Raw genomic sequence first — 49823 nt, 5'->3', positions numbered from 1 at the left:
GCGGCATTCCGCATATGCCGAACCCGAGCCATATTGTCCCGGTCATGGTCGGCGATGCCGCCAAGTGCAAGTGGATCTCCGATCTGCTCATCGACAATTGCGGTGTCTACGTGCAGCCGATCAACTATCCCACCGTGCCGAAGAAGACCGAGCGGCTGCGCATCACCCCGACGCCGCTGCACAGCGATGCCGACATCGAGCATCTCGTCGACGCCCTGCATTCGCTCTGGTCGCGCTGCGCGCTCGCGCGGCAGGTGGCCTAGTCGGCTTAGATCTGGTCCAAGGCGAAGTCGCGGGCGATGTCGCGACCGATTGCCCGCAGGTGATTTGAGATTTCGGTCTTCAAGTGGTCCCTCGGACCAAATTCACGCAGAATTTCCTGAGCACGGGTTGCCGCGGGTTCCTCACGCGGCTCTCCCATAAAGTAGCCCGTACCGACGGACCACATATCGCATCCGGCACTGATCAGCGCCTCCACCAGGGAGGCTACACGCGCTGCAGAAGACGCCGACGATTCTACCAATTCCGGTCCTTGACGCGAGGTTCTTCCGTACGCCCTCGCGGATACATATCCCATAAATAGGGCTCATTTCCTTACGAAGAGTTAAGCGCAGTGCTGACGAGCCGCAGATGCGGGACGGGGTGCCATGTTCTCCGTCGGTGGCCGAAACCCGGATCGCTCGCTTCATTTCGGCAATCGATTGAGCCCAGGGCGTCCGGCCTCGAAAACGCTTTCCGATAATTGATCGTGATCAAAGACGCCGCAATCCGTCGGGTGGACAAGGGCACCATCACATTATCCGGAGATCAAGGCGTTGATGATAGCTCAGCACGACCGACAGACTGCCAGCCTCAAGGACCAGCCTCGTCAACGCAACGAGGCACCGCCCTCACGGAAGCAGGCCGCGGCTAGCCTCGTGCGGCTTGCTCCCTTCTTGCGACACCATGGCGGGCTGACGATCTGCGCCGCGCTGGCGCTCACCTGTGCCGCGTTGATTTCGCTCTCTTTGCCGATGGCCGTTCGTCGCATGATCGACAACGGTTTCGGGCAGGCCGACGGGGCGTTCATCGACAGATACTTCCTCATGGTAATGGCTCTGGCCGTCGCATTGGCCGTAGCAAGCGCGCTACGCTACTACTTTGTGACCACGCTCGGTGAGCGGGTCGTGACCGATCTTCGCTCCAAGGTTTTCGACCACATCGTTGGCCTTCCAGCTTGGTTCTTCGATTCCAATCACTCGGGAGAGATAGCCTCGCGCCTTGCCGCAGACGCCACCCAGATCAAAGCGGCAGTCAGCCTGTCTGCGTCCGTAGCTCTGAGAAACTCTATTCTGTGTGCCGGCGCGCTCGGCATGATGTTCGTCACCAGCCCGCGCCTGTCGACGATCGCGATTGGCGTCATTCCGCTCATAATCGCGCCACTCATCTACTTCGGACGATCCGTTCGAGAGAAGTCGCGCGCGGCACAGGATGCGCTTGCCAGCGCGTCGGCTTATGCCAACGAAATCATCGCGGCAAATCGAACCGTCCAGGCTTTCAATACGGAGGACGCGGCCCGGCAAAGATATGCGCGAGACGTCGAGACGTCCTATGACAGAGCCGTTATCGCGGCACGTGCCCGCGCGTGCCTGACGGGCGTTGCCATCGCTCTGATCTTCAGCAGCGTTGTCGGCGTGCTCTGGTTGGGCGCCCAAAGCGTCCTCGTTGGCACGTTGTCTGCGGGGAACCTGAGCCAATTTCTGATCTACTCGGTTATCGCTGCAGGATCATTGGGCTCGCTCTCGGAGGTGTGGGGAGAACTCGCGCAGGCCGCGGGCGCCGCCGGCAGGTTGTTCGATCTGTTGAATGAAGAGACACAAGTGCCGGAGCCGAACTCGTACACACCGCTTTCGGGTCCGATAACAGGCGAGATCGAAATCTCCGACCTGCATTTCTCCTATCCGACCGTCTCAGAAAAAGAGGTTCTCGCCGGACTGTCGATAAGTGTCGCTCCGGGAGAAACGATCGCGTTGGTCGGACCTTCTGGGGCCGGCAAAAGCACGGTCTTTTCGCTGCTGCTCGGGTTTTACCACGCCGATGCGGGCAAGCTTTCGATCGATGGAAGGGATCTGCGGTCCATTTCTCCACACGATCTTCGAAAGCAAATATCCATCGTTCCCCAGGATGTCACCATATTCGCCACCTCGATCTTCGACAACATCGCATTCGGGCGCCCGGACGCCACACGAGAGGACGTCATTGCCGCCGCCAAAAGTGCTCAGGCGCACGGTTTCATCAACGCATTGCCCAACGGATACGATACGGTGGTCGGCGAGCGGGGCCTCACTCTTTGCGGGGGCCAAAGGCAGAGGATCGCGATTGCCCGGGCCATTCTGAAAGATGCGCCGATCCTGCTTCTCGACGAAGCTACGGCGTCGCTCGACGCGCAGAACGAGCAATTGGTTCAGCAGGGGCTGGAGCAACTCATGGACAATCGCTCCACGATCGTCATCGCGCATCGGCTCGCAACGGTTCTCAAGGCAGACCGAATTTTGGTGATGGATGGAGGCCGGATCGTCGAGCAGGGCACCCATTCCTCGCTTCTGCGCAGCGGGGGACTCTACAAGCGTCTTGCTGAACTGCAGTTCAGGACACTGGAGGGACCTGAGCAAGATAAGGATGCGGCATAGGCGGATAGGGTCGATAAGCCTGCAGCAAGATGCTCGGCGCAGCCAAGCGAACCGCCGATCGATTGCCTGATCGGCGGGGGCGTCGGCTCAACCCCAATCATCCTGGTGTGACCGATCTCCCCTCAGGCGACATGCTGGTCGCAAGGCAGACCTTCTGTGGCATGTTGCCCGTGTGCGCACCGAAGACGATACGGTTGCGCAACCGGTGTCCATGGAGTTTGACCGAGGATAGAGCTTCGACGTCTAGGATTCTTCGGCGCAACTCGTGCGAAGGTGAGAGTTCGGCGACTTCTAGAACTTCAAGGAGTATGTGCGCCAGGGCCGTGACCGGCGATTGCTTTGCGTATGCATCGGATCAACCGCCAGACAGCAAACAACAGAAGAGGTCATTCGCGAGGTGGCTACCCGACGGCTGCGGCGGTCCGTCTTTCTGCGAAGTGTAGTCGGGATCGGGGGGCATCAAAGCCCCCTCCCTGGGTCAAAAAACGGCCGCGAGCGGGCGCGGGCGATGATCCTCTGCGTCCTGGTTGTTGACCATGGCGCTGGCAAGCTGGCGGAAAGTTACGACGCCGACAGGCTGCCCGGACGCAGAGACGACCGTGACGTCGCCATCGGGCGCGGACGCGAGCTTGCGAACGGCCTCTTCGACTGTCGAGCCGGTAACGATTGTCGTCCGGCCTGGCATAGCGCCTTCCTGCCAAGGCTGCATGATTGCTTCCACTTGCACGACGCGGCCCCTGTTGACCTCCTTGACGAAGTTCGCGACGTATTCGTCGGCTGGCCGCAAGACGATGTCCTGACTCGTTCCCTGCTGAATGACTTCGCCGTCGCGAAGGATTGCGATCTGGTCCCCCAGCCGAAGTGCTTCGTCGAGATCGTGCGTAATGAAGACAATCGTCTTTTTGATTTCCTTCTGAATGTCGAGCAGCACCGTTTGCATATCGGTGCGGATCAAGGGGTCGAGCGCAGAATAGGCTTCATCCATCAAAAGGACCGGAGCGTCATTCGAGAGTGCGCGCGCCAATCCGACGCGCTGCTGCATGCCGCCCGAAAGCTGGTTCGGGTATTTTTCCTCAAAACCCTTCAAGCCGACGCGCTCCAGCCACCGCATTGCAACGTCAACGGCCTTCGAACGCTCCACGCCCTGGACTTCAAGGCCGAAGAGCGTGTTGTCGAGAACGTTGCGATGCGGAAGCAGCGCGAATTTCTGAAACACCATCGCCGTCTGGTGCCTACGGAAAGTGCGAAGCTCAGTCTCGTCCATCTTGACGACGTCGATGCCGTCGACCAGCACTTCTCCCGCCGTTGGGTCGATCAGCCGGTTGATATGACGAATGAGCGTCGACTTCCCCGAACCGGACAGGCCCATGATGACCTGGATGGCGCCCGACGGCATGTCGATGTTGATATCACGCAGTCCAAGCACGTGAGCGTGCTTTCTGTTCAATTCAGCCTTGGTCAGTCCGTTCTGGACCGCCTCGATATGGGAACTGGCATTCGGACCGAAGATCTTGAAGAGATGGCGGATCCTGATGCCGCCGAAATCATGATCAGCCATGGACGATCTCCCGATGCTTCTGGAGTCGCGTGCCATATGCCTGGCTGACCCGATCGAAGATGATGGCGATGCCAACGATGGCAAGGCCGTTGAAAATACCCAGCGTGAAGTACTGGTTGGCAATCGCCTTCAGAACGGGTTGCCCAAGCCCCTGCACACCGATCATCGATGCTATCACGACCATCGCCAGCGCCATCATGATCGTCTGGTTGATCCCAGCCATGATTGTTGGCAATGCGAGCGGCATTTGCACCTTGAAAAGTTTCTGGGAATTCGACACCCCGAAGGCATCGGCTGCCTCAAGGACGTCCTTGTCCACCAGTCGAATGCCAAGGTCGGTCAGTCGGATCATCGGCGGAATTGCATAGATCACAACGGCGATGAGACCGGGAACACGGCCAATCCCGAGCAACATGACGACGGGGATCAGATAGACGAAACTCGGCATCGTCTGCATGACGTCGAGGATCGGATGGACAATTCGCTGGAACCGGTCCGAGCGCGCCATCAGAATACCGATCGGTAAACCGACCGCAATGGACAAGACCGTACAGACGAAGATCATCGAGACGGTCCGCATGGTGTCCTCCCACATGTCGAAATAGCCGATAAGCAACAACGTCACGAGACAGCCGAGCACGATCTTCAGGCTGCGGCTCGCTAGCCATGCAACAACGAGGATCATAAGCGTTATGATCGGCCACGGCGTCTGGGTCATGAAGCGGTCGACAGCGATCAGAAAGTGTTGCAACGGAGAAAAAAAGCTTTCGATCGCGTCGCCATAGGCCCGCGTGAACGCGCGAAAACTGTCATCGATCGCCTTCTTGAGATCGCGAAGCCTATCATCGTTCATATGCGGAAATTTGTAAAACCATTCCATTCGGTTCCCCTTTCTCTGAAAGAGCCGTTGCAAGTCTTTTGGTTATTTCCGGCTTTAGAAGTAGCGGCGCGTCAGAACGCGCCGCATATTCAACTATCAAAGCGAGGCTTCGATTTTCTTTGCTGCGTCTTCAGACACCCACTTTGTCCAGATGTCCTTGTTTTCCTTGAGGAAGTGCTTTGCACCATCCTCCCCGCTTGCCTGGTTGTCGGTCATCCACGCCATCAGCTTGTTGACAGTCTCGTTGCTCCACGAGCGCTTCTGCAGATAGGACATGACATCCGGGCCGGCTTTTTCGGAAAATGGCTTCGCCACAAGAGTGGCAATCGTGTCGACGGGCCAGGCGTTCGGCTTGGGATCTGCGCAATCAGCCACCGTGTTGCAGCGTTTCCATTCAGCAGCGTCGGCCGGAACACCAGCCTCGAGCTTCACCATCTGATACTTGCCAAGCAAAGCGGTGGGAGCCCAGTAGTAGCCAACCCAGCCCTGCTTGCGCTCGTATGCCTTCGCAATCGAGCCATCGAGACCGGCCGCGGAGCCCGTGTCGACAAGCTTGAAGCCCGCCTTTTCTGCATCGAAGGCTTTATAGAGCTGAGAGGTGACGATCGTGCCGCCCCAGCCTTGCGGTCCGTTGAAAATTGCCCCCTTGGACGAATCCTCCGGGTCGGGGAACAGTTCCGGATGCTTGAGCATGTCCGGAATGGTCTTCACATCAGGATGGGCGTCGGCGAGATATTTGGGGATCCACCAGCCTTGGACGCCGCCATCGGGCAGGGGCGAGCCAACCTTGACGATACGCCCTTCCTCGGTGCCCTTCTTCACGACATCGGGAAGGAGATCGACCCAGGCTTCCGGGGCGATGTCGGGTTCGCCTTTCTCGGCCATCGAGGTGATCGTCGGAACGGTATCACCGACGGTGATTTCCGCCTGGCAGCCATATCCCTCGTTCAAGATGATCTTATCGAGATTCGAAAGAACCTCGGCGCTCTGCCAGTTCATGCTGGCGATCGTCAGGGAGCCGCAGTCGGCGGCGTTCGCATATGAGGCCACTCCCAGCAGCCCGAACACCATGCAGGTGGATGCCAATAGTTTTTTCATTCCCGTTCCCTTTATTATTGCGGCACATTGTCTTGAGAGCGGGATGCCGCGTAGTCCCACCCTGCGATCATCATGGGGAATCTCCCATGCTCTCTGATTTCTTGAACGCGACGGACAATCCCCTGGAGACGGCGTCGTTGAAGCCTGCGGCACGCATTTCTTCGATTGCCGCCGCCGTCACCCCGCGGTAGTCCACAAAGGCACGCACGATGTCGTTCGGACATTCCTGGCGTTTTTCCAGAAGCCGACCCGTTCCCATCAGCAGCGCGATCACTGCGCGACGCGCCGTGTCGACGGAAAGTCCGTGGCCAACCGCATGCTCCATCATGGCCGATGCCAGCATGGATGAAAGGCGGGCCCAGTGCCCGAAAAGCCGGTTAGATAGTCGATGTCCCGTTCGCTCTTGACCTCGTCCTGGATTCCGCAGGCGCCAAAGATGGCTCTGACGATATTTCGATCGCATTCCTCGACAGCTTTCGATGCGATCCAAGGGGTGTAAGACATCAAGACTTCCGCCGCCGCATTGGGAAGCGCTCGCACGATCCGTTCGGTCTTGTGTCTTTGCCGCAGCGCGGAAATACGAATGCCCGCCATCACCGAGATGATCAGCTTCTGCTTCGCGTCGATCGAGACGACGTCCCAGTCCTGCGGTCGGACCGACATGATCACGACATCTGACCTGGCCGCCAGTTCCTGGTTATCTCGCGTCCAAAAGGCGCCGGGAAAGCGTTCCGGTTTCGCGCTTCGATAGGAAAGCGAGAGATTTTCTGACCGGACGATACCTGCATCGAGGATGGAGTTGGCAATTGCGCCTCCGAGCCATCCGGCTGCGCCAACCACTCCGACCCTCAGCGAGACGCTCATCGTCCTTTCCTCCTAACCGGGCTTGTATCCGTGTCGTGCGTAAAAGCGATCGAGCTCTCGCTGCTGTGGCCTCCCGCCGGTGTAGATCGCGATATATTCCGGAATTCTCTTCATGCGGAGGGCCACATCTTCCTTGGCTTGCATGGAGATGTAGCCGATCTGTACGAGGTAAGTCGTTCGTGCGCGAACGTCGGCCGTGTTCTCGGCGTGGCCGAAGCGCATGAACATGCGCGTGAGCGCCTCCATTCGGGTCCGATCGGCATCGCGGACCTCTGCGAGAATCTCGTCTGACTGGAGCGCCCAACTTCTGACGGCAAATTCGAACTTGCTGTCAAAAAGCCTGAAATCGAGCCAGCAGTCGAACACGTTCAGCATCGCCTCGGCCAGGGTCTCGGCATAGGCTTCCGACTGTTTGACGATGCTACCGGTATTCTTCTCGCGCCAACGCGACACTAGTCCAGCCAGCAGTTCCTCTCTATCCTTGAAGAACCAGTAGAAGCTTGTGCGAGAGAGATTGAGCTTCTTCGCCAGAGGCAGGATCTTCACGGAATCGACCCCAGACTCCAGCAGCGAGTCATAGGCCGCTTCCAGCCATCCCTCCTGCGATCCACGCCAGCCGCTGTCGCTTAAACTTTGGTCCATAGCCAACTCCTAGCAGATCGTTAAGGTCGACGCAATCAGAATGTACATTACTGTCAATGAACTTCGACTACAGTGTTTTCTTGATTGACACATATGTACATTACGCCTAGCGTCCGAAGCAATTCCTAATTCGGAGCACGACCGATGTCGAACGATCCCCTGCTGCAGCCGTACCAACTCAAGCATCTGACGCTCCGCAACCGCATCATCGTGACATCCCATGAGCCAGCCTATCCTGAAGACGGCATGCCCAAGGAACGCTACCGGGCCTACACGGTCGAACGGGCCAAAGGCGGTGTTGCCATGACGATGACGGCGGGTTCGGCCGCAGTCTCCAAGGACAGCCCGCCCGTCTTCAACAACCTGCTCGCCTACAAGGACGAGATTGTCCCGTGGATCCGGCAGATGACCGATGCGGTCCATGAGCAGGGTGCGGCGATCATGATCCAGCTCACCCATCTCGGTCGGCGTACGCGCTGGGACAAAGGCGATTGGCTCCCGGTCTTGGCACCATCCCATCATCGCGAAGCGTCGCACCGAGCGTTTCCGAAAAAGATCGAAGACTGGGATATCGAGCGCATCATCAAGGATTTTGCCGACGCAGCCGAGCGCATGAAGGCCGGCGGCATGGACGGCGTGGAACTGGAAGCCTATGGACACCTGATCGACCAGTTTGTCTCTCCGCTGACCAATGAGCTCGACGGTCCATATGGCGGACCGCTCGAAAACCGCATGCGCTTCTGTCTGGACGTGTTCAGGGCGATGCGCGAAAGGGTCGGCGACGATTTCATCCTCGGCATCCGCTACACCGCCGACGAATGCCTTCCAGGCGGCACGGGCAAGGCCGAAGGGATCGAAATTTCGAAGCGGTTGCGCGACAGCGGTCTCGTCGACTACCTGAACGTCATCCGTGGGCATATCGACACGGATCCTGGCCTGACCGACGTCATCCCGATCCAAGGCATGGCCAACTCGCCCCACCTCGATTTTGCTGGCGAGATCCGCGCTGCAACGAATTTCCCGACGTTCCATGCCGCGAAGATTCCGGATGTCGCTACCGCCCGTCACGCGATCGCGGCGGGCAAGGTCGATATGGTTGGCATGACGCGCGCGCATATGACGGATCCTCACATCGTCCGGAAGATCATCGAGAAGCGCGAGGACGACATCCGCCCCTGCGTCGGCGCCAACTACTGTCTTGATCGTATCTACCAGGGTGGCATGGCGTTCTGCATTCACAACGCCGCCACCGGCCGCGAACAGACCATGCCTCATGTCATTCCCAAGGCTTTGACACGCAAGAAGGTCGTCGTCGTTGGCGCCGGCCCGGCGGGCCTCGAAGCAGCCCGCGTCGCTGCCGAGCGCGGCCACGAGGTCATCGTCTTCGAAGCAGCGAACAATCCGGGCGGACAGATCCGCCTGACCGCCCGGAGCGAACGCCGTCGGGAAATGATCAGCATCATCGACTGGCGCATGGCCCAGTGCGAGAAGCACGGTGTGACCTTCCATTTCAATCGTTGGGCCGAGGCTGACACGATCACCGCGGCCGGGCCTGACGTCGTCATCATCGCGACGGGAGGCCTTCCTCACACAGAGGTTCTGACCAAGGGCAACGATCTTGTCGTCTCGTCCTGGGATATCATTTCCGGCGACGTGAAGCCGGGTTCGAATGTCCTCGTCTTCGACGATGCCGGAGACCATGCGGGACTGCAGGCCGCCGAGTTCCTTGCCAAGGCGGGCGCAAAGGTCGAGATCATGACGCCCGATCGCTCCTTCGCGCCGGAGGTGATGGCCATGAACCTTGTCCCCTACATGCGATCTCTGCAGAAACTGGATGTGACCTTCACAGTCACCTTCCGCCTTGAGGCCGCCGAAAGGAGCGGAAACGAGATCGTTGCCAGGGTCGGAAGCGATTACGGCGGGGTGTCGAAACAGCGTGTCGTCGACCAGATTGTCGTCAACCACGGCACGATCCCGCTCGACGAGCTCTATTTCGACCTAAAGCCACTTTCCAGTAATCTCGGCGAGACCTCCTACGACCAACTCCTTGCAGGTGAACCGCAGTCGATCGTGCGTAACACGGAAGGGAAGTTCCAGCTCTTCCGGATCGGCGATGCCGTCGCGGCGCGCAACACCCATGCCGCCATATACGACGGCCTGCGCATCGCAAAGGACCTCTAGTCGACGCTGAAACGCACCTTAAACGAACGGAGGTTTGCCATTGGCGGAACGTGGTGATCAGCTGCAGCTTCTTGTCGACGCCGCACATGTGGCATTCGACAAGCATGCCCATGATCCGCAAGCCCGGCGATCACTCAGTCAGGTCTTTTCGGCCCTCCAGTTGTCAGGCAAACAACGCCCGGGGAAAGGAAGCCGTTTACCAGCATGCCAGTTCTTGCCGATGATTTGCCTTGGTGCGGGTTCGCAGCTGCTGCGCGACCTTCATTCTCGGTTTCAGTCCATCGAGCCGCTTCTGACGTGGCGCCGCCGGCAGGACACGTCCGGTACCGCAAGCGGAAACTTTGAGGATGGGCACGCGAACGCGATGATCATCGGGCCCGGAGGCCTGGAAGAGCGCGATGATGTCTGGTTTGGTGCCACGCTGATGGCGCCAAACATGCGATATCCGGATCACGACCACGCCCCTGAGGAGGTTTATCTGGTGATGACTGCGGGAGAGTTCCAACACGGAGATTCTGCCTGGTTCTCACCCGGTATCGGCGGATCGTTCTATAACCCCCCGGGGATAAGACATGCCATGCGGTCGACGGATCAGCCGCTGTTTGCGTTCTGGGTGCTCCTGCCCAGGCGAAGCGATGGCTCAAACCCGAACTCTAACGAACAGGTACAGTCATGAAAATTCTCGTCCCCGTGAAGCGGGTGGTTGACTACAACGTGAAGATCCGCGTGAAGGGCGATGGCACCGGCGTCGAGCTTGCGAACGTCAAGATGTCGATGAACCCGTTCGACGAGATCTCGGTCGAGGAGGCGCTCAGGCTGAAGGAAGCCGGCAAGGCCGAGGAGGTGATCGTCGTCTCGATCGGTCCGGCCAAGGCTGAAGAGACGCTGAGGACCGCGCTCGCCATGGGCGCTGACCGCGCCATCCTCGTCGAGACCGATGACGCCGTCGAGCCGCTCACTGTCGCCAAGATCCTGAAGGGCGTCGTCGACGCCGAACAGCCGGGTCTTGTTATCGTCGGCAAGCAGGCGATCGACGACGATTCGAACCAGACCGGCCAGATGCTCGCGGCACTGCTTGGGCTCGCCCAGGCGACCTTCGCCTCGAAGATCGAGATCGGGGATGGCAAGGCGCAGGTGACGCGCGAAGTCGATGGCGGCCTGCAGACGATCGAGATCAAGCTGCCGGCGGTGGTGACCTCGGACCTGCGCCTCAACGAGCCGCGCTATGCCTCGCTGCCGAACATCATGAAGGCGAAGAAGAAGCCGCTCGACAAGAAGAGCCCGGCCGATTTTTCCGTCTCCACCGCGCCGCGCCTGAAGGTCCTGAAGACCGAGGAGCCGTCCGGCCGCAAGGCCGGCGTCAAGGTCAAGTCGGTCGCCGAGCTCATCGAGAAGCTCAAAGTCGAAGCCGGCGTCCTCTAGGGTTTAAGACAGGGAGATATATCCATGGCCATTCTGCTTCTGGCTGATCACGACGGCAGCCACCTTTCCGACCAGACCGCCAAGACGCTGACGGCGGCCGCCAAGATCGGCGGCGACGTCACCGTGCTTGTCACCGGCGCCGGCGCCAGGGCTGCGGCCGATCAGGCCGCCAGGCTGTCGGGCGTGTCCAGGGTGCTGGTTGCCGAGGATGCAAGCCTCGCCCACAATCTCGCCGAGCCGCTGGCCGCGCTGATCGTCCAGCTGTCCGCAAACTACGACACGATCATCGCCGCCGCCACCTCGACCGGCAAGAACGTCATGCCGCGTGTCGCAGCTCTCCTCGATGTCGCGCAGGTCTCGGAAATAACAGAAGTTGTTTCTTCCGACACCTTCAAGCGGCCGATCTATGCCGGCAACGCCATCCAGACGGTACAGACGACCGACGCCAGACGGGTCATCACCGTGCGCACCGCCTCGTTTGCCGCCGCGGCCGAAGGCGGTTCGGCCCCGGTCGAAACCATTGCCGCCGCGGCCAATCCTGACCTGTCGACCTTCGTCAAGGATGCATTGTCGGCCTCCGACCGCCCGGAACTGACCTCGGCGAAGATCATCATCTCCGGTGGCCGGGCGCTTGGCTCGGCGGAGAAGTTCAGGGAGGTCATCCTGCCGGTGGCCGACAAGCTCGGTGCTGCCGTCGGTGCCAGCCGTGCCGCCGTCGATGCCGGTTATGCCCCGAACGACTGGCAGGTCGGCCAGACCGGCAAGGTCGTCGCCCCTGATCTCTATATCGCCTGCGGCATCTCCGGTGCGATCCAGCATCTCGCCGGCATGAAGGACAGCAAGGTCATCGTCGCCATCAACAAGGACGAGGAGGCGCCGATCTTCCAGGTCGCCGACTACGGTCTCGTCGCCGATCTCTTCGATGTCCTGCCCGAGCTGCAACAGTCTCTCTAGCCACACCATTAAACCAGCGAATGCCGAGCGGCGGTGTCTCGGCCTTCCGACTTGGGCGCGGCCGGCAATAGGAGGTTCAACGTTGGAATTTCTTCGGCTCGGCTGTGCCCGAGATATAGAGTGGGTGGGAGGGGTGCCCACCTGCGGTGAATTTGAGCGCGTAAAGCTTTGAACTCGCGAGCATACCACAAACGTCAGAAGCTCGGCCAAGATAGGCACCATGTCTTCCCCAACCGCACACGATCCGGTCGCAGCTTTCGGACATCTCCCATAAGTATCGATCGTTTTCCGGCCCAACCGGGTCCGCTTCTTCATAGAGCCGTCCTGGATTGGACGATCGAAGGGCAAAGAGATTCCCAACGACGAGACCACCAAACCCCCACGACCTTGCAAAGGCGATACATCGACGCAACGTTGGATCGGTGCTGGAGGCGTCCGCTGTGGATGGATTGAGCATCAGGAACGCGACAGTTTGCCGTAACGGGTCCCACTGTCGCTCCAGCCGGTATCGATAGCAGCCACACCTTGACAATCGTGCAGAGGAGATAGTGAAGCCCGTCATCCGCCTTCTCCTTTCGCCGGCGCTCTCGCCCAGGGCACAAAGAAGCACAATGGGGTGTTTCCCCGCGTCCAGGTATCCTGTCACATGTCTTCCCAAGGGAAAGAGTCCAGGCGCTCCGCTCCTTTAGATGTGACAAGGACCTGTGTTTCCAACTTGATGCTCTCTGACCCTTCCTCCGCAATCAGACTTTCGACGTTCAGAACCATGTTCTCTTCGATGACGCCGCTAAAGTTCTCATCGAAATCGGGGTGGAGCAGGATGCCGGGCCATTCGTCTGCCATCCCTGTCCCATGCACCGCCAGAGTATAGCGATGAGGCAGATATTTTGCAGGAATGCGCCAGCTCTTTTCGTTGAATTCAACGAACGGCGTGCCGGGACGAATGATCGACAGGTTGTGCTCGATCTGGTCCAGCGCCGCAAAATAGAGCTCCTTTTGTTTGTCATTCATTGCCACATGGCCGCAAGTCCATGAACGCGACAGATCGGCGCAATAATCCGTATGGTCCGATCATGTCGGTATCGAAGGAGATCATCTCGCCGCGCTTTATGAACATAGTCGGAGCACTCCTGATACCAGGGATTGGTTCGTCGGCCAGCCGTCAGGAGCTTCGTCTCAAGCCATTCGCCAGCACTGCGGGCGTTTTCAAAATGAAGCTCCGCCCAGATCTCGCGCTCCGTTCGTCCCGGCTCGGAGACCTCGTACATGCGGGCCATCCCGGCTTCGCACACCCGGATCGTCCAGCGCATGAGGTCGATTTCTTCGGGGCTCTTGATCGAGCGGGCTCGTTCGGCCAGCTCCTGGCCATCCAGCAGTTCCAAACCGCGCTTTTGAAGCTCCAATGCCGGCGCCGGCTCCAACCTGTCGACGGCTAGTCTGTTGTTGCGCCCATGGGACTTCACGATGTCCGCGATTTCGTCGGCCTAGTCCCTCATCCTGTGCTCGACCAGATTACCTGAGGTGAAGAACAGGAAGGATTTTGACGTCCGGGCCTCATTGATGCCGGAAAGCGCGTCGTTGACGTGCTGCGATCCCTCGAATTCAAACATGATGGCGGGGCCGTCAGCCAAAATGAGCGCATATCGCGAGGGGTTGTGCATCGTCCAGATGCTCATGTTCGATGAATCGAACGCATAGCGGATGTTGGCCGGATCGTACAACAGCAGCGCCGAACGATCCCTTTCGATCATTTTCGATCGAAGACGGTTCAGCCGATACCGCCGGGCGCTATCGAGAGTCTGGAGAGGAATTGGACTGATCAGCGGCCGATCGGCTGCCTGCTTGCGTTCGTCCTTCAACACCGAGGGGCCTTGGTCGGAGACGCTGTCTCTGAGCAGCATGGGCGATCCCTGATTGTCGTCGAAGAATGGTATGCGCGGCTCGCGCCGGGGTTTCCGGCATCAGCGATCAATCACCAGGTCGCTGAGAGGCTTGGAGCAGCACGGCAGAAATAGTCCAAGGTCGATCTCTCGTTGGCGTATGCCGCCATTGTGGTTCATGTCCACGGCGCCGGAAACCAGCTTCGACTTGCATGTGCCGCATACGCCATTGGAGCAGGACGAAGGGATGCGTATTCCCGACTTCCTTGCGCAGGCAAGAACGGTCCGGTCGTCGGCGACCTCGATCTTTCGGGATTGCTTGGCGAACTCGACCTGAAAAACCTTGTTTGGTGTCGAGGCCTCACCAATGACCACCGGTTCGTCGATGATGGCAGCATCGAAGCTTTCCTCGATATAGCCGTTCGACGGCACTCCGAGCTGCGCTGTGATTAAGCGTGCGGTAGCCATGAACGGCGCCGGGCCGCAGCACATCACGGTTCGCTCCGCAATGTCGGGCACGGCGAGCTTGAGGAATTCGGGCGAGATGCGCCCTGTCAGCCCCGGCCAGGATGGCTCCCCATCGACACTCTCCGGCAGAAACTGCAGGCGAAGGCCTTTCATGCGGGTGGCAAGACAGTTCAGCTCGCTGCGAAAGATCAGATCGACTGGCGAGCGAGCGGCATGGAGAAAGACGACATCGGCCGGCTCGCAGCGATCCGCCAGGCCGCGCAGAATGGACATCACCGGCGTAATGCCGGAGCCGCCGGAAAGAAGCAGAAGCTTCGGGTTAGCGACGCGCCGACAGACAAAATGACCGAGCGGCCCCTGAGCCTTCAGGGTCATGCCGCTTCGCATGTTGTCGTGAAGCCAGTTCGATATTCTTCCGTTCACGACGCGCTTCACCGTCACGGTGAAGGCATTGGAGCGGTGTGGTGAGGACGAGATGCTATAACAGCGCGCCTCGGCGTCATCGCCAATCGGGAAGTCGAAGAGGAAGTATTGCCCGCCATCGAAGCTGAAGCGCTTGCCTTGCGGTGACGCAAAGGTGAAGCTCTTGACGTCATGTGTTTCCTGATGGACGTCCAGGCACACCAGGGTGTCGTCGTGCTCGGGATCCCACGTGTCGGGCAAGGCTGAGCCACCGTGCTTTTGTGCGAAATCAATATCCATTTGCGCGCATCCGATCGATATACCACGTTGCAAACTTGTCGAGGTTAGTCTCCGAAAATTGCGAGTAGGGGCCTGGCCGGTAGGCAGGATCGAGCGCGCCGGCATGGGAGCGCGCCACCAGGTCAGCGTCCTGGTCGGTTGTTGCAATCCAGACGTCTGTCAGCTTGTGGTGATCGTAATCGACGCCCTCGACCGCATCCTTGTGCACCAGCCACTTTGTCCGCACCAGGGTCTTGCCCGCCGACAAGGGGATAACGATGGCGACCACGGCATGGTCGCCCATGAAGTGGTTCCAGGAGTTGTGGCCCCAAAGATGGGTGTCGCCCAAGTCCTTCCGTGTCATGTGGCCGAGCAGCTTCGATGATGCCGCCGTGGCGTCATGGGTCTGGGATTCGCCCGCGCCGGCGATGATCAGTCTTTGCGTACGGAAGTTCGTGGCGCAGTCAAGGAGTTGCTCGACGGAGGCGCATGGGAAGCCTTCGGCCTCCCATGCCCTGGTCCTTTCGTCATACAGCCGGAAGTGTTCTTGCGCCTGTTCGCGATCCTCCGCGCTCAAGGTTTCCGGATCGAAACCGAAGTCGAGATCGATGAAGGATACGCAGAGCTCGGGATGGTTTGCCGAACAGTGGTAGCACTCACGATTATTCTCCATCGTCAGCTTCCAGTTGCCATCCTCGATCACATCGCTCTGATGGGCGACCTTCGCATTGCGGATGTCGTAGGGAGCCAGGCGTTCGGCCATCGTGCGTTCGAGCACGTCGATGTCCTCGGGTGGGTTGTCGGAAAGGCAAACGTAGATCAGACCGCCGATCGACTTGAAGGTTACGGGCTTCAGTCCGTGACAATCCTTGTCAAAGTCCTTGCCCATATGGGGAGCGTAACTGAGCTCTCCGGTAAGCTCGTAGGTCCAGCTGTGATAGGGACAGACAAGCTTTGAAACAATCGTTTTTCCCTCATCCAAAAGACGGGCACCACGGTGACGACAGACATTGTGCAGCACCCGAATTTCGCCCTCGTCATCTCGCAGCAGGATGAGGCTTGTCTTGCCGATGTCGATGACCGTGGCGTCGCCCGTTTCCGGAACATCGCAGTCGAGACCGATGCAGATCCAGTGTTTGTGAAAGAAAACATCGATGTCGGCGTCGAAGACGTCCTCCCGCGTGTAGAGGCCGGCGGGCAGCGAGTGTCCGTTCGTGCGAGCGTCGAGAAGGGCGGAGACGGAGGAAGGAAGTTTGTTTAGCATGAGAGCCCCTTATGCTTGTCTTGGCGCAGACTGCTCTTGCTGGCCAGCCTCTTCAACGGCATTAATTATCACGCACGCATAACGCAAAGTAATGCGTCTGAGCGCGCGATGCAGTTTCGCCGTCGATGCCGTGAGTCGGAAAATTCCGTTGGCGGCGGATGGAGTGCTTATTCCCCGGCGTCAAGCCGGTCCCTCTCCTCCTGCGTATCAGCCTGCTACAGTTTGGAAGGCGGGCTGGACCCAAAGCTGGTGGTTCAGTCCAAGTTTTGCTTCTGCCGTACAGGCACGTGCACATCCCAGCTTCGCATCGCAATATTCGCAATCGCGGTTGGGCATATTACCTTCACGCTGTGTCGCGAAAGACCGAAGCTCTTCGGCGTCCACCGTGCTTTGAGTGGGACCGCACAGCGAGGAACGAATGTCTTCAGGTTGGGCTCCAATACTTCCCATTGCTGAAGGCCCTTGGCGTTCTCGTTCGAGATGAAACACCTGGCCGCTTCGCGGATTTCAAACAGGCCGTGCCTGATTGACGTGGAGCGATCACTTTCGATGTCTAACGATGCCGCAGCCGATGCGGACGCGGAGAAGGCCGCGATGACGAGCAAGGATTGAAGTATCGGTGTGCGGTTGTCAGCCAACTGCGTCTCCTTTCGCGGGAAAACCCGCCCGCACCGTGGCACCAACACTCGGGATCGACATCGATACCTGGCGGTTCACCCATGAGCTATCATACGAAACGCCAAAAAAGGAAGATCGCTTGCGCTCCGCAGGGTGACAGGCGCATGCGCAATGCCGATGACGATGATCTGAACGAAAAAGCGCCGCGACATCGGCGGTCGCGGCGCTTTTTATCGTGTCTCCTATTCAGAATTCCCGCCAATCTTCAGCGGCCGCACCGCCGGCAAACGCTGTTGAGATCTTTCGTGCCATTGCGGCTGGAGCGTTTCGCTGCGGCGCTGCCGGTGCATAGTGAGATTGCGCCGTCCTGGAAGAGCCCTGAAAGCGGAATTTGGACAGCTGGTTTGTCAGCGACCCCGCTTCGTCAGCCAGTTTGTGGCTGGCTGCGGACGTCTCTTCGACCATCGCTGCATTCTTCTGGGTGGATTGATCAAGCGAATTCACCGCGGCATTGATTTCTTTCAGGGCCGTGGACTGCTCCTTCGCGGCCTCGACGATCGAGTTTACGTGACGGTTGATTTCCTGCACTTCGCTGACGATCTCTGTCAGCGCCGTGCCGGTCTCGCCGACAAGCGTCACGCCGGAACGCACTTGATCGCCGGAATTGCTGATCAGTTGCTTGATCTCCTTGGCGGCATTGGCGGAGCGTTGAGCAAGTTCACGTACTTCCTGAGCGACGACTGCAAAGCCTTTGCCCGCCTCTCCGGCACGTGCGGCCTCGACCCCGGCATTCAGCGCCAGCAGGTTGGTCTGGAATGCGATGTCATCGATGACGGTGATGATATTGTTGATCTCGTTGGAGGAACCTTCGATCTGGCTCATCGCGGCGACCGCACGCCTCACGACTTCGCCGGATCGCTCAGCATTGGTGCGTGTTCGTTCAACAAGCTTGCCAGCCTGCTCCGCGCGACGGGTTGCGTCGTTAACCGTCGTCGAAATTTCGTCGAGTGCTGCTGCGGTCTGTTCGATCGATGCCGCCTGCTGTTCAGTACGCTTTGCCAGGTCGTTGGACGCTTCACTGATCTCGCGGGCACCCGCATCGATCGACAACCCGTTATCGCCAATCGCCTTCAACGCAGATTGAAGCTTCTCGACGGAGCTGTTGAAGTTTACGCGCAGCGTATCGAGAGAGACTGCAAACGGCTTGTCGAGACGGACATCAAGATTGCCGGCAGCCATTTCCTCAAGCGCATGGCCGAGCCGGTGAACGGCATCATTCGTCTGCGCTGCAAGCGCTTCGCGTTCCATCGCAATTGCTTCAAGCCGCGCGTTTTCATCAGCAGTCCGGCGTGCATCGGCCGCAGCGCGCGCTTCGGCCTGCGAAGTCACGGCCTCGCGAACGGCGCCGACGGCCTTTGCCAAATCGCCGACCTCGTCGCCGCGGGCCTCGATATCGATGGTGCTTTCGTTGTTGCCCTCTGCTATCCGCTGCAAGGCGACCTGCAGCTTGGCCATCGGCAACGTGATCGAGCGGGTCGCGAGGAACGCAGCGGCGATAGCCATTAGGACTGCACCTGCCAACGAGCCCAGAGCCAGCGTCTGGAAGCCGGCGACGACACCGCTGACGCCACTGCCGACCGACTTGTTCAGGTTTTCCTGGTAGTCGATGAACTTGTTGATCGCCTTGAGCCAGTTGACGAAGAGAGGCGTTGCCTGTTCGATCAGCATCTTCTTGGCCTGCACTGGATCGTTTGCCATCTGGCGCGCGATGATATCTGCGACAACGGGATTGGTTCTGGACTGAACGTCGGCGATTTCCGCAATAATCGCCTTCTCGGTCTCGCTGGCAGCACCTGGAGCAGAGATCATCGCATTCAACTTCTGCTCGTTTTCGGCATAAGTGGCAGCAAGCCTTGCAATGAGATCGATGGCGGTCTGACGAGCGGCTGGCTCATCGCGCAAAACGACATCGCGAATGGCAATTGCCCGATCATGAACGCTACCCCGGAAATTGATGGCGAAGCGCTGCTTGACGCTGTTGACCTCGTTGATCTCAACGAGATCGTGGTCGACATAGTTCATCCTTGAAACGGAAAAGAGCGTCAAGCCAATCATGAGCAGCAGCAGGAAACCAAAAGCTGCGTAAAGGCGGGGGCCGATGCCAAATCGGAAACTCATTTGCAGTCCTCCAAGCGCAAATAGTCGCGCAAGAAACGAATTTGCGCGATGGCGACAATGAGCGTTATCCGGGGACGCCGGGCGAGCGCCGTTGAGCTCATTTCCCGCTTTGCGTGAAGAAAGCACTCGTGAACAAACAGATAATGAAAGATGGTTAATAATTATAATATGAGCAAAATAATTAGGCCCGTTCAAAGTAATACCAGCCACTCATATTTCAGGTTGCAATTCAATAGCGCTCAATTTTCTTGATTCGACTCCAAGCGATTGGTTCACTTTGTTCGCAGCCAATCCCAATGCTTGCAGCGATGCCGCGACAGGGGCGCAGGCCAAGCATCACTCCGACAGGCAACAGCCGTAAGGGAGTCCCGCAGGTTCACTCTGCCGGCAGTCTCACGCGTCGCATTGGCCACATCCGGATTGGCCGGCTTTTTTTCAATTAATGACAATAATCTTGTGAAAAATCTAAGACTAGGGCACAATTTATTAATGCACCTGAAGTGCGCAACTATTTCATATCCGGCCGTTTCGCGCTGGGTGACAGTTTGCGTGGGAGGGGCGCGTCGATGGGTCAGGGGTTCTTTCTTCTGTTCGCGACGGTGTCCGTGATTGCAGCCCTGACGGTGGTCGTGGCGCGCAATCCCGTTCACAGTGCATTGGCGTTGATGGCTTGTTTCCTGCAGATCTCGGCAATCTTCGTCTTGCTCGACGCCCCGTTGCCCGCCGTCATCCAGATCTTCGTCTATGTCGGCGCGATTATGGTGCTCTTCCTGTTCGTGATCATGATGATCGACGTGCGCGAAGCGGTGTTGCAGCGCTTCTTGCCGGGCGGCAACCTGCCCGCTCTGGTGCTGCTCGTCCTGCTTGGGGTCGAGATGTTCGCGCTGGTGCTCTGGAGCAGGCGCTTCTCGGTTGTGGAGCCCGCAGCCGTTGGCGGCGGTGACGAAATCAGGCAGCTCAGCACAACGCTTTTTGCCGATTACCTGCTGCCGTTTGAAGCAGCCTCCGTCGTCCTATTGGCCGCCTTGGTCGGCGCCATCGTGCTGGCGCGGAAGGAACAGGGATGATGGCTCCGCTCTCCTGGTACATCGTGCTCGGGGTGGTCCTCTTCGTGATCGGGGCGGCGGGCGTACTGCTCAGGCGCAATATTCTGGTCGTGCTGATGTCGCTGGAGCTGCTGCTCAACTCGGTCAACATCAACTTCATCGCTTTCGGGCGCCAGTACGGCGATTTCCGCGGGCAGATCTTCGCGATCTTCGTCATCGCAATCACCGCGGCGGAGGTTGCCGTCGCCCTTGGCATCTTGGTCGCCTTTGTGAGGAACAAATCCACTCTCAAGGTCGACGACGTGACGATGATGAAAGGATAGCGGTTTGGACCCGGTGATATCGATCCGGCCGCTGCTTGCCGTCGCCATCCCAGGTCTGGCGGCCCTTGCGATTCTCCTTTTGAACAACCGCGAGAAACTGCGCGATCTCGTCTCACCGATCGCCGCGCTGGGCATGTTCGCGATCGTCGCCTCGATGGCGCCCATCGTGCTCTCTGGCGGGACAATCGATTTGCACCTGTTCGAGATCCTGCCGGGTATTGACTTCGCGTTCCGGGTCGATGCACTCGGTATGGTATTTGCCACCGTCTCATCGCTGTTGTGGATCGTGGCAGCAATCTATTCCATCGGCTACATGCGGCACCTGAAGGAGCACGCGCAGACGCGATTCTTCGCCTGTTTTGCCAGCAGTCTTGCGGCCGCCGCCGGAGGCGCCTTTGCCGCCAATCTGTTCACGCTGGTGATCTTCTACGAGGTGCTCAGCCTCGTTACCTATCCGCTCGTTTATCACCACGAGGACGAAGGAGCATGGACGGGCAGCCGCAAATACCTCGTCTATTTGATGGGCGCCTCGAAAAGCGCACTTCTTGCCGCTTTGGCGCTGACCTACTCCCTTGCGGGGTCGCTCGACTTTGTGCCTGGTGGGCTGTTGGCGGGGGTCAATGCCTCCGCAGCGCTTATGACCGTGGTCTATTTCTGCTATCTCTTCGGCTTCGCCAAAGCCGCAGTCATGCCGATGCACGCCTGGCTGCCTGCCGCCATGGTGGCCCCGACACCGGTCAGCGCGCTCCTGCATGCCGTTGCCGTGGTCAAGATGGGCGTCTTTTGCGTGCTCCGCGTGGTGTTCCATGTTTTCGGCACGGGGCTGATGGGCAGCCAGCATCTGGGCATTGCCACGGCCTATCTGGTCTCATTCACGATCCTGATGGCCTCCGTCTACGCGCTCACACGCGACGACCTGAAGGCGAGGCTTGCCTATTCGACGGTCAGCCAGCTCTCCTATATCGTGCTGGGTGCGGTTTTGCTTTCGCCGTTGGCGATGGTCGGGGGGATCATCCATATCGCGGCCCATGCCTTTTCCAAGATCACCCTGTTTTTCTGCGCCGGGTCGATCTATTGCGCGTCCGGCAAGCGAAACATCAGCGACATGGCCGGGATCGGCCGCAGATTGCCCTGGACGATGGGGGCGTTCTTCGTCGGCTCGCTCAGCATGATCGGGGTGCCGCCGACAGCGGGTTTCGTCAGCAAGTGGTATCTGACGCTCGGCTCGATGCAGGCAGGAGACGTTGTCTTCCTCGTCGTGCTCCTCGTGAGCTCTGTTCTCAACGCGGCCTATTTCCTGCCGGTGACCTATCTCGCCTTCTTCAGGACCGAAGCTGAGGAGAGCCCGGCAACGGTTCGCGAAATTCCGCTTTTGACGATCCCGCTGGTGGCAACCGCCGTCCTGTCGGTATCGATGGGTATCTTCCCCGACTATTTCCTTACCCTGGCGCAAAGAGTTGTCAGATGATCAAGCGCGTTGTCGATTTCTTTGGTGATGAGGAATATGCCAATCTGCGGCGCCGGCTGTTTTATCTGGTGCTCGCTCTGATCGTCATCGCCGACTTCCTGGTCCCCCGCGAACACGCCGAATACCTGTGGGACCGCCTGCCGGGCTGGTCGGCGATCTATGGCTTCGTGTCCTGCGTTCTCTTGATCTTCGTTTCCAAGTTCCTCGGCCATCAGGGCGGACTCATGGAGCGCGAGGACTATTATGATTGACTTCGTCCATCCCGCCCTGCTGTTCATTGTTGGTGCCCTGCCGATCCCATTCCTGACGGGAGCGATCCGCACGATCTATCTGGTACTGGTCACGGTGCTCGCGGTTCTTGCGGTGGTTATGATGCAGCCGGGCAGCTATGGGGCGGCGCAGTTCCTCGGGCAGGCGATCCTGATTGCCAAGGTCGACAAGCTCAGCATCGTCTTCGCCACCGTTTTCACCATCATGTCACTGATCGGCACGGTGTACGCATTGCACGTGCCCCGCCCCGGCCAGCATGTCGCTGCCTTCGTTTACATCGGTAGCTCGCTCGGCGTGGTGTTTGCCGGTGATTACCTGACCCTTTATTTGTTCTGGGAAATCATGGCCTTTGCCTCTGTCTATCTGGTCTTTGCCGAGGGCGGTCGGCAAGCGATCGGCGCCGGGTTCCGCTACCTCATGGTCCATATCACCGGCGGCGTCGTCCTGCTCGGCGGCATCATCCTCCATGGGCATTCAACAGGATCGCTACTCTTCGGACCGATCGGTGAAATGGGCCCCGGCACTTACCTGATCCTGGCCGGGTTCCTGCTCAATGCAGCCGTGCCGCCGCTCAACGCCTGGCTGACCGACGCGTATCCGGAGGCGACCGTGACGGGGGCAGTGTTCATGAGCGCCTTTACCACAAAGACCGCCGTCTATGTGCTGGCGCGGGCGTTTCCGGGGACCGAGCTGCTTGTCTGGCTTGGCACCGTGATGGCGCTTTATGGTGTCATCTATGCGGTGCTGGAAAACGACTGCAGGCGGCTCTTGGCCTATCACATCGTCAGCCAGGTGGGTTACATGGTGGCGGGCATCGGTATCGGGACCGAGATGGCTGTCAATGGGGCCACAAGCCACGCTTTCGCGCACATCCTCTACAAGGCCCTCCTGTTTATGGGGGCAGGCGCCGTGATCTACGTCACCGGCCGGCGCAAGCTCACCGAACTCGGGGGGCTGCACAAGACCATGCCGGTAACCGTTGCACTCTACATGGTCGGCGCTTTCGCGATCTCGGCTTTTCCATTTTTCTCGGGCTTCGTCACCAAGTCGATGGTGATTGCCGCTGCCGGAGATGATCATCGGGCGCTGGTGGTGCTGGCGCTGACGATGGCGTCGTCCGGAACGTTCCTGCACACCGGGCTTAAGCTTCCCTATTACATGTTTTTTGGCACGGACCGGAAGCTGGAGGCGCGGGAGCCGCCACTCAACATGCTGGTTGCAATGGCGATGGCGGCGGTGCTCTGCATTGCGATCGGGGTATTTCCGCAGCCGCTCTATGCGCTTCTGCCCTATCCGGTCGACTTCGAACCCTATACCGGCTCCCACGTCACCGAGAGCCTCGGCGTGCTGATGTTTACCGCCTTGGGTTTCGTGCTGTTCCTCAGGGCCCTCGACCCCGAAAACACGATCAGTCTCGACACCGACTGGTTCTATCGCAAGGGCGCGCGCGCCTTCATGTGGCTCGCCGAAAGGCCGCTGGCACGCTACGAGCAGGTGGTGAGCAATATGTCGGAGACCGCGGCGCTGCCTTTTCTGCACTGGGCGGCCCGGGCGGGACTGCGGATCGATCTTGTCGGCGTCGACGCTGTCGTGAATGGCGTCGCCCGCTCGATCCTGCGCGGCGGCCAAACTCTGCGGCGACTTCAGACCGGCGTCGTGACCCATTACGCACTGGCAATGATCGTCGGTGTGGTCGCAGCCACCGTCGTCTTTACCGTGGCGTGGCGCTAGGGGGTGTCCATGGGGTTACCGCTCCTCAGCCTCATCGTATTTGCGCCGACCGCCGGGGCAGCGGTGCTGATGTTTCTGCGCAGCGACAATGCGATACGATGGACGGCGCTCGCCACCACCGTCCTCGATCTCGCCCTCTGTATCGCTATGCTTGCGAGCTTTGACACCACGACCCATGTCACACAGTTCACCGAGAGACACTCATGGGTGCCCGCGCTCGGGATCAGCTATGCGCTCGGCGTTGATGGAATAAGCGCGCTCTTCGTGTTCTTGACCGCGCTGTTGGGCTCGGTCTGCGTGCTCGCCTCGTGGGCTGCGATTAACAGCAAGGTGAAGGAGTTCATGGTCAGCCTGCTCGTCATGCAGGCGCTGATGCTCGGGGTGTTCTGCGCGCTTGACCTGTTCCTGTTCTATGTGTTTTGGGAAGCGATGCTGATCCCGATGTATCTAATCATCGGCGTCTGGGGGGGCGAGGGCCGGGTCTATGCAGCCTTCAAGTTCTTCCTCTACACGCTGGCAGGCAGCGTCCTGTTCCTGATCGGCGTCATCGTCCTTTATTTCAACGGCGGCAGGACCTTCGACATTCTCGCCCTGACAGCGCAGAATTTGCCGTTTCCGATCCAGTCGTGGCTGTTCTTCGCCTTCCTGGTCGCCTTCGCCGTGAAGGTACCGATGGTCCCGGTCCATACCTGGCTACCGGATGCCCATGTGCAGGCACCGACGGCCGGCAGCATCATCCTCGCCGGCGTGCTCCTGAAGATGGGCGCCTACGGCTTCCTGCGCTTCTCCCTACCAATGCTGCCGGAAGCGTCGGCCTATTATTCGCCGTTGATGCTGGCGCTCTCGGCGCTTGCGATCGTCTACGGCGGGCTGCTTGCGCTCGCGCAGGACGACCTGAAGAAGCTGGTGGCCTATTCCAGCATCAGCCATATGGGCTTTGTGACGCTGGGGATCTTCGCGCTGAACCTCCGCGGCCTTGAGGGCGCCATCCTGCAAATGTTCAACCATGGTGTAACGACGGGCGCGCTGTTCCTGTTCGTCGGCCTGATCTATGAGCGGACACATACGCGCAGCATCGCCGATTATGGTGGGTTGATGAAAGCAGCCCCCGTCTTTAGCGCGTTTCTTGCGCTGTTCACGCTGTCGTCGATGGCTCTGCCGGGAACGAACTCGTTCGTGGGCGAGTTGCTCGTGCTGTCCGGTGGCTTTGCGGCCAACCTCGCCATTGGTGCGGCCGCCGTCCTCGGCGCCTTGCTGAGCGCGGCCTACCTCCTTGGCATGTATGGGAAAGTTGCGCTTGGTCCGGCAAGCGTCGGCGCCCTGTTCAAAATACGTGACGTTAACGCCCGCGAGATGGTTGCGATCCTGCCGCTGGCGCTTCTCGTGCTTTGGCTTGGGCTCTATCCAAAACCCTTTCTTGGCATCATCGACACCTCGGCAAAGCATCTGATGGTGCAGATGCACGGCAAGGGGAGTGGCCAATGACCGCCGCTGCGCTCTTCCAGTCGATCCTTGCAAGCCTACCCGAAATCGTGGTCGTCACCGGGTCCTGCATTCTGCTTATCTTGGGACAGCTTGTCCGCAAAGGGCAGGGCGATTTCCTTGTCTCGGCTTCCGTGGCCGTCGTGCTTGTTGCCGCCGCCATGACAGTCATGCTGGCGGGCGAAGTGCGGCCAGCCTACACGGGCATGTTCATCGCTGACCGCTTCTCGATCTTCTTCAAGGCCGTTTTTTACTTGGCTACCGTTCTGACGCTCCTCCTATCGCGAAAATACGCCGACATCGAAGGGATCGGAAACAGCGAATATTATGTCCTGCTGCTGCTTGCGCTTTCGGGCATGATGATCATGGCCTCGGCGACCGACCTCCTGTCAATCTATGTCGGCCTCGAACTGACAGTGCTTTGCACCTATGTTTTGACCGGCTTCTTGCGGAAACAACGGCGCTCGAATGAAGCGGCGCTGAAATACGTGATCCTTGGCTCGGTCTCGACCGGGATTTTTCTCTACGGCGTTTCACTGGTTTACGGTCTGACTGGCACAACGCAGCTGGACGGGATGGCTGCTGCGGTGACCGGCGATCCAAGCGATCCCGGATTGTTGTTGGCGGTGGTCTTCATCGTCGCGGGGCTGGTCTTCAAGGTCGGCGCAGTACCGTTCCATATGTGGCTGCCGGACGCCTATGAGGGCGCGCCGACGACCATCACCGCCTTCATGTCCGTCGGCCCCAAGGCGGCGGGGTTCGCGGTGATCCTGCGGGTATTCCTCAACCCGCTGGTCGCAGCCTCAAATGTCTGGATCATCGTCGCGGTGCTTGCTGTCGCGACGATGGCGCTCGGCAGTTTCGTGGCGCTGGTGCAGGATAATTTCAAGCGCCTCCTGGCTTATTCCAGCATTGCCCATGCCGGCTTCGCCCTGTTCGGCGTGGTGGCCGGCGGTACGGATGGGATTGCCAGCGTGATGCTCTACCTGCTGATCTACTCTTTCATGAATCTCGGCATTTTCGGCACCGTCATCATGATGCGGAACGGTGATTTCTCGGGCGAGGTTATCGAGGACTATGCGGGGCTCGCCAAGCAGCATCCCGGGCTCGCGCTTGTGATGCTGCTCTTTCTGTTCTCGCTCGCCGGCATTCCACCGACGGCCGGATTCTTCGCCAAGTTCTACGTGCTGGTCGCGCTGGTCGAGCGAGGGTTCGTCATACTGGCGGTGATTGCCGTGCTGCTGAGCGTCGTCGCTGCCTATTTCTATATTCGCATTGCCATGGTGATTTACATGCGCGAACCAAAGAGGGCGTTCACCCCAGCGCTGACGCCCTTGCTGCGCGCCACACTCGCCGTCACCACGGCCGGCACTATCGGAATTGGGCTGTTTCCGGCATGGTTTTTGAGGCTTGCTCAGCATTCGGTGTTTGGCGGCTGATCTATTGAATTTGCAATGATCCACCCGACGGAATACACTGATACTGCAAGAAAGGATTGCAGAAGTCGCTTTCCCGGGGCGACTGCAATACCGGCCCGAGCGGGTCGGTGGCAGCCGGAGCAAAACCCCAGGTGGGCGAGCGAGGCGGTGAACTATGACTGCAATGGAATTCCTGCCGGTCCTTGTCATGGTCGCCGGAGTTGCTCTGGTGACGGGGGCGACGCTGTTTGTCTCGTCGCTGCTGCGCCCGTCCAATCCCTATCCTGCGAAGAACATGGCCTATGAATGCGGCATGGACCCGGCAGGCGAGGCTGCCGGAGGCCGTTTCAGGGTGCAGTTCTTTATGCTGGCTATTCTGCTGGTGGTCTTCGACGTCGAGACGATGTTTCTCTTTCCCTGGGCTGTCGTCCTGAAAGACATCGGTCCGGTCGGTTATATCGAGATGTTCGTCTTCATGTTGTTGCTTGTCGTCGGCTTCGCCTACGCCTGGCTGAAGGGAGCGCTGGAATGGGAGGCGTAGGCAATGCGATACGCGACAGCGTGCTGTTCACCACCGCCGACAGCGTCATCAGTTGGAGCCGGCGATCGGCGTTGTGGCCCGAGACCTTTGGCATTGCCTGCTGCGCCATCGAGATGATCGCGGCGGGCTGCGCGCGTTACGATCTCGACCGGTTCGGCGTGGTGTTCCGGCCTTCGCCGCGCCAGTCCGACGTGATGATCATCGCCGGTACCGTGACCCGGAAATTCGCTCCCGTCGTACGCCGCCTTTATGACCAGATGCCGGAGCCGCGCTGGGTAATCGCCATGGGGACCTGCGCGATCTCGGGCGGGGTCTACAATACCTACGCTGTGGTACAGGGGTCGGAAACCTTCGTGCCGGTGGACGTGCATGTGCCCGGCTGCCCGCCGCGGCCCGAGGCGCTGATGCACGGCTTCCTGCTTCTTCAGGAGAAGATCAAGAAGTCCCGGGCGCTGGCCGGGACGCCTCTGGACCGGATCGCCGCCTCATGAGCATCCAGCCGCCTTTCGATCGAACCCTGATCCTGGAGCGCTTCGATGGAGCAATCGAGGACCTCGGTGCCGCGCACGGCATTCACGCCTTTGCCGTTCAACCTGAAACGATTGTCGAGTTCTGCCGGTTTCTGAAAGAACATCCAGCGCTGCGGTTCAATTTCCTGTCTGATATCTGCGGGGTCGATCATTACCCGGAGCTGCCGCGCTATGAGGCTGTGTACCACCTCTATTCGCTGCCGAACAAATGGCGGGTTCGCATCAAGTGCCGGCTTGGCGATCCGCCCTGCGTCCCGTCGGTGACGGCAGTGTGGCGGACGGCCAATTGGCATGAGCGCGAGGCCTGGGACATGTATGGAATCAGGTTCGAAGGCCATCCCGATCTGCGGCGGATCTATATGTGGGAAGGCTTCGAGGGTTTTCCCCAGCGCAAGGATTTCCCCTTGAGGGGTTACAAGGACAAGCTGAATCCCTTCGGTGCCGAAGGCCCGCCGCCAACGCAGCCCGACATTGCCACCAGGGACATTCCAGAAGGAGGCCGTTTTACGCCGGAGAATTGAGATGACCGAAGTCACCGAGCTCGGCAGGCCGGAAGGCGAAGCCCTCAATACCAAGGAAGTGCTTCTCAATCTCGGTCCGCAGCACCCCAGCACCCATGGGGTACTCCGGCTCGTCCTCGAACTGGACGGCGAGTATGTCGAGCGTGTGGACCCGCATATCGGCTACCTCCACCGCGGCACAGAAAAACTCGCCGAGAGCTTCACCTATACCCAGATTTTTCCGCTGACGGACCGGCTCGACTATCTCTGCCCGCCATCCAACAACCTTGCCTTTGCGCTGGGGGTGGAGAAGCTTCTTGGCATAGAAGCGCCGATACGGGCTCAGTACATCCGCGTCATGATGGCCGAACTGGCGCGGATCTCTGGTCATCTCCTGATCACCGGCGCGTTACCGATGGATCTCGGTGCCATGACAGCGCTGCTTTACGTCATGCGCGAGCGCGAAATGATCATGGACCTTTTGGAGATGATTACCGGTGCGCGCATGCACACATCCTACTGCAGGGTTGGCGGCCTGCGCGAGGATCTGCCTGATGGATTTCTTCCCAAGATCAGGGAGTTCTGCGACATCTTCCCAAGCCGGATCCGCGACTATGAGCAATTGCTCGAAGATAACAGGGTGTTCCTCAAGCGCACGAAGGGGATCGGCGTGATCTCCGGAGAAGACGCGGTCGATCTGGGTCTCAGTGGCCCGAACCTGCGTGCCTCCGGTGTCGACTGGGATATCCGCCGCGACGAGCCCTACGAGATCTATGACCGACTCGCCTTCAACGTCATCACCCGCAACGAGGGCGATTGCTACGCTCGTTGGCGGTGCCGCGTGGATGAGATGCGCGAAAGCCTGGCGATTATCGAACAGTGCATCGACCAGATGCCCGAAGGACCGTTCCAGATCGACATGCCGACGATCGCATTCCCGGTGGATAAGGAACGCGTGCACTGCTCGATGGAGGCCTTGATCCAGCATTTCGACCTGTCGGCCTACGGCTTCGACGTGCCCAAGGGCGAGGTCTATTCGGCGATCGAGGCGCCAAAGGGTGAACTGGGCTTCTACATCATCAGCGACGGATCGCCGAAACCGTTCCGCATGAAAGTGCGAGCGCCTTCCTTCGTCAACCTGCAGGCGCTCTTCGGGGTGACCAACGCACGTTACCTGGCCGACATGATCGCCGTCTTGGGCAGTCTCGACCCGGTGATGGCGGAGGTGGACAAGTGACAGGAGATTTTGACGAGATGAGCATGCGCGAAAAGATAAAAGCAGCGGCGGCGCGGTATCCGAACCAGCGCTCGGCGATCATGCCCGCGCTGCTGATTGCGCAGAAGGAACATGGTTATCTGCCGGGTCCGGTACTCGAGGAAGTCGCCGACATCCTCGGCGTCGAGCGGATCTGGGTTTACGAGCTGGCCACCTTTTACACGCTCTTCCATACCGAACCGGTCGGCCTGTTCCACCTGCAGCTCTGTGACAACGTTTCCTGCATGCTGTGCGGATCGGAGGATCTGCTGAAGCATATGGAAGCGGTGCTGGGGATCGAAAAGGGCGAAACCACTGCGGACGGGCTATTCACGCTTTCTACTGTGGAGTGCCTCGGCGCCTGCGAGATGGCGCCCGTGATGCAGGTCGGCGACGACTACCACGGCAAGCTGAATGTCGCGCAGGTTGACATACTCCTGGACAGTCTTCGGGCGACCGCGCCGCAGGCGGCAAGCGTTGAGCACACCGCTTCACAGCAGCAGCCGGGAGAATAGCGCCATGTTCGAACCGGTTCTCCTCAAGAATATGAACGTGCCGGACGGTCATTTGCTGTCGACCTACGAGGCTGGCGGTGGCTACCAGGCGCTGAAGAAGGCGCTGCATGAGCACACGCCCGACGAGATCATCGGCCTTGTCAAGGAATCAAACCTGCGTGGTCGCGGCGGCGCGGGTTTCCCAACGGGCATGAAATGGAGCTTCGTCCCGAAAAAGACCGGCAAGCCGACATACCTGTGCTGCAACGCCGACGAAGGCGAGCCTGGCACCTTCAAGGACCGGATCATCATGGAGCGCGACCCGCACCAGCTCATCGAGGGGCTGGCTGTAAGCGCCTATGCGATCGGCGCCAGGACCGCCTATGTCTACATCCGCGGAGAGTATGTGACGGCAATCCGCCGCCTGGAGCAGGCGATCGCCGAGGCTCACGAAAGCGGTTTCCTTGGACGGAACATCCTGGGTACCGATTTCGATTTTGCCGTGCATATCCATTGCGGTGCCGGCGCCTATATCTGCGGCGAGGAAACCGCGATGCTCGACTCGCTCGAGGGCAAGCGGGCACAGCCCCGGCTGAAACCGCCGTTCCCGGCAGTCGAGGGGCTCTACGCCAGCCCGACCGTCATCAACAATGTCGAGACGCTCGCCTGTGTGCCGCATATCGTCATGCGCGGCTCGAGGTGGTTTCGGGAGATCGGGCCGGATAAGAGCCCAGGCCCGAAGCTCTATTGCATAAGCGGACAGGTGCGCAAACCCGGGCTCTACGAATTGCCGATGGGCATACCGCTGCGGGAACTGGTCGAGAACCACGCTGGCGGTCCGTTGCCTGGACGCAGGATCAAGGCGGTGATCCCGGGCGGCGTCTCGGCGCCGGTCATCCCGGAAAGCGGGCTTGACGTGGGGATGGATTTCGACTCGCTTGCCGCCGCCGGTTCGATGCTCGGCTCGGCCGGTGTGATCGTGATCGACGAGGCCACCTGCATGGTCAAGGTCGCGACCCGGATCATCGAGTTCTTCCACCACGAGTCCTGCGGCAAATGCACGCCCTGCCGCGAAGGGCTGGACTGGGCGGTGAAAGTGCTGCGGCGGGTCGAGGCGGGGCAGGGGGACCGGGGCGACCTGGAACAGCTGGACGCTCTCTGCAAGGGCATTTTCGGCAATACGTTCTGCGCTTTGGGCGACGGCGCGGCCATGGGGCTGCGGGCCGCGCTCAAGCATTTCCGCGATGAGTTCGTCGCCCATATCGAGGAGCGGAGGTGCCCGTTTCACTGAGGTGCGCGGGAAAGACCGCGAGGAAGCCATGGTTCATATCACGATTGATGACCAAACGCTGGAAGTAGATGCCGGCACTACCGTGCTGCAGGCGGCCGAGCGCCTTGGCATCGACATTCCGACCTTCTGCTATATGAAACGGCTGCCGCCGCTCGCCTCATGCCGCATGTGCCTGGTTGAAATCGAGGGACAGCGTAGGTTGCAACCGTCTTGCGCCACTGCGGTCACCGACGGCATGGTGGTGCGCACCAACACGCCGCTGATCGACGAAACGCGCTCGTCCATGCTCGACATGCTGCTCGCCAATCACCCCCTCGACTGCCCGATCTGCGACAAGGGCGGCGAGTGCGAGTTGCAGGACCAGGTGATGGCCTATGGGCCGCGCGAAAGCCGGTTCCGCGATGCCAAACGCGTGTTCCACTCCGAGGATATTCGTCTGAGCCCGGTCGTCATCATGAACGTCAACCGCTGCATCCAGTGCCAGCGATGCGTGCGGATGTGCGAGGAAGTGGTCGGTGCGGTCGCCTTGGGCACCGTCGAGAAAGGTATGGATACGGCCGTGACCGGGTTTGAGGGCAGCCTGGCGAGCTGCGACCAATGCGGCAATTGCATCGAGGTCTGCCCGGTCGGCGCTCTCATGAGCTTCCCTTATCGCTACAAGGCTCGGCCCTGGGATCTGGCCGAGACAGACACGGTCTGCCCGCATTGCGGCACCGGCTGCCAGCTGACCGTCGGCACGCGCAAGGGCGAGTTCATGCGCGTGCGCTCGAAATGGGATGAAGGGCTCAACCGCGAAACGCTCTGCGCGCGGGGGCGTTTTGGCCTCGATTTCGTCACGAGCACGGACAGGATCAAGCATCCGATGGTCCGTCGTGACGGCGCCCTCGTTCCGGTTTCCTGGGAAGAAGCGGGAGACTACCTGCGACGGCGCCTCTCGTCCGTCGAGGGCAAGGCTGCCGGCGGGCTTGCCTCACCGCGCCTTCCCAACGAGATCCTTTACCAGTTCCAGAAAATGATGCGGACGGTCTTTTGGACCAATAACATAGACTGCTCGTCGCGCTGGTCCACGCCCGTCGATACGCTCGGTCCGTTGCTGACGAGCTTTTACAGCCGCGCGCCGCTGGCGGACGTGATCGGCAACGACTGCGTGCTCGTTGTCGGCGGTAACCCGACCGAGGAAAACCCCGTCACCGAATATCTGCTGCGCGACGCCGCGCGGCGGCGCCAGACCAGATTGCTGATGCTTTCGGCGAGACCGTCCCGCCTGGACGCCGATGCTTTCGCGGTCGTTCGCGCATCGCCGGGCGGTGAGGCGTCGAGCCTTGCCGCAGTCGTGGCCGGTCTCGCGGCGGCCGGTCAGGACCTGCCGAGCGAGATTGCCGCGGAAGTTGGCGGGCCACCCGCGGTCACAGGCAGCGACGAACTGTCCCGCCTGACCACGGCGCTCTCGGACGGACAAAGCATCACCGTGCTTGTCAGCGCCGAACTCCTGAGGTCGCCAACAGCAGGCGTGACGCTGCAGCAGCTTAACAACCTTCTCAAGGTCCTCGGCCTGCTCGGCAAAAGAGCGGCGCTGCAGTTTCTCTTCGACCGCGCCAACCAGTTGGGAGCCTGGGATATGGGCGTTTTACCGACAACCCTGCCGGGATTGCGCGCGCTCGCCGATGATGCAACGCGCAAAACTCTCGAAGGGGCCTGGGGTGCTGTGATCCGCTCCGAACCGGGCGCGGATTTCGACTGGATGCTGGATCTCTGTGACAAGGGTCAAATGGGCGCGCTCTATATCGCCGGCAGCGACCCGCTGATGTCGTATCCCGACCGGGAGTTCGCGCAGCGGGCACTTCGTCGCGCCGATCTCCTGATCGTGCAGGACGCGTTCATCACGGATACGACCAGCCTCGCCGAAGTGGTGCTGCCCGCAGCGAGTTACGGTGAGGAGGCGGGCACTTTCACCAATAACGAAGGTCGGCTCCAGAAGGTCTGCAAGTTCCGTGAGCCCGTTGTCGAGGCGCGGGGCAACCTGGCGATCTTCGACTTCGTCGCAGCCCTTCGCGGCCACTCGATGCGACCATCAGTTCAAGGCGAGATCTTCGACGAGATCGTCCGGTTGGTTCCCGCTTACCAGGGGCTGACGCAGGATGGGCTTGGCACCGACGGCGCGTTTACCAAAGGGGGGCTGACACCACCGGCTGGTGGGTTCTTTGCGCCAGCGCCTGCCCCCATTGCGTCTGACCGTCTCATGCTGGTCACCGGCAATTGCCTTTTCCACAATGGATATCTTTCCGAACGCTCAAAAATCCTGAATACGATCGCTGATGACCCCTATGCCGAGATGAGCGCGCAGGATGCCGAAGAGCTGGGCCTTTCGGATGGCGATCAGGTCGTCGTGCGATCCGGCCAGGGCGAGCTGAGTGCACAGCTCAAGGTCAACCGGCGTTTTCCCCGCGGCCTTGTGTTCGTTCCCGAAAATTACAGAGCCTTGCGGCTCAACAGGCTGATGCTGCGGGGTCAATACCCAAGTCCGGTGGAGGTTCAAAAGGCACAAGTCGCCTCCACAATCGCCGCCACAGCGGGGCTTGGTCCGAAGGACCTCGGCCAGGGCAGCACCGGTGGCTGACCCTTAACCCAGGCGTATCTTGTCAATGATAGCTGACCCCGCTGATGTAGTCGTGCAGATCCTGCTCCGTGCGCATCGCTTCCTCGAGCCTGTACTTGACCACGTCGCCGATACTGACAATGCCGACAATGGTCTCGCCATCCATGACCAGCACATGGCGCGTGCGCCGTTCGGTCATGATCGCCATTACAAGAGGCAGTAAATCGTCTGTCGAGCAGGTCGCCACCCGGCGGTTCATGATATCGCGGACGCGCATGGCGGGCGCTTCGGTTCCATATTCAGCGATCGCGTTGCAGCAGTCCCTCTCCGACACCGTGCCCAGGCATTCCCCCGGGGAACGACCGACAATGACGAAGCCGATGTTGTTTTCGCGAAACAGTCTCAGGACCTCCACCATCGTGTGGTCCGGTGCGACCGAGATGATCTCGGGAGACTTGCTATTCAAAATCTGGCACACATGCATCTGCGCCTCCTTTCTGCGCCCCACTTGCGGCTGGCGCGTCATCTTCTGCGGATATTCCGCCACCAGTTGTACCCTTGCGGCTCGCTCGTCTCGACCAGGACGTCGCGTTCTGTGTTCAGGCGCGCGGCGACCACGCCGCCGCCGGTCGCCGCTTTACCCGGTTTGGCGAGCAGATCGTCGCGTCCGATTACCAGGTCTTTCGAGGAGAAACTCGAGAATTCATACTGCTGGCCAAGCTTGATCGCGTCGGCCGGACAGGCATCCTCACATAGGCCGCAGAAGAGGCACCGGGCCGTGTCGATCTCGAATTTCGCCGGGTGACGGTTGCCCTTCTCATCCTCGTAAGGGACGACTTCGATGCAGTCGCAGGGACAAATCCGCGCGCAGAGTTCGCACGCCACGCATTTGATCTCGCCGGCTTCGTCGCGCGTCAGGAAGTGGTGCCCCCGGTAACGCGAGTAGGGCAGCCATTTTTCCTTGTCCGGGTACTGCATGGTCACCGGTTTGGAAAACATGTAACCGAAGGTCAACGCCAAAGCGTTCGCGAGGTCGGCGAAGAATGCCCAGCCGATCCAAGTTCCAATTCTGTCCTGTGCGTGCGACATCGCTGCCCCACTCCGGAGCCGCTTTGGCCCCTAAAAAAAGACAAGACCAGTGATGATTATGTTCGCCATCGACAGCGGAAGCAAGACTTTCCATCCGATCGCCATCAGCTGGTCGTAGCGATAGCGCGGGAAGGTGAAGCGGAACCACATGAACAAGTAGACGAAGAACGCGACCTTGAGCGCAAACCAGAGGAGCGGTGGCAAGGGGATGAGTACGCCGTTCCAGCCGCCGAAAAACAGGAGCACCACCAGGACCGAGACCAAAAGGACGATCGAATATTCGCTGATCATGAAGAACGCAAAGCGGATGCCGCTGTATTCGGTATGGAACCCGGCACCGAGATCGCCTTCCGCTTCCGCCAGGTCGAAAGGAATGCGCTGCGCTTCGGCCAATCCGGCAACAAAGAACACGAAGAATCCGACCGGTTGATAGACGATGTTCCAGACATCGGCCTGCGCTCGCACGATTTCGAGAAGGCTCATGGATTGCGCCAGCATCACCACGCCGATCACCGCGAACCCCATTGGGATCTCGTAGCTGATCATCTGCGCGCAGGTCCTGAGGCTGCCAAGCACAGCGTACTTGCTGTTGGCTGCCCAGCCACCGAAGATGACACCATAGACCTCGATCCCGAGCACAGCGAAGACGAAGAGAAGCGCCACATTCATGTCGGAGACGTAAAGGGAAATCTCCTTGCCGAGCACCGAGATGGATTCGCCAAAGGGGATCGCGACGAACACCACGAAGGGCGGAGCAAGCGCTAGGATCGGAGCCACTTTGAACAGGAAGCGATCAGCCTCGGCCGGGATGTGGTCCTCTTTGGTCAAGAGTTTGATTCCGTCCGCCACCGGCTGCAGCAGCCCATGCCAGCCAACGCGCATGGGTCCCATCCGTTGCTGCATGTGTCCGGCGATCTTGCGTTCCAGCCAGGTGAGCGGCAAGGGCAACAGCAGCAGCATCGCAATCAGCAACGCAACCTTGAAGACGATCAATCCGATGGCGAATATGAGTTCCATGATCCGCAGCGGCTTCATTGACAGGTTAAAACACGCGACCGGACTTTAGCTCCGGTTATCCGCAAGTCAGACCTCAGGATACAGCGACCACGCGCCCCATACAATCCGTCGCATCTCACATCATCTGCGGCTAACGGCTTGCAGGTATTAGGCCGCGGCATTAATTCTCACGCTCACATAATGAAGAGTAATGCGGTGAGGGTTTTGCAATGCAGTTTCGCAGGCGCTTGCCGTCGATGACGGCGTTGATCATGCTGGAAGCGGTCCTTCGCCGGAAGAGCTTCACCATCGCGGCCGGCGAGCTCGGGGTTACCCAGGCGGCCGTAAGCCGGCAAATTGCGTTGCTTGAAGAAGAACTCGGTCAGCCAATGTTCTTGCGCAAGCATCGCGCGATTGAGCCGACTGCTGCGTGCCTGGTTCTGGGGGCCTCCCTTGCGCAGAGTTTCTCCAACATTTCCGACGCGATCGATGCCATAAAGGGGGCGGCCCAGGATGTCGTCACCATTGGCGCGACCGTGGCTTTCTCATCGTTCTGGCTACTTCCCCGGCTCGCCGATTTTCGCGCCCAGAATCCCGGCATCCAGATCCGCGTCGTTTCCCAGGATGCAAAGATCGATCTGGATAGCGGGACTGTCGATCTCGCCATCCGCTTCGGCCTGCCTCCCTTCAGCGACGCAACGGTGATTGCCTCGCGCGGGGACGTGATTATGCTTGTCTGCTCGCCGGAATACCTCAACCGGCGCGGCAACGGCCCATTGTCGGCGACTGACGAGTTCATCGAGACTGATGCGGAGGACCGGTCATGGCTTTCCTGGGGCCAATGGCTGGAAGAACTTGGCGTGCAGTTCGAGGTCACGCCTTCTCTTCGTTTCAGCCACTATACCGAGACGATATTCGCCGCCCGCGCGGGTCAAGGAGTTGCGCTCGGCTGGGGCACTCTTGTTCAGACGTTTCTTGATGACGGCACGCTCGTTGCTCTCGATGAGACCAGACTGTCACCGGAGGGCCGGTACAATGTTTTGCTGCCGTTGAAGTCGAGAAGGACCGTGGCAATCAACCGGGCTGCGTCGTGGCTCACTGCCGCACTTCATGCATGATCGTTTCCCCTTCGGGTAACTGCAGGAAACAGGATGACGACCATTGCTTTGGGCAGGGCAATTCCATCGAGAATGAGGCGGCCAGTCTCTGCCCAGTCCTTCGGAACGGCAAGCCAGCATCACTGCCATCACCTGCGGACCAGTCACTCTCCTCTATAGCAGCGGTTCGAAACTCTCTGGAGCATCGTCCCAAATAAGAGATGGCGACATCTTGACTGTCTATCATATGTCTACGTAATGTCTTCCAAAAGGAGCACCAATGAACGGCGCAATGATTTCCGAGCATGCGAACCTCGACCGCAAGGCCAGCTTGGGCCTTGCTCTGCGCCGCCGAATCCTGACGATGGAGCTTGCTCCGGGCGCAATTCTGGACGAAGTGGCGCTGAGCGAGGAGTTCGGCCTGTCGCGTCCGCCGGTTCGCGAACTGATGCGTCAGATGGCCGGCGAAGGCTATATCGAACTGGAAACCAACCGCGCTGCGCGGGTCAGCTCGATGAGCTACCAGTCGCTGCGGGATTTCTTTCTTCTGGCACCGATGATCTACATCACCGCAAACAAGCTCGCCGCCGAGAACCGCACCCGGGCGGAGCTCGATGTTCTCAAGCAGATCCAGCAATCGTTCCAGACCGCGATCGATGAGAACGACGTAGAGGGTCGCGTCTTCCACAACGATCAGTTTCATCGCCAATTGGGCGAGATGGCGCACAATGTCTACCTCGTGCCAAGCCTACGCAGGCTTCAGATCGACCATGCCCGGATCGGGAAGATCTTCTACAAGCATCCAAATACGCCCCGCATGCAGGAAGAGCTCGAACTGGCCTCCCAGCAGCACGAGGAAATGATCGGAGCCATCGAACAACGCGATGTCGATGCCGCGGCTGAGCTTGCGCGCCTGCATCTCGAACTTTCTCGACGAAACATGGCCATGTACGCGGCCCCTGAAGGTCTGGAAACGCCCGCATTTTAAGGATCGAGTTCGAGACGTCACCAGCCCGTTTGCGGGTCTCAGATTCTGAAGACGTGGGGCGCGCGCGCTCCACGTTCGATGCTGGCGCCGAATCTATGCCTACACGCAGCTCAAGGCCATAGGCTTGAGCTTCCGATACTTAACGCGGGAGGACCCACCGAATGCCAGACTTCCAGTTTCCAGGCCTTAATCTTGCGATCGCCACGCCGTTCGACGACGCGGGACGCATCGACTATAGCAGGCTCGAACATAACATTGAGCGATATCTCGCAGCAGGTGTCCGCAGCTTTCTATTGAGTTCCGGAACGGGTATGCACGTCTATCTTTCCAAGGAAGAATCCGAAGCGCTGATCAAGCGGGGCGCGCGCATCGCGAATGGTCGCGCCAAGGTCCTCGCCCAAACTTCCGCCCTTCTCGTCGAGGATGTTGTCGAGCGCACAGCGCGCGCCCGCGATGCCGGCGCGGAAGCGGTGATGGTTCTTCCGCCGTTCTTCGAAGGACCGACCGATGATCGCGGTATCCTCGATTTCTACGCCGAGGTCGCCAAGGCCGGCCTTCCAGTGATCGGCTACAACGTACCGCACGCGGTCGGCGTCGCGATTACGCCTGAGCTCTTGATCAAGCTCAGCGAAATTCCCGGCTTTTGCGCCGTCAAGGACAGTGGCGGCGACCTTGGCAAACAGGCGGAGCTTGTTCGCACCGGCAAGTTCGTCATGAATGGCGCTGACAGCCTTGTCCCATACGCGCTCTATGCCGGCTGCCACGGCCTGATCTGGGGAGGAGCGAATTTCGCGCCGAAAACATGCCTTTCAATCGTGGCCGCCGCCGCGAAGGGCAATTGGGTCGAGGTTCGCGAACTGTGGAAGCTGCTTGAGCCGGCGATGGCCCTCATTTCAAAGGGTGACTACGTACAAACCGTTTACGCTGCTTCCCAACTGACCGGCTACGGCGCCGGATCCCCACGAAAGCCCTTGCGCGGCCTTTCTGCCGATTGGATCCCGGCGGTCCGGCAGTCCCTCGATACGCTCATCGAGCGGGAGGCGATATGACATGCTCTCCGGTTCCAAAGACGTCTTTGTCGCGTCGAAGCTTCCGAAAAGTGCTGGTGTTTCGGGCTGGGTGGCGACCCTTCCACCGCGCACGCCACGCCCGGCGCTGACGGGATCGGTTATCGCGGACATCGTCATCATCGGCGGCGGTTTTGCCGGTCTTTCGGCAGCCCGGCGCATTTCGCGCCTGGATCCTTCTGCCGGCGTTGCAATCCTGGAAGCAGGGGTTGTCAGCGAAGGACCTGCAGGCGCGAATTCGGGCTTCATCATCGACCTTCCGCACGAGGTTTCCTCCGACGATTTCAGCGGAGAAACCGAAAACAAGTTCAAACAGTCGGTGCTGATCCAGCGCTCGGCGATTGCCTTGGCCGCGGAGATGGCAGAGGAATACGGGTTAAGCAGAGACATTTTCGACCGCTGCGGGCGCTACAGCGTTGCGATAAGCCCTGAAGGCGACAGGCACCTTGCAAATTACGCCGAGCAGCTTTCAAGGATGGGCGAGGATCATCGGTTGCTGAGCGCCAGGGAGATCGGCACCGTGACCGGATCGCTCGCTTACACCTGCGGTCTCTTCACACCCGGCACGGTCATCATACAGCCGGCCGCCTACATTCGCGCGGTTGCCGACGGCCTAAACGACCCGATCAGGCTTTTCGAGCGAACACCTGCACTTTCGTTTGAACGCCACGAGAGCGGCTGGCTCGTCAAGACACCACAGGGATCCGTGCAGGCGGAAAAGATCATTCTGGCGAACAACGGGCATGCGGAGAGCTTCGGTTTCTTCCGCGAACGTCTGCTCCATATCTTCACTTATGCCTCGCTTACCGAGGAATTCGATCCCTCCCGCCTTGGCGGACAACGAAAGTGGGCGGCAACACCCGCCCTGCCCATGGGAACGACCGTTCGTCGCATCAACACCGGGAGCGGCGACCGGATTCTGGTGCGCTCACGTTACAGCTACAATCCGGGCATTGCGGTGAATGACGCGGCGATAAGGCGCGCCGGACGCCTGCATGACGCGAAGTTCGGCCACCGCTTCCCCGACTTGTGTGGGGTGAAGATGCAATATCGCTGGGCGGGCGCCATGGCCATTACACGCAACCATGTCCCAGCCTTCGGCGAAATCGAACGCAACGTATTTGCCGCATGCGGCTGCAACGGCCTTGGAGCCTCGAACTCGACAGCATCCGGGATCGCGGCTGCCGAACTGGCTCTTGGATACGACACCGAGCTTGGCCGGGTCTACGCACGACTGGCTGCGCCGACACCATGGCCACCACAGCCGTTTGCAACGATCGGCGCGAAGCTGCACCTTGCATATCGCGAATGGCGCGCAGGGGCCGAGTGAGCAGGGCTCGCCATAAACCTCCGGAAAAGTGACGCACACGATATCGGGCGTCATCAGCCTAGGTTTTGCTCTGGAATGCGCGGGGTTCGCCAATCCTTGCCACCCAAACTTCCATCTCTTTCGGATTGGATGTGCCCACGGCCATAGCTGCGTGGCGCCTGATCCCGGACTCCGCAGCTTGTCCAATGCCGAGTTCGCCTCCGGTTCCTTTCATCCAGCCTTGATCCGCGGTGACGCGAAGCGAAACCGTCGCGACGGAATCGCTAGCTATTTCAGGCCGTTAACTCAGCTTCATCCAAAATTGTATTCCGTCAGAACTTTTGTTGTGTACGCAAAGTACACAATTTATTGACAGCATATTAGATGCGTGCCATGTTTCTGCCATGGCGCAACCAACGGCGTGGAGTAACGCATGGCGAAGACCGTCAAGGCCAACCTGTACGAAGACCTGAAACGTGAAATTCTGACGATGGAGCTCGACCCCGACGCCGATCTCGACGAAGCCAGTCTGAGCGAGCGCTATGGCCTTTCTCGAACACCGGTGCGGGACATCTTTCGTCGGCTGGCAGGCGAAGGTTATGTCGATATTCGCGAAAACCGCGGCGCACGCGTCATTCCGATGAACCACGCCACGCTGCGAAACTTCTTTCTGGTCGCGCCGATGATCTATGCGGCCATTGGTCGATTGGCGGTCCAGAACTTCAAATCATCACAACTTGCGGATTTGAAGCAGACGCAGGAACGCTTCCGCAGGGCCAGCGAAAACCGCGACGCCTTGGACATGGTCCTTGAGAACAACCGCTTCCACGAGATCTTCGGCGAGATGTCGGCAAACGTCTATTTGCAGCCAAGCCTTGGTCGCCTGCTCATCGACCATGCCCGGATCGGTCACACCTTCTTCCGGCCGAAAAACGAGGACATGAAGCGCCGGCTTCAGCAGGCGGTCGAACACCACGACGCCTTCATCGAAGCGCTGGCGGCGCACGACGAGGATGCCGTCGTCGATCTCGTCTTTGAACATTGGGAATTGTCCCGCGAGAACATGGAGATGTTCATCGCGCCGCAGGGACTTAAGGCGGACGTCTCGATCGGCGGTCCGGCTCTCAGAACATTGGAGAAATCACAGTGAAATTCGAGGGGATCTACACCCCGGCCATCACGCCGCTCGATCAAAGCGGACAGATCGACCGGAAGGGCTTTTCTGCCGTGCTGGAAACGCTGATCGAGGCCGGGGTCCACGGGATTATCGTTGGCGGGTCGACGGGCGAGTACTACGCGCAGACAAGCCAGGAACGTTTTGACCTCGCTTCCTACGCGAAGGACGTTATCGGGAGCCGCTTGCCTCTCATCATCGGAACGGGCGCCACACGGACGGAGGATTCGGTCGAATACGCGAAGGCCGCCAAGGAGATCGGCGCCGATGCGATCCTCGTATCCACGCCTCCCTATGCGCTTCCGACGGAGCGGGAAAACGCCGTTCACGCGCTGACCGTCGATCGTGCGGCCAACCTGCCGATCATGCTCTACAACTACCCCGCCCGCATGGGTGTGATGATGGGCGAGGAATATTTCTCGCGCGTCGGCAAGTCGAAGAATGTCGTCGCCATCAAGGAAAGCTCCGGCGACATGGGCAACCTTCATCTGCTCGCCAGGAAATTTCCGCATATCGCCCTTTCCTGTGGCTGGGATGACCAAGCGCTCGAATTCTTCGCATGGGGCGCAAGAAGCTGGGTTTGCGCCGGCTCGAATTTCCTGCCGCGGGAGCATGTCGCTCTCTATGAAGCCTGTGTGGTCGAGAGGAATTTCGACAAGGGGCGCGCGATCATGACCGCAATGTTGCCACTGATGGACTTCCTCGAATGCGGCAAGTTCGTCCAGTCGATCAAACACGGCTGCGAGATCATCGGCCTTGAGGCCGGCCCGGTGCGCGCGCCGCTTCGCCCACTCAACTGCGAAGAAAAACGAACACTCCAGACCGTCGTTGCCACTCTGAAGCGCACGGTCGGCCAGATCACGTCGGGAGCCAATCGTCATGCATGAACCCTTGACCTTAGCCGAATACAAAGCGATCGCCGCCGGTCTTCAGTTCCCGACGAATGCTTTCGTTGATGGAGCCTTCCGTCCGGCCAATTCCGGCAAGACGTTCAAGACCACCAATCCCGCGACCGGCGAACATCTGGCCGAGGTCGCGGCCTGTGACTCAAGCGATGTCGACTACGCAGTCCTCAAGGCAAGAGAGGCGTTCGAGGATGGCCGCTGGCGTCAGCTATCGCCCGGCGAGCGCAAGGAGACGCTCATCAAGTTCGCAAAGCTGCTTGAAAAAAATCGCCATGAGCTCGCGGTCATGGAAAGCCTCGACAGCGGCAAGCCGGTTCGCGAGTGCCAGACGGTCGACGTACCCGACACTATTCACACCATTCGTTGGCATGCCGAGGCAATCGACAAGCTCTATGACAATACCAATCCGGTCGGCCCCAATGCGCTGGCGATGGTCGTACGCGAGCCGATCGGTGTCGTCGGCTGCGTGTTGCCTTGGAACTTCCCCCTGCTGATGCTCGCCTGGAAGATTGGGCCGGCGCTGGCGGCCGGTTGCTCGGTCATCGTCAAGCCTGCGCAGGAGACGACGCTGACGACGCTGCGCGTCGCCGAACTTGCTCATGAAGCTGGCATTCCGGCCGGTATCCTCAACGTCGTCACCGGCAGCGGCCGGGAGGTCGGTGAACCGCTCGGCTTGCACATGGACGTCGATATGGTGGCCTTCACCGGCTCGACGCCGACCGGGCGCCGCTTCCTGCACTATTCCGCCGATTCCAACCTCAAGAAGGTCGTACTCGAATGCGGCGGCAAGAACCCGGCCGTGGTGCTGGAAGACGCCGAGGACCTGGATCTCGTCGCCGAACAGGTGGTCAATGGTGCCTTCTGGAACATGGGCGAAAACTGCTCAGCCAGTTCGCGACTGATCGTCCACGCCAAGGTTAAGGACGAGCTGTTGAAGCGCATTGGGGCCTATATGCGCGAGTGGAAGACGGGCGATCCGCTCGATCCGGAAAACCGCGTCGGTGCGCTGGTCAGCAAAAACCACTACGAGAAGGTCACATCCTTCCTCGACGACATCAAAAGCGAGAAGCTGACGATCGCGCATGGCGGCCAAACGCGTGGCGGCATCTTCGTCGAGCCGACGGTGGTCGAGGGCGTTACGGCCGCAAGCCGGCTGTTCAAGGAAGAGATCTTCGGGCCGATCCTGTCGGTGACGACGTTCAACACCATTGCCGAAGCCGTCGCACTTGCCAATGACACCAATTATGGCCTGACCGCGTCGGTCTATACCGGCAGCCTGAAGAACGCGATCCGGCTGTCGCGTGACATCCGGGCTGGATTGGTCACCGTCAACTGCTTCGGAGAAGGCGACGCAACGACACCGTTCGGCGGCTACAAGGAGTCCGGTTTCGGCGGTCGAGACAAGTCCATCTTCGCCCACGATAACTACTGCGAACTGAAGACGATCTGGATCGACGTTTCCGATCGCTCGGTCGACGAGACGATCCGATGACGAAGACTGTCGTCAGACGGCTGCCCGCTGAATCCGGTGTCTCCGGCTGGGAGGCGATCAGCAACCGTATCGCGCCCCTGCGGACACTCGAAGGCAGTGTGGCAGCCGACTGGCTCATCGTCGGAGCGGGGTTTGCGGGGTTGTCCGCGGCCCGACGGCTCTCACAGATCCGGCCGAGCGACAAGATCGTCGTCATGGAAGCGGGAGAGGTAGCCAAAAGCACGGCTGGCCGAAATTCCGGCTACATGATCGATGTGCCGCACAATCTTTCAGCGGGCGAGTATTCAGGCGCGAGTGAGACGGCAACCGCCCTTGAGATTGCACAAAACCGCTTTGCGATCGATTTCGCAAAAAGCGCTGCGGACGAATATGGGATGTCCAGGGAGACATTCGACCCGTCAGGCAAAATCAATGCCGCGGCAACGGCCCGGGGAATGAAGCTGAACGTCAGTTACGGCGAGTCGCTTCGGCGCATCGGCGAAAAACATGTGTTCCTCGACCGATCGCAAATGCGCGAGCTGACAGGCTCCGACTACTACCTCGGCGGTTTGTACACCCCCGGTGCGGTCATGATCCAGCCTGCGGACTATGTCCGTGGCTTTGCGGCTGGCGTTGGGCAGACCGTGACGATCGTCGAGCGCTCGCCTGTCACGGAACTGCGGCGTGAGGGCGGGACCTGGACAGCCAAATCGACACGGGGCTCGGTTACCGCGCCGAAGGTCATCTTGGGGGTCAACGGGCACATCGAGGACTTCGGCCATTTTCGGGGTCGGCTGATCCATATATTTGCCTATGCGTCGATGACGGCTCCTTTTCCGGCGGATGATATCGCGCATGCCGTATCTGGGCAGGACAGGTGGGCGTTGCTGCCGGCTGATGCCATGGGCGCAACGGTTCGCAAGATCACCTCGAACGGGCTTTCACGTATCGTCCTTCGCACAAAATACACCTACGACAGGACGATCGCTGTCACCGACAAACGCCTGGCCAAGCTCGCGGCCGCCCATCGTCGGTCGCTTGATGCGCGTTTTCCGAAATTGGCGGAGTTGCCGTTCCAGCACAGTTGGGCCGGCCGCCTGTGCCTCAGTCGCAATCACGTGCCGGCCTTCGGCGAAATCGACGAAGGCCTGTTTTCGGCGTGCTGCGAAAATGGCCTTGGAACCGTGAAGAGCACGCTTGCCGGTGTGCTCGCAGCCGAGCTTGCGACCGAAACGGGCTCAGAACTACTCGACAAATACATGGATCATCCGGCGCCCACGAGACTGCCGCCCGAGCCGCTTGCGTGGCTGGGGATCAATTCGGTGATCAAGTTGCAGGAATTGCGTGCAGGCCGCGAGGGATGACCCCTTGCCGCGCAATGTGAAGACTGAGCCCACCGCAAGTCTTCAACGAGAATGGGAACGAAAACTAGGAGTAAGAACAATGAAGACTTTGTGGAAAGCGCTCTGCGCCGCCGCGATGGTCGGGATCAGCATCCTTCCGGCTCGCGCGGAAGAAAAGACGATCAACATGGGCACGATGTCATGGGAAGATCTGACGCCCATCACCGGAATCACCAAGAAGGTTCTTGAAGACGCCGGCTATACCGTCAAGGTGACCGAGTTTTCCGAATGGGGCATTGCCTATGCCGCTCTTGCCAAGGGCGACATACAGGTTCTCACCTCGCAAACGGACTATGTCGCCCAGGACTACTGGAACAAGAACAAGAACCGTCTGGAAAAGATCTCGCCTGTTTCGCACGGCCTCTATCAAGGGATCGCGGTTCCGAAATACGTGCCAATCGACTCTTTGGAACAGCTCAATGAAAACGCCGACAAGTTCGGCGGCAAGATCATCGGCATCGAGCCGGGCGCCGGCCTGATGCGTGACTCCGCCAACGCCGTCAAGGACTACGATATCAAGCTGCAGCTGGTCGAAGGCAGCACGGCTGCGATGACGGCGGCCCTCAAATCTGCCTATGACCGCAAGGAGTGGATCGCCGTCACGATCTGGGAGCCTTCGTGGATGGTCCAGAAATACGAGGTGAAATACCTCAAGGATCCGAAGGGCGTCTTCCCGCCGCCGCAGAGCTACTACTGGATCGGCAAGAAGGGCTTCTCCGAAGAAAACCCGCACGCCCGTGAAGTCATGGCCAGCGTCTACGTTCCGATCGCCGACATCACCGCCATCAACGGCGAGGTCAAGGACGGCAAGACGATGGATCAGGCTGTCCAGGGCTGGGTCGCAGCGCATGCCGACCTGATCAAGCGTTGGGAAAACATCAAGAAGAACTAACCCGTGCAGGGCCGTCCGACCCGGTCGGACGGCCCTTGAAGCCCAATGAGAGAAGCCAGCGCCAATTGGCTCAAGGGGATCGCTATGAAAGCCGCAAACGCCGATACCAATGAAGTCCTGATTGATTGCCAATCCCTCTGGAAGGTTTTCGGGGACAAGTCCGCCGCCGCCATGAGATCGATTACCGAGCGTGGACTGGGCAAGAAGGACGTGCTGAAGGAGTTCAACTGCGTCGTCGGCGTCTCGAACGCCAGCCTGCAGGTACGGCGTGGCGAGATCTTCTGTATCATGGGCCTGTCGGGCAGTGGAAAGTCGACGCTGATCCGGCTGCTGAACAAGCTGATTACCCCAAGCTCCGGAAAGGTGCTTGTCAAAGGCAGGGACATTGCCGCGCTCTCGCCGGTCGAACTGCGGCAGATGCGTGCCAAGAACATCGGCATGGTGTTCCAAAGCGTTGCGCTGCTTCCGCATCGTACAGTGCTCGAAAACGCGGCCTTCGGCCTGGAAGTTCAGGGCATTCCCAAGCTCGAGCGGAATAAGACCGCCAAGGCCGCCTTGGAAACGGTGGGCCTGGCAGATTGGGTTGACCGATACCCGAAGGAATTGTCCGGCGGCATGCAGCAGCGTGTCGGCCTTGCCCGCGCGCTTGCCTCCGATCCGGAAATCATCCTGATGGACGAGCCTTTCAGCGCACTCGATCCGCTGATTCGCCGACAGCTTCAGGACGAATTTCGCCAGCTCACGAAGTCGCTTGGCAAGTCCGCCGTCTTCATCACCCACGATCTCGACGAGGCGATCCGCATCGGTGACCGCATCGCCATCATGAAAGATGGCGTCATCATCCAGACAGGGACTGCCGAGGAGATCATCCTCAATCCAGCGGACGACTATGTCGCCGAGTTTGTGGCGGGCATATCGCGGCTGCATCTGATCAAGGCGCATTCCGTGATGCACAGCGTCAGCGAGTTTCAACGCAGCGAGCCACACTCCGACGTCTCGTCGCTGCTGCGGACCACTTTGGATGCCGACATCGACGAGTTGATTACGCTGACCATGCAGACAGACCGCGACGCCATTGCCGTCGTCGACAACAACGAGGTCGTTGGCGTGGTCACACCGCGCAGCCTCCTCATGGGCGTCAAGGGTACCTCCAACAACGATCGCGCGGTCGCCTGACCGCTGAACGGGAGCTGAGTGACATGGACGTTTCAAGCTTCACTGACACCTTCGACGAATGGACAGACGCCGCGCTTGAGTGGGTCAGCGAGAACGGAGAATCCCTTTTCGATTCCGTCAGATGGGTTCTCGAGGGACTCTACGGTGGAATCCTCTGGCTGCTGCAGCTTCCGCCGTTTTATGTCGTCGCAATCGTGTTTGCGCTGGTGGGCTGGCGGTTGGTGAACGCCTGGTTCGCTATTCTGAGCGGCGTTGCGCTGCTATTGTGCTTTTCCATGGGGCTCTGGCCAGAAACGATGAGCACTCTGGCCCTGGTCTTGACGGCAACGGTGCTCGCACTCGCGATTGGTATCCCTGTCGGGATCGCAGCAGGTTTCTTCACGGCTTTCGACCGCTTCATGGAACCGGTCCTGGACCTGATCCAGACGCTTCCGCCATACATCTATCTGCTGCCTGCGATCGCCTTGCTGGGTTATGGTCCAGCGACAGCCCTTATCGCCACCATCGTCGTTGCCATGCCGCCGGCCATCCGGCTGACCTCGCTTGGAATCCGTCTGACGCCCCGGGAGTTCATCGAACTTGGTGAGGCAAGCGGAATGCGGCCGGGCCAGATGTTCTTTAAAATCCGCCTGCCGTTTGCCCTTCCCAGCATCATGGCTGGGATCAACCAGAGCCTGATGATGGCGTTCGGCATGGTCGTGATCGCCGGCATCGTCGGCTCGGGCGGCCTTGGAGAGACGATCTATGGCGCAATCCGCACACTCGACATCGCGACATCCATCAATGGCGCGATCGCAATCGTCGTGCTGACGATGGTACTCGACCGCATCACACAGAGCGCGGCTCGGCTTGGAACAGGGAGGCAGTCATGAACCCATCGGTCTTGCAGTTTTCGCCAGGCGCTTTCCTCGCTCCGGCGGTTGACTGGCTGAACACCAACCTGCATCCGCTGTTCGCCGCGATCAGCTATTTGGTGGAGGCAGTCCTGTCGGCACTCGAGGCCACGCTGCTGTTCGTGCCGCCTGTTGTTCTGATCGGTACCGTCGTCGTTGCGGCATTCCTCGCGGTGAACCTGCGAGCGGCAATCCTTGCAGGTCTCTGTCTGGGGTTTTGCCTGATCGTCGGATTCTGGACGGCATCAATGCAGACGGTTGCACTTGTGACAGTCGCCGTCTCGATCTCGGTGCTCATCGCGTTTCCCGTTGGCGTCCTCTGTTCGCGTTACAAGACCTTTGAAGCGGTCGTACGGCCAGTGCTCGACGTCATGCAAACCGTTCCGCCGTGGGTTTACCTGATCCCCGCGGTGATGATCTTCAGCCTTGGGCGGGTACCGGCGATCATTGCCACGATCGTCTACGGCATACCGCCGATGTTGCGGCTGACGACCTTGGCATTCAACCAGGTGCCGCGCGAGTTCGTGGAGCTTGGCAGTGCAATTGGTGCCCATCCTCGTTCGGTGCTATGGAAGATCGAAATTCCGCTGGCCAAGCAGACATTGTTGGTCGGCCTGAACCAATGCATTCTCCTTTCGCTGGCCATGGTCGTTCTGGCGGGCCTGGTTGGAGCAGGTGGTCTTGGCGCCGAGGTGACGCGTGGCCTGACCCGCATGGAAATGGGACTGGGTTTGCGCGCAGGACTGGCGATCGTGGCGGTCGCGCTGCTGCTCGACCGGTTGAGCCGCGGTCTTCTTGATCGCAACCCACCTCGAGCGACCTGAGGGAAGATATGAGAAACACCTTCTTCTGCATCGACGCCCACACATGTGGAAATCCGGTGCGTCTCGTTGCCGGCGGCGGCCCGCTGCTCCCACACGTCCCGATGGGCGAAAGGCGCGAGCTTTTCGTTCGCGACCACGACTGGGTGCGCAAGGCCTTGATGTTCGAGCCCCGTGGGCATGACGTCATGTCAGGAGCGATCATATATCCCGCCTATCGCAACGACTGCGATTTCGCTG

46 protein-coding genes and 2 pseudogenes (1 of these 48 running past the window's edge) are annotated in these 49823 nt (G+C 59.7%); 33 read left to right on the top strand and 15 right to left on the bottom strand.

Going from position 1 to position 49823, the window contains the following annotated elements; genetic code table 11:
- Nucleotides 1-263 (top strand): aminotransferase class I/II-fold pyridoxal phosphate-dependent enzyme (locus ATY80_RS06685; protein ID WP_141105540.1); only part of this gene is annotated, 263 nt, incomplete at its 5' end.
- Between the two features lie 5 nt (nucleotides 264-268).
- On the opposite strand, the gene ATY80_RS06680 is transcribed toward ATY80_RS06685, so the two are convergent.
- Nucleotides 269-523 (bottom strand): hypothetical protein, encoded by a 255-nt coding sequence (locus ATY80_RS06680; RefSeq protein WP_141105539.1) that lies wholly within the window; start codon nucleotides 521-523, stop codon nucleotides 269-271.
- A 295-nt stretch (nucleotides 524-818) separates the two neighbouring features.
- On the opposite strand from ATY80_RS06680, the gene ATY80_RS06675 reads away from it, so the two are divergent.
- Complete coding sequence (locus ATY80_RS06675; protein WP_088691687.1) at nucleotides 819-2669, top strand: ABC transporter transmembrane domain-containing protein; 1851 nt, start codon at nucleotides 819-821, stop codon at nucleotides 2667-2669.
- Between the two features lie 478 nt (nucleotides 2670-3147).
- Here the strand turns inward: ATY80_RS06675 and ATY80_RS06670 are convergent, their stop codons facing one another.
- The 5 genes and pseudogenes from ATY80_RS06670 to ATY80_RS06650 form a co-directional block, all read right to left on the bottom strand.
- A complete protein-coding gene (locus ATY80_RS06670; protein ID WP_088691686.1) occupies nucleotides 3148-4227 on the bottom strand; it encodes a glycine betaine/L-proline ABC transporter ATP-binding protein in 1080 nt (359 codons plus the stop codon).
- Entirely contained in the window at nucleotides 4220-5107 is an 888-nt protein-coding gene (locus tag ATY80_RS06665; protein ID WP_088691685.1) for a proline/glycine betaine ABC transporter permease, read from the bottom strand. The genes ATY80_RS06670 and ATY80_RS06665 overlap by 8 nt, the downstream gene beginning before the upstream one ends.
- A 96-nt stretch (nucleotides 5108-5203) precedes the next feature.
- Complete coding sequence (locus ATY80_RS06660; protein ID WP_088691684.1) at nucleotides 5204-6205, bottom strand: ABC transporter substrate-binding protein; 1002 nt, start codon at nucleotides 6203-6205, stop codon at nucleotides 5204-5206.
- A 70-nt stretch (nucleotides 6206-6275) separates the two neighbouring features.
- Nucleotides 6276-7069, bottom strand: a pseudogene (locus tag ATY80_RS06655) (pyrroline-5-carboxylate reductase dimerization domain-containing protein).
- Nucleotides 7070-7081: 12 nt separating this feature from the next.
- The gene (locus tag ATY80_RS06650; RefSeq protein ID WP_088691683.1) at nucleotides 7082-7711 is read right to left on the bottom strand and encodes a TetR/AcrR family transcriptional regulator; all 630 of its coding nucleotides are present in this window, start codon (nucleotides 7709-7711) and stop codon (nucleotides 7082-7084) included.
- A 144-nt stretch (nucleotides 7712-7855) separates the two neighbouring features.
- On the opposite strand from ATY80_RS06650, the gene ATY80_RS06645 reads away from it, so the two are divergent.
- Genes ATY80_RS06645 through ATY80_RS06630 form a run of 4 tightly spaced genes read left to right on the top strand, consistent with a single transcriptional unit; the run spans nucleotide 7856 to nucleotide 12268 of the window.
- Nucleotides 7856-9892, top strand: a complete 2037-nt coding sequence (locus ATY80_RS06645) for an NADH:flavin oxidoreductase (protein WP_088691682.1) — start codon at nucleotides 7856-7858, stop codon at nucleotides 9890-9892.
- Between the two features lie 40 nt (nucleotides 9893-9932).
- Nucleotides 9933-10568 (top strand): dimethylsulfonioproprionate lyase family protein, encoded by a 636-nt coding sequence (locus ATY80_RS06640; RefSeq protein WP_088691681.1) that lies wholly within the window; start codon nucleotides 9933-9935, stop codon nucleotides 10566-10568.
- Entirely contained in the window at nucleotides 10565-11314 is a 750-nt protein-coding gene (locus ATY80_RS06635) for an electron transfer flavoprotein subunit beta/FixA family protein (protein WP_088691680.1), read from the top strand. Before ATY80_RS06640 ends, ATY80_RS06635 begins: the two co-directional genes overlap by 4 nt.
- Nucleotides 11315-11338: 24 nt before the next feature.
- Complete coding sequence (locus ATY80_RS06630; protein WP_088691679.1) at nucleotides 11339-12268, top strand: electron transfer flavoprotein subunit alpha/FixB family protein; 930 nt, start codon at nucleotides 11339-11341, stop codon at nucleotides 12266-12268.
- Between the two features lie 76 nt (nucleotides 12269-12344).
- On the opposite strand, the gene ATY80_RS06625 is transcribed toward ATY80_RS06630, so the two are convergent.
- The 6 genes and pseudogenes from ATY80_RS06625 to ATY80_RS06600 all read right to left on the bottom strand — a co-directional run bounded on the left by ATY80_RS06625 (nucleotide 12345) and on the right by ATY80_RS06600 (nucleotide 19357).
- Nucleotides 12345-12830 carry a DUF1643 domain-containing protein gene (locus ATY80_RS06625; RefSeq protein WP_088691709.1) on the bottom strand — a complete coding sequence of 162 codons (486 nt, stop codon included), beginning with the start codon at nucleotides 12828-12830 and terminating at the stop codon, nucleotides 12345-12347.
- Nucleotides 12831-12910: 80 nt separating this feature from the next.
- Nucleotides 12911-14169, bottom strand: a pseudogene (locus tag ATY80_RS06620) (Xaa-Pro peptidase family protein).
- Nucleotides 14170-14229: 60 nt separating this feature from the next.
- Complete coding sequence (locus ATY80_RS06615; protein ID WP_088691678.1) at nucleotides 14230-15318, bottom strand: FAD-binding oxidoreductase; 1089 nt, start codon at nucleotides 15316-15318, stop codon at nucleotides 14230-14232.
- On the bottom strand, nucleotides 15308-16561 hold the full coding sequence (locus tag ATY80_RS06610) for an aromatic ring-hydroxylating dioxygenase subunit alpha (protein ID WP_088691677.1): 1254 nt from the start codon (nucleotides 16559-16561) through the stop codon (nucleotides 15308-15310). The genes ATY80_RS06615 and ATY80_RS06610 overlap by 11 nt, the downstream gene beginning before the upstream one ends.
- Nucleotides 16562-16815: 254 nt before the next feature.
- Nucleotides 16816-17199 carry a hypothetical protein gene (locus tag ATY80_RS06605; protein ID WP_348626626.1) on the bottom strand — a complete coding sequence of 128 codons (384 nt, stop codon included), beginning with the start codon at nucleotides 17197-17199 and terminating at the stop codon, nucleotides 16816-16818.
- A 226-nt stretch (nucleotides 17200-17425) separates the two neighbouring features.
- The gene (locus ATY80_RS06600) at nucleotides 17426-19357 is read right to left on the bottom strand and encodes a methyl-accepting chemotaxis protein (protein WP_088691676.1); all 1932 of its coding nucleotides are present in this window, start codon (nucleotides 19355-19357) and stop codon (nucleotides 17426-17428) included.
- Nucleotides 19358-19923: 566 nt separating this feature from the next.
- Between ATY80_RS06600 and ATY80_RS06595 the strand changes: the two genes are divergently transcribed.
- The 14 genes from ATY80_RS06595 (at nucleotide 19924) to nuoG (ending at nucleotide 34323) form a co-directional block, all read left to right on the top strand.
- The gene (locus ATY80_RS06595) at nucleotides 19924-20424 is read left to right on the top strand and encodes an NADH-quinone oxidoreductase subunit J (RefSeq protein ID WP_088691675.1); all 501 of its coding nucleotides are present in this window, start codon (nucleotides 19924-19926) and stop codon (nucleotides 20422-20424) included.
- A complete protein-coding gene (gene nuoK / locus ATY80_RS06590; RefSeq protein WP_088691674.1) occupies nucleotides 20424-20726 on the top strand; it encodes an NADH-quinone oxidoreductase subunit NuoK in 303 nt (100 codons plus the stop codon). The genes ATY80_RS06595 and nuoK overlap by 1 nt, the downstream gene beginning before the upstream one ends.
- A 4-nt stretch (nucleotides 20727-20730) precedes the next feature.
- Nucleotides 20731-22194, top strand: coding sequence for a monovalent cation/H+ antiporter subunit D family protein (locus ATY80_RS06585; RefSeq protein ID WP_088691673.1), 1464 nt, complete (start codon nucleotides 20731-20733; stop codon nucleotides 22192-22194).
- Nucleotides 22191-22445 carry a hypothetical protein gene (locus ATY80_RS06580; protein ID WP_088691672.1) on the top strand — a complete coding sequence of 85 codons (255 nt, stop codon included), beginning with the start codon at nucleotides 22191-22193 and terminating at the stop codon, nucleotides 22443-22445. Before ATY80_RS06585 ends, ATY80_RS06580 begins: the two co-directional genes overlap by 4 nt.
- A complete protein-coding gene (locus tag ATY80_RS06575; RefSeq protein WP_088691671.1) occupies nucleotides 22438-24195 on the top strand; it encodes a Na(+)/H(+) antiporter subunit D in 1758 nt (585 codons plus the stop codon). The genes ATY80_RS06580 and ATY80_RS06575 overlap by 8 nt, the downstream gene beginning before the upstream one ends.
- A 9-nt stretch (nucleotides 24196-24204) precedes the next feature.
- Nucleotides 24205-25680, top strand: coding sequence for an NADH-quinone oxidoreductase subunit M (locus ATY80_RS06570; RefSeq protein ID WP_088691670.1), 1476 nt, complete (start codon nucleotides 24205-24207; stop codon nucleotides 25678-25680).
- Nucleotides 25677-27116 carry an NADH-quinone oxidoreductase subunit N gene (locus ATY80_RS06565; RefSeq protein ID WP_088691669.1) on the top strand — a complete coding sequence of 480 codons (1440 nt, stop codon included), beginning with the start codon at nucleotides 25677-25679 and terminating at the stop codon, nucleotides 27114-27116. The genes ATY80_RS06570 and ATY80_RS06565 overlap by 4 nt, the downstream gene beginning before the upstream one ends.
- A gap of 154 nt (nucleotides 27117-27270) precedes the next feature.
- The gene (locus ATY80_RS06560) at nucleotides 27271-27636 is read left to right on the top strand and encodes an NADH-quinone oxidoreductase subunit A (RefSeq protein WP_088691668.1); all 366 of its coding nucleotides are present in this window, start codon (nucleotides 27271-27273) and stop codon (nucleotides 27634-27636) included.
- Nucleotides 27624-28127: an NADH-quinone oxidoreductase subunit B gene (locus ATY80_RS06555; RefSeq protein WP_088691667.1), complete on the top strand. Its 504-nt coding sequence runs from the start codon at nucleotides 27624-27626 to the stop codon at nucleotides 28125-28127. Before ATY80_RS06560 ends, ATY80_RS06555 begins: the two co-directional genes overlap by 13 nt.
- Complete coding sequence (locus ATY80_RS06550) at nucleotides 28124-28687, top strand: NADH-quinone oxidoreductase subunit C (protein WP_088691666.1); 564 nt, start codon at nucleotides 28124-28126, stop codon at nucleotides 28685-28687. The genes ATY80_RS06555 and ATY80_RS06550 overlap by 4 nt, the downstream gene beginning before the upstream one ends.
- A gap of 1 nt (nucleotide 28688) precedes the next feature.
- Nucleotides 28689-29903 carry an NADH dehydrogenase (quinone) subunit D gene (gene nuoD, locus ATY80_RS06545; RefSeq protein WP_088691665.1) on the top strand — a complete coding sequence of 405 codons (1215 nt, stop codon included), beginning with the start codon at nucleotides 28689-28691 and terminating at the stop codon, nucleotides 29901-29903.
- A gap of 17 nt (nucleotides 29904-29920) precedes the next feature.
- Complete coding sequence (gene nuoE, locus ATY80_RS06540; RefSeq protein WP_088691664.1) at nucleotides 29921-30436, top strand: NADH-quinone oxidoreductase subunit NuoE; 516 nt, start codon at nucleotides 29921-29923, stop codon at nucleotides 30434-30436.
- 4 nt (nucleotides 30437-30440) lie between these two features.
- Nucleotides 30441-31706 carry an NADH-quinone oxidoreductase subunit NuoF gene (gene nuoF, locus ATY80_RS06535; protein ID WP_088691663.1) on the top strand — a complete coding sequence of 422 codons (1266 nt, stop codon included), beginning with the start codon at nucleotides 30441-30443 and terminating at the stop codon, nucleotides 31704-31706.
- Between the two features lie 28 nt (nucleotides 31707-31734).
- A complete protein-coding gene (gene nuoG / locus ATY80_RS06530) occupies nucleotides 31735-34323 on the top strand; it encodes an NADH-quinone oxidoreductase subunit NuoG (protein WP_088691662.1) in 2589 nt (862 codons plus the stop codon).
- Nucleotides 34324-34345: 22 nt separating this feature from the next.
- On the opposite strand, the gene ATY80_RS06525 is transcribed toward nuoG, so the two are convergent.
- Genes ATY80_RS06525 through nuoH form a run of 3 tightly spaced genes read right to left on the bottom strand, consistent with a single transcriptional unit; the run spans nucleotide 34346 to nucleotide 36408 of the window.
- On the bottom strand, nucleotides 34346-34786 hold the full coding sequence (locus tag ATY80_RS06525) for a CBS domain-containing protein (protein ID WP_088691707.1): 441 nt from the start codon (nucleotides 34784-34786) through the stop codon (nucleotides 34346-34348).
- Between the two features lie 38 nt (nucleotides 34787-34824).
- Nucleotides 34825-35391, bottom strand: a complete 567-nt coding sequence (locus ATY80_RS06520; protein WP_088691661.1) for an NADH-quinone oxidoreductase subunit I — start codon at nucleotides 35389-35391, stop codon at nucleotides 34825-34827.
- Nucleotides 35392-35421: 30 nt separating this feature from the next.
- Nucleotides 35422-36408 (bottom strand): NADH-quinone oxidoreductase subunit NuoH, encoded by a 987-nt coding sequence (gene nuoH / locus ATY80_RS06515; protein WP_088691706.1) that lies wholly within the window; start codon nucleotides 36406-36408, stop codon nucleotides 35422-35424.
- Nucleotides 36409-36617: 209 nt separating this feature from the next.
- Between nuoH and ATY80_RS06510 the strand changes: the two genes are divergently transcribed.
- From ATY80_RS06510 to ATY80_RS06450, 13 genes are all read left to right on the top strand, one after another.
- Nucleotides 36618-37505, top strand: a complete 888-nt coding sequence (locus ATY80_RS06510) for a LysR substrate-binding domain-containing protein (RefSeq protein WP_189637095.1) — start codon at nucleotides 36618-36620, stop codon at nucleotides 37503-37505.
- A gap of 259 nt (nucleotides 37506-37764) precedes the next feature.
- Nucleotides 37765-38472, top strand: coding sequence for a GntR family transcriptional regulator (locus tag ATY80_RS06505; protein ID WP_088691660.1), 708 nt, complete (start codon nucleotides 37765-37767; stop codon nucleotides 38470-38472).
- 161 nt (nucleotides 38473-38633) lie between these two features.
- Nucleotides 38634-39521 (top strand): dihydrodipicolinate synthase family protein, encoded by an 888-nt coding sequence (locus ATY80_RS06500; RefSeq protein ID WP_088691659.1) that lies wholly within the window; start codon nucleotides 38634-38636, stop codon nucleotides 39519-39521.
- 1 nt (nucleotide 39522) lies between these two features.
- Nucleotides 39523-40869, top strand: coding sequence for an FAD-binding oxidoreductase (locus ATY80_RS06495; protein ID WP_088691658.1), 1347 nt, complete (start codon nucleotides 39523-39525; stop codon nucleotides 40867-40869).
- Between the two features lie 412 nt (nucleotides 40870-41281).
- Nucleotides 41282-41998 (top strand): GntR family transcriptional regulator, encoded by a 717-nt coding sequence (locus ATY80_RS06490; RefSeq protein ID WP_088691657.1) that lies wholly within the window; start codon nucleotides 41282-41284, stop codon nucleotides 41996-41998.
- On the top strand, nucleotides 41995-42909 hold the full coding sequence (locus ATY80_RS06485) for a dihydrodipicolinate synthase family protein (RefSeq protein ID WP_088691656.1): 915 nt from the start codon (nucleotides 41995-41997) through the stop codon (nucleotides 42907-42909). Before ATY80_RS06490 ends, ATY80_RS06485 begins: the two co-directional genes overlap by 4 nt.
- The gene (locus ATY80_RS06480; protein ID WP_088691655.1) at nucleotides 42902-44419 is read left to right on the top strand and encodes an aldehyde dehydrogenase; all 1518 of its coding nucleotides are present in this window, start codon (nucleotides 42902-42904) and stop codon (nucleotides 44417-44419) included. Before ATY80_RS06485 ends, ATY80_RS06480 begins: the two co-directional genes overlap by 8 nt.
- Nucleotides 44416-45762 (top strand): FAD-binding oxidoreductase, encoded by a 1347-nt coding sequence (locus ATY80_RS06475; protein WP_088691654.1) that lies wholly within the window; start codon nucleotides 44416-44418, stop codon nucleotides 45760-45762. The genes ATY80_RS06480 and ATY80_RS06475 overlap by 4 nt, the downstream gene beginning before the upstream one ends.
- 79 nt (nucleotides 45763-45841) lie before the next feature.
- Complete coding sequence (locus ATY80_RS06470; RefSeq protein WP_088691653.1) at nucleotides 45842-46693, top strand: glycine betaine ABC transporter substrate-binding protein; 852 nt, start codon at nucleotides 45842-45844, stop codon at nucleotides 46691-46693.
- 45 nt (nucleotides 46694-46738) lie between these two features.
- The gene (locus tag ATY80_RS06465) at nucleotides 46739-47869 is read left to right on the top strand and encodes a glycine betaine/L-proline ABC transporter ATP-binding protein (protein WP_088691652.1); all 1131 of its coding nucleotides are present in this window, start codon (nucleotides 46739-46741) and stop codon (nucleotides 47867-47869) included.
- A 23-nt stretch (nucleotides 47870-47892) separates the two neighbouring features.
- Nucleotides 47893-48741, top strand: coding sequence for a proline/glycine betaine ABC transporter permease (locus tag ATY80_RS06460; protein ID WP_088691651.1), 849 nt, complete (start codon nucleotides 47893-47895; stop codon nucleotides 48739-48741).
- Nucleotides 48738-49586, top strand: a complete 849-nt coding sequence (locus tag ATY80_RS06455) for an ABC transporter permease subunit (RefSeq protein WP_088691650.1) — start codon at nucleotides 48738-48740, stop codon at nucleotides 49584-49586. Before ATY80_RS06460 ends, ATY80_RS06455 begins: the two co-directional genes overlap by 4 nt.
- An 8-nt stretch (nucleotides 49587-49594) precedes the next feature.
- A protein-coding gene (locus ATY80_RS06450; RefSeq protein ID WP_088691649.1) for a 4-hydroxyproline epimerase crosses the window boundary here: on the top strand, nucleotides 49595-49823 show its beginning. Its footprint extends 770 nt past the window's final position; 229 of the gene's 999 nt are visible here — the first part of the coding sequence; it begins with the start codon at nucleotides 49595-49597; its stop codon lies beyond the right edge, outside the window.

The sequence above is a fragment of the Rhizobium sp. R711 genome, from assembly GCF_002211365.1.
GTDB lineage: Bacteria > Pseudomonadota > Alphaproteobacteria > Rhizobiales > Rhizobiaceae > Rhizobium.
Note: the sequence above shows the minus strand (reverse complement) of the source record. Positions and strands in the feature narration are given on the sequence as shown.

Excerpts from the sequence above, each read along its gene's own strand:
- nuoG (WP_088691662.1), top strand. The coding sequence starts at position 31,735 with ATGGTTCATATCACGATTGATGACCAAACGCTGGAAGTAGATGCCGGC.
- ATY80_RS06675 (WP_088691687.1), top strand. The coding sequence starts at position 819 with ATGATAGCTCAGCACGACCGACAGACTGCCAGCCTCAAGGACCAGCCT.
- ATY80_RS06470 (WP_088691653.1), top strand. The coding sequence starts at position 45,842 with ATGAAGACTTTGTGGAAAGCGCTCTGCGCCGCCGCGATGGTCGGGATC.
- ATY80_RS06480 (WP_088691655.1), top strand. The coding sequence starts at position 42,902 with ATGCATGAACCCTTGACCTTAGCCGAATACAAAGCGATCGCCGCCGGT.
- ATY80_RS06580 (WP_088691672.1), top strand. The coding sequence starts at position 22,191 with ATGATCAAGCGCGTTGTCGATTTCTTTGGTGATGAGGAATATGCCAAT.
- ATY80_RS06510 (WP_189637095.1), top strand. The coding sequence starts at position 36,618 with ATGCAGTTTCGCAGGCGCTTGCCGTCGATGACGGCGTTGATCATGCTG.
- nuoE (WP_088691664.1), top strand. The coding sequence starts at position 29,921 with ATGAGCATGCGCGAAAAGATAAAAGCAGCGGCGGCGCGGTATCCGAAC.
- ATY80_RS06570 (WP_088691670.1), top strand. The coding sequence starts at position 24,205 with ATGGGGTTACCGCTCCTCAGCCTCATCGTATTTGCGCCGACCGCCGGG.
- ATY80_RS06495 (WP_088691658.1), top strand. The coding sequence starts at position 39,523 with ATGCTCTCCGGTTCCAAAGACGTCTTTGTCGCGTCGAAGCTTCCGAAA.
- ATY80_RS06660 (WP_088691684.1), bottom strand. The coding sequence starts at position 6,205 with ATGAAAAAACTATTGGCATCCACCTGCATGGTGTTCGGGCTGCTGGGA.
- ATY80_RS06555 (WP_088691667.1), top strand. The coding sequence starts at position 27,624 with ATGGGAGGCGTAGGCAATGCGATACGCGACAGCGTGCTGTTCACCACC.
- ATY80_RS06670 (WP_088691686.1), bottom strand. The coding sequence starts at position 4,227 with ATGGCTGATCATGATTTCGGCGGCATCAGGATCCGCCATCTCTTCAAG.
- ATY80_RS06465 (WP_088691652.1), top strand. The coding sequence starts at position 46,739 with ATGAGAGAAGCCAGCGCCAATTGGCTCAAGGGGATCGCTATGAAAGCC.
- ATY80_RS06460 (WP_088691651.1), top strand. The coding sequence starts at position 47,893 with ATGGACGTTTCAAGCTTCACTGACACCTTCGACGAATGGACAGACGCC.
- nuoD (WP_088691665.1), top strand. The coding sequence starts at position 28,689 with ATGACCGAAGTCACCGAGCTCGGCAGGCCGGAAGGCGAAGCCCTCAAT.
- ATY80_RS06650 (WP_088691683.1), bottom strand. The coding sequence starts at position 7,711 with ATGGACCAAAGTTTAAGCGACAGCGGCTGGCGTGGATCGCAGGAGGGA.
- ATY80_RS06665 (WP_088691685.1), bottom strand. The coding sequence starts at position 5,107 with ATGGAATGGTTTTACAAATTTCCGCATATGAACGATGATAGGCTTCGC.
- ATY80_RS06550 (WP_088691666.1), top strand. The coding sequence starts at position 28,124 with ATGAGCATCCAGCCGCCTTTCGATCGAACCCTGATCCTGGAGCGCTTC.
- ATY80_RS06625 (WP_088691709.1), bottom strand. The coding sequence starts at position 12,830 with ATGACGGGCTTCACTATCTCCTCTGCACGATTGTCAAGGTGTGGCTGC.
- ATY80_RS06525 (WP_088691707.1), bottom strand. The coding sequence starts at position 34,786 with ATGCATGTGTGCCAGATTTTGAATAGCAAGTCTCCCGAGATCATCTCG.
- ATY80_RS06575 (WP_088691671.1), top strand. The coding sequence starts at position 22,438 with ATGATTGACTTCGTCCATCCCGCCCTGCTGTTCATTGTTGGTGCCCTG.
- ATY80_RS06595 (WP_088691675.1), top strand. The coding sequence starts at position 19,924 with ATGGGTCAGGGGTTCTTTCTTCTGTTCGCGACGGTGTCCGTGATTGCA.
- nuoH (WP_088691706.1), bottom strand. The coding sequence starts at position 36,408 with ATGGAACTCATATTCGCCATCGGATTGATCGTCTTCAAGGTTGCGTTG.
- nuoK (WP_088691674.1), top strand. The coding sequence starts at position 20,424 with ATGGCTCCGCTCTCCTGGTACATCGTGCTCGGGGTGGTCCTCTTCGTG.
- ATY80_RS06600 (WP_088691676.1), bottom strand. The coding sequence starts at position 19,357 with ATGAGTTTCCGATTTGGCATCGGCCCCCGCCTTTACGCAGCTTTTGGT.
- ATY80_RS06455 (WP_088691650.1), top strand. The coding sequence starts at position 48,738 with ATGAACCCATCGGTCTTGCAGTTTTCGCCAGGCGCTTTCCTCGCTCCG.
- ATY80_RS06610 (WP_088691677.1), bottom strand. The coding sequence starts at position 16,561 with ATGCTAAACAAACTTCCTTCCTCCGTCTCCGCCCTTCTCGACGCTCGC.
- ATY80_RS06520 (WP_088691661.1), bottom strand. The coding sequence starts at position 35,391 with ATGTCGCACGCACAGGACAGAATTGGAACTTGGATCGGCTGGGCATTC.
- nuoF (WP_088691663.1), top strand. The coding sequence starts at position 30,441 with ATGTTCGAACCGGTTCTCCTCAAGAATATGAACGTGCCGGACGGTCAT.
- ATY80_RS06635 (WP_088691680.1), top strand. The coding sequence starts at position 10,565 with ATGAAAATTCTCGTCCCCGTGAAGCGGGTGGTTGACTACAACGTGAAG.
- ATY80_RS06645 (WP_088691682.1), top strand. The coding sequence starts at position 7,856 with ATGTCGAACGATCCCCTGCTGCAGCCGTACCAACTCAAGCATCTGACG.
- ATY80_RS06565 (WP_088691669.1), top strand. The coding sequence starts at position 25,677 with ATGACCGCCGCTGCGCTCTTCCAGTCGATCCTTGCAAGCCTACCCGAA.
- ATY80_RS06500 (WP_088691659.1), top strand. The coding sequence starts at position 38,634 with ATGCCAGACTTCCAGTTTCCAGGCCTTAATCTTGCGATCGCCACGCCG.
- ATY80_RS06560 (WP_088691668.1), top strand. The coding sequence starts at position 27,271 with ATGACTGCAATGGAATTCCTGCCGGTCCTTGTCATGGTCGCCGGAGTT.
- ATY80_RS06490 (WP_088691657.1), top strand. The coding sequence starts at position 41,282 with ATGGCGAAGACCGTCAAGGCCAACCTGTACGAAGACCTGAAACGTGAA.
- ATY80_RS06615 (WP_088691678.1), bottom strand. The coding sequence starts at position 15,318 with ATGGATATTGATTTCGCACAAAAGCACGGTGGCTCAGCCTTGCCCGAC.
- ATY80_RS06630 (WP_088691679.1), top strand. The coding sequence starts at position 11,339 with ATGGCCATTCTGCTTCTGGCTGATCACGACGGCAGCCACCTTTCCGAC.
- ATY80_RS06475 (WP_088691654.1), top strand. The coding sequence starts at position 44,416 with ATGACGAAGACTGTCGTCAGACGGCTGCCCGCTGAATCCGGTGTCTCC.
- ATY80_RS06505 (WP_088691660.1), top strand. The coding sequence starts at position 37,765 with ATGAACGGCGCAATGATTTCCGAGCATGCGAACCTCGACCGCAAGGCC.